The organism is Streptomyces fumanus (assembly GCF_014655295.1).
Lineage (GTDB): Bacteria > Actinomycetota > Actinomycetes > Streptomycetales > Streptomycetaceae > Streptomyces > Streptomyces fumanus.
Genome location: NZ_BNBI01000014.1, coordinates 114981 through 171613, shown reverse-complemented (window position 1 = coordinate 171613; position 56633 = coordinate 114981). Strand labels below are relative to the sequence as shown.

General features: G+C 73.9%; 54 protein-coding genes (2 of these 54 cut by a window edge). 21 read left to right on the top strand and 33 right to left on the bottom strand.

Going from position 1 to position 56633, the window contains the following annotated elements; all coding sequences use genetic code 11:
* Positions 1-282, bottom strand: partial view of a sensor histidine kinase gene (locus IE316_RS28425; RefSeq protein ID WP_190207379.1) — the 5' end (the start) only. 1035 nt of this gene lie to the left of the window's left edge; only the first 282 of its 1317 coding nucleotides appear in the window; it begins with the start codon at positions 280-282; its stop codon lies beyond the left edge, outside the window.
* Between the two features lie 116 nt (positions 283-398).
* On the opposite strand from IE316_RS28425, the gene IE316_RS28420 reads away from it, so the two are divergent.
* Both IE316_RS28420 and IE316_RS28415 read left to right on the top strand, forming a co-directional pair.
* The gene (locus tag IE316_RS28420) at positions 399-599 is read left to right on the top strand and encodes a hypothetical protein (protein ID WP_190207378.1); all 201 of its coding nucleotides are present in this window, start codon (positions 399-401) and stop codon (positions 597-599) included.
* A gap of 141 nt (positions 600-740) precedes the next feature.
* Positions 741-1136, top strand: coding sequence for a guanyl-specific ribonuclease (locus IE316_RS28415; protein WP_190207377.1), 396 nt, complete (start codon positions 741-743; stop codon positions 1134-1136).
* A 109-nt stretch (positions 1137-1245) separates the two neighbouring features.
* Here the strand turns inward: IE316_RS28415 and IE316_RS28410 are convergent, their stop codons facing one another.
* The 3 genes from IE316_RS28410 to allB all read right to left on the bottom strand — a co-directional run bounded on the left by IE316_RS28410 (position 1246) and on the right by allB (position 4921).
* Positions 1246-2073, bottom strand: a complete 828-nt coding sequence (locus tag IE316_RS28410) for an AIM24 family protein (protein ID WP_190207376.1) — start codon at positions 2071-2073, stop codon at positions 1246-1248.
* 153 nt (positions 2074-2226) lie between these two features.
* A complete protein-coding gene (alc, locus tag IE316_RS28405) occupies positions 2227-3342 on the bottom strand; it encodes an allantoicase (RefSeq protein ID WP_190207375.1) in 1116 nt (371 codons plus the stop codon).
* 241 nt (positions 3343-3583) lie between these two features.
* The gene (gene allB / locus IE316_RS28400; protein ID WP_190207374.1) at positions 3584-4921 is read right to left on the bottom strand and encodes an allantoinase AllB; all 1338 of its coding nucleotides are present in this window, start codon (positions 4919-4921) and stop codon (positions 3584-3586) included.
* Positions 4922-5206: 285 nt separating this feature from the next.
* Here allB and IE316_RS28395 point away from each other — a divergent pair, with 285 nt between their 5' ends.
* Positions 5207-6013, top strand: coding sequence for an IclR family transcriptional regulator (locus IE316_RS28395; RefSeq protein WP_190207373.1), 807 nt, complete (start codon positions 5207-5209; stop codon positions 6011-6013).
* 175 nt (positions 6014-6188) lie between these two features.
* Here IE316_RS28395 and IE316_RS28390 read toward each other — a convergent pair whose 3' ends face one another.
* Positions 6189-6494, bottom strand: coding sequence for a DUF5955 family protein (locus tag IE316_RS28390; protein WP_373311330.1), 306 nt, complete (start codon positions 6492-6494; stop codon positions 6189-6191).
* A gap of 214 nt (positions 6495-6708) precedes the next feature.
* Between IE316_RS28390 and IE316_RS28385 the strand changes: the two genes are divergently transcribed.
* Positions 6709-7308 carry a nucleotidyltransferase family protein gene (locus IE316_RS28385; RefSeq protein WP_190207371.1) on the top strand — a complete coding sequence of 200 codons (600 nt, stop codon included), beginning with the start codon at positions 6709-6711 and terminating at the stop codon, positions 7306-7308.
* Between the two features lie 184 nt (positions 7309-7492).
* Positions 7493-9115: a malate synthase A gene (gene aceB, locus IE316_RS28380; RefSeq protein WP_190207370.1), complete on the top strand. Its 1623-nt coding sequence runs from the start codon at positions 7493-7495 to the stop codon at positions 9113-9115.
* A 4-nt stretch (positions 9116-9119) separates the two neighbouring features.
* On the opposite strand, the gene IE316_RS28375 is transcribed toward aceB, so the two are convergent.
* The 6 genes from IE316_RS28375 to IE316_RS28350 all read right to left on the bottom strand — a co-directional run bounded on the left by IE316_RS28375 (position 9120) and on the right by IE316_RS28350 (position 14576).
* Positions 9120-9413 carry an Rdx family protein gene (locus IE316_RS28375; RefSeq protein ID WP_190207369.1) on the bottom strand — a complete coding sequence of 98 codons (294 nt, stop codon included), beginning with the start codon at positions 9411-9413 and terminating at the stop codon, positions 9120-9122.
* A complete protein-coding gene (locus IE316_RS28370; RefSeq protein ID WP_190207368.1) occupies positions 9410-10324 on the bottom strand; it encodes a HipA family kinase in 915 nt (304 codons plus the stop codon). The genes IE316_RS28375 and IE316_RS28370 overlap by 4 nt, the downstream gene beginning before the upstream one ends.
* 708 nt (positions 10325-11032) lie before the next feature.
* Positions 11033-11491 (bottom strand): cold-shock protein, encoded by a 459-nt coding sequence (locus tag IE316_RS28365; protein ID WP_190207367.1) that lies wholly within the window; start codon positions 11489-11491, stop codon positions 11033-11035.
* A 171-nt stretch (positions 11492-11662) separates the two neighbouring features.
* Positions 11663-12109 carry a MerR family transcriptional regulator gene (locus tag IE316_RS28360; protein ID WP_190207366.1) on the bottom strand — a complete coding sequence of 149 codons (447 nt, stop codon included), beginning with the start codon at positions 12107-12109 and terminating at the stop codon, positions 11663-11665.
* Between the two features lie 88 nt (positions 12110-12197).
* On the bottom strand, positions 12198-13583 hold the full coding sequence (locus IE316_RS28355) for an MFS transporter (protein ID WP_190207365.1): 1386 nt from the start codon (positions 13581-13583) through the stop codon (positions 12198-12200).
* A gap of 18 nt (positions 13584-13601) precedes the next feature.
* Positions 13602-14576 (bottom strand): ScbA/BarX family gamma-butyrolactone biosynthesis protein, encoded by a 975-nt coding sequence (locus IE316_RS28350; protein WP_190207364.1) that lies wholly within the window; start codon positions 14574-14576, stop codon positions 13602-13604.
* 147 nt (positions 14577-14723) lie between these two features.
* Between IE316_RS28350 and IE316_RS28345 the strand changes: the two genes are divergently transcribed.
* The 3 genes from IE316_RS28345 to IE316_RS28335 all read left to right on the top strand — a co-directional run bounded on the left by IE316_RS28345 (position 14724) and on the right by IE316_RS28335 (position 17299).
* Positions 14724-15350: a ScbR family autoregulator-binding transcription factor gene (locus tag IE316_RS28345; protein ID WP_190207363.1), complete on the top strand. Its 627-nt coding sequence runs from the start codon at positions 14724-14726 to the stop codon at positions 15348-15350.
* Positions 15347-16306: an NAD-dependent epimerase/dehydratase family protein gene (locus tag IE316_RS28340; RefSeq protein WP_190207362.1), complete on the top strand. Its 960-nt coding sequence runs from the start codon at positions 15347-15349 to the stop codon at positions 16304-16306. The genes IE316_RS28345 and IE316_RS28340 overlap by 4 nt, the downstream gene beginning before the upstream one ends.
* A 72-nt stretch (positions 16307-16378) precedes the next feature.
* Entirely contained in the window at positions 16379-17299 is a 921-nt protein-coding gene (locus IE316_RS28335; protein ID WP_229910586.1) for a LysR family transcriptional regulator, read from the top strand.
* A 173-nt stretch (positions 17300-17472) separates the two neighbouring features.
* On the opposite strand, the gene IE316_RS28330 is transcribed toward IE316_RS28335, so the two are convergent.
* From IE316_RS28330 to IE316_RS28285, 10 genes are all read right to left on the bottom strand, one after another.
* Positions 17473-18312, bottom strand: coding sequence for a TIGR03619 family F420-dependent LLM class oxidoreductase (locus IE316_RS28330; protein ID WP_190207361.1), 840 nt, complete (start codon positions 18310-18312; stop codon positions 17473-17475).
* Between the two features lie 142 nt (positions 18313-18454).
* Positions 18455-19693: a serine hydrolase domain-containing protein gene (locus IE316_RS28325; RefSeq protein ID WP_190207360.1), complete on the bottom strand. Its 1239-nt coding sequence runs from the start codon at positions 19691-19693 to the stop codon at positions 18455-18457.
* Between the two features lie 48 nt (positions 19694-19741).
* Positions 19742-20419, bottom strand: coding sequence for an HAD-IA family hydrolase (locus tag IE316_RS28320; protein ID WP_190207359.1), 678 nt, complete (start codon positions 20417-20419; stop codon positions 19742-19744).
* On the bottom strand, positions 20416-21273 hold the full coding sequence (locus IE316_RS28315; RefSeq protein ID WP_190207358.1) for a sugar phosphate isomerase/epimerase family protein: 858 nt from the start codon (positions 21271-21273) through the stop codon (positions 20416-20418). Before IE316_RS28315 ends, IE316_RS28320 begins: the two co-directional genes overlap by 4 nt.
* The gene (locus IE316_RS28310; RefSeq protein WP_190207357.1) at positions 21270-22046 is read right to left on the bottom strand and encodes an SDR family NAD(P)-dependent oxidoreductase; all 777 of its coding nucleotides are present in this window, start codon (positions 22044-22046) and stop codon (positions 21270-21272) included. The genes IE316_RS28315 and IE316_RS28310 overlap by 4 nt, the downstream gene beginning before the upstream one ends.
* 1 nt (position 22047) lies before the next feature.
* Entirely contained in the window at positions 22048-23208 is a 1161-nt protein-coding gene (locus IE316_RS28305; RefSeq protein WP_190207356.1) for an alcohol dehydrogenase catalytic domain-containing protein, read from the bottom strand.
* Entirely contained in the window at positions 23205-24335 is a 1131-nt protein-coding gene (locus tag IE316_RS28300; protein WP_190207355.1) for an ROK family protein, read from the bottom strand. Before IE316_RS28300 ends, IE316_RS28305 begins: the two co-directional genes overlap by 4 nt.
* 38 nt (positions 24336-24373) lie before the next feature.
* A complete protein-coding gene (locus IE316_RS28295; protein WP_190207354.1) occupies positions 24374-25657 on the bottom strand; it encodes a sedoheptulose 7-phosphate cyclase in 1284 nt (427 codons plus the stop codon).
* A gap of 180 nt (positions 25658-25837) precedes the next feature.
* Positions 25838-27511 carry an FAD-binding oxidoreductase gene (locus IE316_RS28290; RefSeq protein ID WP_190207353.1) on the bottom strand — a complete coding sequence of 558 codons (1674 nt, stop codon included), beginning with the start codon at positions 27509-27511 and terminating at the stop codon, positions 25838-25840.
* Between the two features lie 293 nt (positions 27512-27804).
* The gene (locus tag IE316_RS28285; protein WP_190207352.1) at positions 27805-29346 is read right to left on the bottom strand and encodes an IucA/IucC family protein; all 1542 of its coding nucleotides are present in this window, start codon (positions 29344-29346) and stop codon (positions 27805-27807) included.
* A gap of 134 nt (positions 29347-29480) precedes the next feature.
* On the opposite strand from IE316_RS28285, the gene IE316_RS28280 reads away from it, so the two are divergent.
* From IE316_RS28280 to IE316_RS28270, 3 genes are read left to right on the top strand one after another with little or no spacing between them, the layout of a single operon-like run.
* Entirely contained in the window at positions 29481-30986 is a 1506-nt protein-coding gene (locus IE316_RS28280) for an IucA/IucC family protein (protein WP_190207351.1), read from the top strand.
* A 48-nt stretch (positions 30987-31034) separates the two neighbouring features.
* Positions 31035-32303, top strand: coding sequence for a VWA domain-containing protein (locus IE316_RS28275; RefSeq protein ID WP_190207350.1), 1269 nt, complete (start codon positions 31035-31037; stop codon positions 32301-32303).
* A complete protein-coding gene (locus IE316_RS28270; protein ID WP_190207349.1) occupies positions 32303-33079 on the top strand; it encodes a hypothetical protein in 777 nt (258 codons plus the stop codon). Before IE316_RS28275 ends, IE316_RS28270 begins: the two co-directional genes overlap by 1 nt.
* Positions 33080-33111: 32 nt before the next feature.
* On the opposite strand, the gene IE316_RS28265 is transcribed toward IE316_RS28270, so the two are convergent.
* The gene (locus IE316_RS28265; RefSeq protein WP_190207348.1) at positions 33112-33738 is read right to left on the bottom strand and encodes a winged helix-turn-helix transcriptional regulator; all 627 of its coding nucleotides are present in this window, start codon (positions 33736-33738) and stop codon (positions 33112-33114) included.
* A gap of 87 nt (positions 33739-33825) precedes the next feature.
* On the opposite strand from IE316_RS28265, the gene IE316_RS28260 reads away from it, so the two are divergent.
* The 6 genes from IE316_RS28260 to IE316_RS28235 all read left to right on the top strand — a co-directional run bounded on the left by IE316_RS28260 (position 33826) and on the right by IE316_RS28235 (position 39709).
* The gene (locus IE316_RS28260) at positions 33826-35034 is read left to right on the top strand and encodes a pyridoxal phosphate-dependent aminotransferase (protein ID WP_190207347.1); all 1209 of its coding nucleotides are present in this window, start codon (positions 33826-33828) and stop codon (positions 35032-35034) included.
* 104 nt (positions 35035-35138) lie between these two features.
* Positions 35139-37397, top strand: coding sequence for an AbeC-like domain-containing protein (locus tag IE316_RS28255; protein ID WP_190207346.1), 2259 nt, complete (start codon positions 35139-35141; stop codon positions 37395-37397).
* Between the two features lie 41 nt (positions 37398-37438).
* Positions 37439-37840: a DUF5955 family protein gene (locus IE316_RS28250; protein WP_190207345.1), complete on the top strand. Its 402-nt coding sequence runs from the start codon at positions 37439-37441 to the stop codon at positions 37838-37840.
* A gap of 95 nt (positions 37841-37935) precedes the next feature.
* Positions 37936-38535 (top strand): histidine phosphatase family protein, encoded by a 600-nt coding sequence (locus IE316_RS28245; protein ID WP_190207344.1) that lies wholly within the window; start codon positions 37936-37938, stop codon positions 38533-38535.
* A gap of 48 nt (positions 38536-38583) precedes the next feature.
* Positions 38584-39225, top strand: a complete 642-nt coding sequence (locus IE316_RS28240; RefSeq protein ID WP_190207343.1) for a hypothetical protein — start codon at positions 38584-38586, stop codon at positions 39223-39225.
* Positions 39226-39286: 61 nt separating this feature from the next.
* Entirely contained in the window at positions 39287-39709 is a 423-nt protein-coding gene (locus IE316_RS28235) for an acyl-CoA thioesterase (protein ID WP_190207342.1), read from the top strand.
* A gap of 146 nt (positions 39710-39855) precedes the next feature.
* Here the strand turns inward: IE316_RS28235 and IE316_RS28230 are convergent, their stop codons facing one another.
* The 8 genes from IE316_RS28230 to IE316_RS28195 form a co-directional block, all read right to left on the bottom strand.
* The gene (locus IE316_RS28230; protein ID WP_190207341.1) at positions 39856-41241 is read right to left on the bottom strand and encodes a nucleobase:cation symporter-2 family protein; all 1386 of its coding nucleotides are present in this window, start codon (positions 41239-41241) and stop codon (positions 39856-39858) included.
* 237 nt (positions 41242-41478) lie between these two features.
* Positions 41479-42858, bottom strand: a complete 1380-nt coding sequence (locus IE316_RS28225) for an 8-oxoguanine deaminase (protein WP_190207340.1) — start codon at positions 42856-42858, stop codon at positions 41479-41481.
* 41 nt (positions 42859-42899) lie between these two features.
* Positions 42900-44315, bottom strand: coding sequence for a nucleobase:cation symporter-2 family protein (locus IE316_RS28220; protein ID WP_190207339.1), 1416 nt, complete (start codon positions 44313-44315; stop codon positions 42900-42902).
* Positions 44316-44378: 63 nt separating this feature from the next.
* On the bottom strand, positions 44379-45302 hold the full coding sequence (gene pucL / locus IE316_RS28215) for a factor-independent urate hydroxylase (RefSeq protein ID WP_190207338.1): 924 nt from the start codon (positions 45300-45302) through the stop codon (positions 44379-44381).
* Between the two features lie 6 nt (positions 45303-45308).
* Positions 45309-45707 carry a hydroxyisourate hydrolase gene (gene uraH / locus IE316_RS28210; RefSeq protein WP_190207337.1) on the bottom strand — a complete coding sequence of 133 codons (399 nt, stop codon included), beginning with the start codon at positions 45705-45707 and terminating at the stop codon, positions 45309-45311.
* A complete protein-coding gene (uraD, locus tag IE316_RS28205; protein ID WP_190207336.1) occupies positions 45704-46222 on the bottom strand; it encodes a 2-oxo-4-hydroxy-4-carboxy-5-ureidoimidazoline decarboxylase in 519 nt (172 codons plus the stop codon). Before uraD ends, uraH begins: the two co-directional genes overlap by 4 nt.
* 151 nt (positions 46223-46373) lie before the next feature.
* Positions 46374-46742: a helix-turn-helix domain-containing protein gene (locus IE316_RS28200; protein ID WP_190207335.1), complete on the bottom strand. Its 369-nt coding sequence runs from the start codon at positions 46740-46742 to the stop codon at positions 46374-46376.
* Positions 46739-46990, bottom strand: coding sequence for a YkoF family thiamine-binding protein (locus IE316_RS28195; RefSeq protein ID WP_190207334.1), 252 nt, complete (start codon positions 46988-46990; stop codon positions 46739-46741). Before IE316_RS28195 ends, IE316_RS28200 begins: the two co-directional genes overlap by 4 nt.
* Before the next feature lie 136 nt (positions 46991-47126).
* Here IE316_RS28195 and IE316_RS28190 point away from each other — a divergent pair, with 136 nt between their 5' ends.
* The 4 genes from IE316_RS28190 (at position 47127) to IE316_RS28175 (ending at position 51625) form a co-directional block, all read left to right on the top strand.
* Positions 47127-47966, top strand: coding sequence for a TIM barrel protein (locus tag IE316_RS28190; protein ID WP_190207333.1), 840 nt, complete (start codon positions 47127-47129; stop codon positions 47964-47966).
* A 32-nt stretch (positions 47967-47998) separates the two neighbouring features.
* Positions 47999-48889 (top strand): 2-hydroxy-3-oxopropionate reductase, encoded by an 891-nt coding sequence (locus IE316_RS28185; protein WP_190207332.1) that lies wholly within the window; start codon positions 47999-48001, stop codon positions 48887-48889.
* 182 nt (positions 48890-49071) lie between these two features.
* A complete protein-coding gene (locus IE316_RS28180; RefSeq protein ID WP_190207331.1) occupies positions 49072-50529 on the top strand; it encodes a catalase in 1458 nt (485 codons plus the stop codon).
* 484 nt (positions 50530-51013) lie between these two features.
* A complete protein-coding gene (locus IE316_RS28175) occupies positions 51014-51625 on the top strand; it encodes a TIGR04222 domain-containing membrane protein (RefSeq protein ID WP_190207330.1) in 612 nt (203 codons plus the stop codon).
* A 63-nt stretch (positions 51626-51688) separates the two neighbouring features.
* Here IE316_RS28175 and gcl read toward each other — a convergent pair whose 3' ends face one another.
* The 3 genes from gcl to IE316_RS28160 all read right to left on the bottom strand — a co-directional run.
* Positions 51689-53473 (bottom strand): glyoxylate carboligase, encoded by a 1785-nt coding sequence (gene gcl / locus IE316_RS28170; RefSeq protein WP_190207329.1) that lies wholly within the window; start codon positions 53471-53473, stop codon positions 51689-51691.
* Positions 53474-53650: 177 nt separating this feature from the next.
* Positions 53651-55234 carry an AMP-binding protein gene (locus tag IE316_RS28165; protein WP_190207328.1) on the bottom strand — a complete coding sequence of 528 codons (1584 nt, stop codon included), beginning with the start codon at positions 55232-55234 and terminating at the stop codon, positions 53651-53653.
* Positions 55231-56633, bottom strand: the 3' portion of a protein-coding gene (locus IE316_RS28160) for an AMP-binding protein (RefSeq protein WP_190207327.1). 268 nt of this gene lie beyond the right edge of the window; only the last 1403 of its 1671 coding nucleotides appear in the window; the start codon falls outside the window, past its right edge; it ends in the stop codon at positions 55231-55233. Before IE316_RS28160 ends, IE316_RS28165 begins: the two co-directional genes overlap by 4 nt.

Below are 56633 nucleotides of genomic sequence, written 5' to 3'. Positions count from 1 at the left end.
GCCCGGTTCGTCGGCCAGTCCGTCCGCGGCGAGCAGGCCGAGGGCGACCGCGCACAGGAAGCAGGCGAAGTCGACCAGCCAGTCCCGCGCGGTCCGCCGGGGCCGTCCGCCGGGGCAGGCCGGGTCCGGGTCGAGTTCCTCGGCGAGCGCGGACGGGAGCAGCCAGCGGCGGACCCGGAACGCCGGGGGTGCCGTCGTGGGAACGCTGTCTGTCGTCACGGTCGGCCAATCTACGCAGCGCCGGCCGCCCCCGCCCCCGCGCCGGCCGCGCCGTCGACTCATGTCGCGGCGCCGCCGACTTCCGTCTCACCGGCCGGGCGGGAAGAGCGACTTGCGTCGGTGCGGTCCGGCCCGGTGACCGATGCGGGGGCGGTCGCCGGGGGGTGAGGGTCGGTGCCATGAAGAAGCTGCTGGAGTTCCTGGGGTTCGTCGCCGTCGTGCAGGGCGCGGCCGGTCTGCTGCACGAGTTCACCGACTGGCGCGTGGGGTTCGTACAGCAGCTCGCGTTCCTCGACGGCCGTGAGGTGTACGCGAGCGTCGCGCTGGTCGTCCTGGGACTCGCGCTGTTCGTCGCCGCGGAGAGCCGGGCCTCCGGCTGACGGGAGGGCGGACAGGGGCCGAGGGGGAGGTGACGGGCCGGTGGCGGCGGGGCGGCCCGGGGAGACGTGCCGCACGGGGACGGTGAAGTTCATGTGGTTGTCATTGACATGCCACCGTCTACGCGCGTCATGATATGGAACATGAGATTCCCCCCACGAATCACCCGCCTCGGCGCCGCCGTCGCCGTCCTGGGCACCGTCCTGGCCGGCGGCACCGGCACGGCGGGCGCGGACGAGGCGTCCGCCGCGGCCGTCGGGAGCGTCTGCTACGGCGACCTCCCCTCCCAGGCCCACGACACCCTGGACCTCATCGCACGGGGCGGCCCCTTCCCGTACGCTCAGGACGGTTCCGTCTTCCAGAACCGCGAGGGCGTCCTGCCCCGCCGGACCAGCGGCTACTACCACGAGTACACCGTGATCACGCCCGGCTCCCCCACCCGTGGCGCCCGCCGCATCGTCACCGGCGAGGAGTACCGGGAGGACTACTACACCGCGGACCACTATGTGTCGTTCGACCTGATCGACCACACCTGCTGAGCCGGCGCCGCGTCAGACCCCTCGCCCCGCGGACCCCCCACTCCAACCGGCCGCGGGGCGAGGCAGCTCCGGCGCGCGGTGGGCCGTAGCAGCCGGCGTACGGGCCGTATCAGCCGGTGCGGGTGGAGAACAGGCCGCCGGTCGGGCCCTGCTTGTCGCCGCCCTGGGCCTTCTTGAGGGCGTTGGCGAGGCTCTCGATGGTCAGCGACTGGAGGATGACCCGCCCGCTGCCCTCCAGGGTGGCCAGGGACAGGCCCTCGCCGCCGAAGACGGCGTTCATCAGGCCCTGGCGGTTGAGGCCGCCGACGCGCTGGACGCCGTACCGGATGCCCTCCTCGAAGGCGACGACGCAGCCGGTGTCGACCTCGATGCGGCCGCCGAAGTCGGCGGGGTCCAGGTCGATGAAGTTGCCGGCCCCCGCGATGATCACCGTGCCGTGCCCGGTGAACTTCTCCAGCACGAAGCCCTCGCCGCCGCTCATCCCGGTGCGGCCGCCCTGGAAGGCGATGCTGAAGTCGACGGTGGACTCGGCGGCCACGAAGGCGTCCTTCTCCGCGAACCACGCGCGCGTGCCATCCAGCTCCAGGGCACGCATCTCGCCGGGCAGCACGCCCGCGAAGCCGACGGTGCCCTCGCCGCCCTGGGAGGTGAAGTACTGGAACGCCAGGGACTCGCCGGCCAGGGCGCGCTGGCCGACCTGCATGGCGGTGCCCATGGCCTGCCGCAACAGGCCGCCCATGCCCGCGCTCCCCGCGCCCCCCGCGCCGCCCTGGGGCTGCTGTCCGCCGCCGGAGGGGCCGGACAGCCGGGTCTCCATGGTGACGTTCGACGTCTTGAACAGGAACTTCCCGGCCTCGCAGTACACGGTCTGGCCGGGGCGCAGGTTGACGACCGCCATCTGCATGGCGTTGCCGACGATCTCTTGCTGAAGTGTCACAAGAGGTGAACGAGCCGAGCGGAAGAAAAGGTTCCGCTACGGCGGTGACGATGGCGGCGCTGACGGCGGTGACGGTGGCGCGCTGACGGTGGCGGTGGCGGTGGCGGTGGCCTCGGGTGCGCCGGTCCGCGCGGACCGGCGCACCCGGTCGGCTCAGCCGCCCAGCTCCTGGTGGCGGGCGGACAGGTGGGCCGCCCCGTCCTCGGTCAGGGAGCCGAAGAGACGCAGCCGGGAGATGCCGCCGTCGGGGAAGATGTCCACGCGCGCGTGCGTGCCGACGGCCTGCTCCGGCAGGACGAAGCGGTGGTTGGTGTCGGGCTGGAGACGGGTGCGGGGCAGCACCTCGCGCCAGTCGCCGTCCTCGCCGTCCCGGACGGAGACCGACGCCCAGCCGGCCGAGTTGCCCTTGAGGTAGGCCGTGTCGATCTCGATCGCCCGGATCGCGGAGCGGTCGGCCAGGCGGTAGCGGATCCAGTCGTGGCCCCGGTCGCGGCGGCGCCGGGTCTCCCAGCCGTCGTCCATCTTGCGGGAGCGGCCCGGCTGGATGGTGTTGGTGGCGGGCGAGTAGAAGAGGTTGGAGGCGTCCTCGACCTGGCCGCCGTTCTCCAGCGCGACCACGTCGAAGGTGCCGAGGGCGGCGAGCCACGCGGGGTCCGGGACGACCTCGCCGTGGACGCGCAGCCGGGCGATGCCGCCGTCGGGGTGCTGGTTGACGCGGAGGTGGGTGAAGCGCTGCTCGGCGTCGACCGTGAAGCCGTTGGCCGCGTGGCCGCCGACGGCGGTACGGGGGACGAGCGTCGTCCACTTCACGTCCTCGGCGAGGAGGTCCTCGGGCGACGGGGAGCCCGGCACCGAGGTGGCCTCGACCGACACCGCCTGCGGGTAATTGCCGCGGAAGTGGGCGGTGTCCACGACGATGCCGCGGATCACGCCGGGGGCGCCGAGCCGGACCAGCGCCCAGTCGTGGTCGTCCTCGGCGGGCCACGGGTGGTCGGCCGAGACACCGCGGCGGCGGCGGGTCTCCCAGCCGTCCATGATCTTGCCCTTGTGCCCGAAGTGCTCGGGGTCGAACTCGGCGCGCTCGGGCACCAGCAGGTTCTCCCGCTGGGCGAAGAACTCGTCGTTGGCGGCGACGACACCGGCGCCGAGCCGCCGGTCGGCGAGGTTGGCGAGGTGGGTGAAGGGGAGATCGGCGGAGCGGTAGTCCGCGTACGGGTCGCCTCCCGAGTAGGGGTTCGCGTCGCCGGTGAAGGTCGAGGTCGCCGTCACGATGATCAGGTCTGCCTTTCGGTCGTCGGGCGGGGTCGGTGTGGTCGGTGGGGCCGTGGGGCCCGTGGGGCGGCGGAGGGGGCGGAGGGGCCCGTCCGCCGGGGTGGGCGTGCACGGGCGGCACCTTGTCGGGCCGGGCCTTCCCAGGACGCGTCTCCGTCGGACTGAGCCTCCGCCGGGCTGAGCGTCGGACCGGACCTCCGCCGGACTGAGCCTCCGTCGGGATCACGCCGTCCCCCGTTCAGGCCACCCGGCTGAGAAGCTGCCCCTTCGCTTCGCTGAACTCGCCGTCCGCCACGATGCGCTGTCCGCGCAGCCAGGTGGACTTCACGACGCCGGTCAGGGTCCGGCCGGCGTACGCGGTGACACGGTTGCGGTGGTGGAGGGCGGCCGGGTCGACGGTGAACGTCTCGTCGGGGGCGAGGACGGCGAAGTCGGCGTCCCGGCCCGCCGCGATGGCGCCCTTCTGCCCGAGCCCGACCAGGGCGGCGGTCCGGGCGGACATCCACTGGACGACGTCCTCCAGCGAGTGCCCGCGCGCGCGGGCGGCCGTCCAGACGGCGGAGAGGCTGAGCTGGAGCCCGGAGATGCCGCCCCAGGCGGTGGCGAAGTCGTCGGTCTTGAGGTCGGCGGTGGAGGGCGAGTGGTCGGTGACCACGCAGTCGATCGTGCCGTCGGCGAGGGCCGCCCAGAGCAGGTCCTGGTTGGCGGCCTCGCGGATGGGCGGGCAGCACTTGAACTCGCTGGCGCCGTCCGGGACTTCCTCGGCGGTCAGGGTCAGGTAGTGCGGGCAGGTCTCCACGGTGAGGCGGACGCCCTCCGCGCGGGCCTCGGCGATCAGCGGCAGGGCGTCGCTGGAGGAGAGGTGGAGCACGTGCACGCGCGCGTTGAACCGCTTGGCCTGCGCGATGAGGCTCGCGATGGCCGTGTCCTCGGCGTCGCGCGGGCGGCTGGCGAGGAAGTCGCGGTAGGCGGGGCCGCCCTGCTGCGGGGCGGCGGCCAGGTGGTGGGGGTCCTCGGCGTGCACGATGAGCAGGCCGTCGAAGGAGGCGATCTCGGCGAGGGACCGGGCGAGCTGGTCCTGGTCGAGGTGCGGGAACTCCTCCACGCCGGACGGCGACAGGAACGCCTTGAAACCGAAGACGCCGGCCTCGTGCAGCGGGCGCAGGTCGCCCACGTTGCCGGGCAGCGCGCCGCCCCAGAAGCCGACGTCGATGTGCGCCTTGTCGGCGGCCACCTTCCGCTTCACCCGCAGGTGGTCGACGGTGGTGGTCGGCGGGATGGAGTTGAGCGGCATGTCCACGAGGGTGGTGATGCCGCCGGCCGCGGCGGCGCGGGTGGCGGTCCAGAAGCCCTCCCACTCGGTGCGCCCGGGGTCGTTGACGTGCACGTGGGTGTCGACCAGGCCGGGCAGTACGACGTGGTCGCCGACGTCCTCCAGGCGGGCGCCCGGCGGGACGGGGGCGTCGTACGGCAGGACGGCCGTGATGGTCCCCCCGGTCACCGCGATCGACGCGGCGCGCGTCCCCTCGGGAGTGATGACGCGCGTCGAGCGCAGCACCAGTTCAGCTTCGGACACCCGAACCCCTCTCTTCTTGCCGCTTTTGTCCTGCCGGTTCACCGCAGGGAAACGGGGTTTACCGCCACGTAACGGACTTCAACGTTCTGTTGAAGGAGTGTTGCCCCGCCGCTTCCGTGCCGTCAAGGGGCACACTGCCCGGAAGTGGACAGGGCGAGCGCCCTGGACGTTTCCACAAGGCGGAATTAGTATTCCATCAAGCAGAACGTAGCTACGCACAAGCGGGGAGTCAACCAGCCGCCGGGTAGGCTTCTGCCCTCCCGTCCGCCCCGAAAGGAACGCGCCGTGCCGACGTCCAGCGCCAGCACCACCGACACCGCCAGGAACTCCGCCGGTGGGGGCGTCCAGTCCCTGGAGCGCGCCTTCGACCTGCTCGAACGGATGGCGGACGCGGGCGGCGAGGTCGGCCTGAGCGAGCTGTCCGCCAGCAGCGGCCTGCCGCTGCCCACCATCCACCGCCTGATGCGCACCCTGGTCGCCTGCGGGTACGTCCGTCAGCAGCCCAACCGCCGGTACGCGCTCGGCCCGCGCCTGATCCGCCTCGGCGAGTCCGCGTCCCGGCTGCTGGGCACCTGGGCGCGTCCGCACCTGGCCCGCCTGGTCGAGGAGACCGGCGAGACGGCCAACATGGCGCTGCTCGACGGCGACGAGATCGTGTACGTGGCCCAGGTGCCGTCCAAGCACTCGATGCGGATGTTCACCGAGGTCGGCCGGCGCGTGCTGCCGCACTCCACCGGCGTGGGCAAGGCGCTGCTCGCCGGGTTCCCGCCGGAGGAGGTGCGGGCGCTGCTGGCCCGCACCGGGATGCCCGCCGCCACGGAGAAGACGATCACCACGCCGGACGGCTTCCTCGCCGCGCTGGAGGAGGTGCGGGAGAAGGGGTACGCGATCGACGACAACGAGCAGGAGATCGGCGTGCGGTGCCTCGCCGTCCCGGTGCCCGACTCCCCCACCGCCGCGGCCATCTCGATCTCCGGTCCGGCCGGGCGGGTCACCGAGGCCGCCACCGACCGGATCGTGCCGGTGCTCCAGCAGGTCGCGGCGGAACTGTCGACGACCCTGCTGGCCTCGGGCGGCAACCCGACCGCCTGACCCCGCATCCGCCGGTTCCCGGACGGCACCCCGACCGCCCGGCCCGGCACCGCACCCGGGCGGCACCCCGACCGCCCGGCCCGGCACCGCACCGCACCCGGGCGGCACCCCGGCCGCCCGCCCCCGCGCCCGCGCCGATTCCCGGGCGGCCTCCCGGCCGCCCGCCGCCGCTCCCTCAGCCCCGCGGCGACTCCCCGAACCCCTCCACCGCCCGGCGAACCTCCGTCAGCGCCTCCGACAGGGCGCTGACGGAACCGAGCGCGCCGGCGAGCAGCAGCAGGGAGTGGCGCAGCCGGGGTCCCTCCGGGGCCCCTCGGGCGATCGTCTCGGCGAGGTCGGCGAGTTCGTCCTCGGCGATGGTCCGGTCGGGGAAGTCCGCGGGCAGCGCGGCGAGCCGGCGGCGCAGCCGGGACACGGCGGTCCGCAGCGCGGCCACCCGCACGTCCTCGTCGCCGCCGGTCGTCCGTTCCTGTTGCCCCACGCCCTGCAACACAGCCCCTCCCCCGCGCACGCCGTCGTGCGCCCCTGCCCCGGTGAACGTGCCGAGCGCCCCCGCCGGCGCTGGTCGGGCGCCCGGGACGCGGGTCAGTAAACGCCACCCGGGACCGGGCGCGCCAGCACGGGGGCCGAAATTCAGCCCCCGGAAACCCGCTGCTCGCCGGGGCGTCGGCGGCCCGGCCGGGTATGCAGGACGCATGACGGTTGAGGATGACCAGGTGGCCGCGGTGCTGCTCGCGGCGGGCGGCGGACGGCGGCTGGGCGGACGACCCAAGGCGCTGCTGACCCATCGCGGACGGCCCCTTGTCGATCACGCGGTGGGGGTGCTGCGCGCGGGCGGATGCGCCCGCGTGCACGTCGTGCTGGGGGCGCGGGCGGAGTCGGTCCGGGAGCGGGCGGCTCTGGAGGGGTGCGTCCTGGTGGACAACCCGGAGTGGGAGCGGGGCATGGGCACTTCCCTGCGCGCCGGGCTGGAGTCGCTGGCCGGGACGGGGGCGCGCGCGGCCCTGGTGGCGCTGGTGGACCAGCCCGGCATCGGGGCGGCGGCGGTGGCGCGGGTGCGCGGCGCGTTCCGGGACGAGGACTCCCTGGCGTCGGCCGTGTACGCGGGCGTGCGCGGCCATCCCGTGCTGCTCGGCGCCGCCCACTGGGCGGGCGTCACCGCGAGTGCCGACGGGGACCGGGGGGCACGCGCGTATCTGAGGGAGCACGCGGCGGCGATCACCCGGGTCGAGTGCGGGGACGTGGCCCGGCCGTACGACATCGACACCGAGGCCGACCTGGTGCATCTGGAGTGAGCGCCGTGGCACGGAGCGCCGGCTTGCCTCGACCCGGAGAATCTCGACATCAACAAACCATTGAAGTTCCACGATAAGGAAACTAGTATCCACTGACCAGAAGCATCCTTCCGCACAGAGGATGCGTTCCGCCCCATTCGTGCCCGTTGGCACCCGGTGCCACCGCTGAAGGAAGTGACAGCTCATGTCCGCACCAGCGCCGTCCCCGCTGGCCATCGTCGACGCCGAGCCCCTGCCCCGGCAGGAAGAGGTCCTCACCGACGCGGCGCTCGCCTTCGTGGCCGAGCTGCACCGGCGGTTCACCCCGCGCCGGGACCAGCTCCTCGCCCGCCGTGCGGAGCGCCGCGCCGAGATCGCCCGCACCTCCACACTGGACTTCCTCCCGGAGACCGCCGCGATCCGCGCGGACGACTCCTGGCGGGTCGCCCCGGCCCCGGCCGCGCTGAACGACCGCCGGGTGGAGATCACCGGTCCCACCGACCGGAAGATGACCATCAACGCGCTGAACTCCGGCGCCCGGGTCTGGCTCGCCGACTTCGAGGACGCCTCCGCTCCCACCTGGGAGAACGTCGTCCTCGGCCAGCTCAACCTGATCGACGCCTACACCCGCGCCATCGACTTCACCGACCCGAGGTCCGGCAAGTCGTACGCCCTGAAGGCGGACGAGGAACTCGCCACCGTCGTCATGCGCCCGCGCGGCTGGCACCTGAACGAGCGCCACCTCCGACTGGACGGCACCCCGGTCCCCGGCGCCCTGGTCGACTTCGGCCTGTACTTCTTCCACAACGCCCAGCGCCTGCTGGACCTGGGCAAGGGCCCGTACTTCTACCTCCCGAAGACGGAGTCGCACCTGGAGGCCCGCCTCTGGAACGACATCTTCGTCTTCGCGCAGGACTACGTCGGCATCCCCCAGGGCACCGTCCGCGCCACCGTCCTGATCGAGACGATCACGGCCGCGTACGAGATGGAGGAGATCCTCTACGAACTGCGCGGCCACGCCTCGGGGCTGAACGCCGGCCGCTGGGACTACCTGTTCTCCATCGTCAAGAACTTCCGGGACGGCGGCGCGAAGTTCGTCCTGCCGGACCGCAACGCGGTGACGATGACCGCCCCGTTCATGCGCGCGTACACCGAACTGCTGGTGCGCACCTGCCACAAGCGCGGCGCGCACGCGATCGGCGGCATGGCGGCGTTCATCCCCTCCCGCAAGGACCCCGAGGTCAACAAGGTGGCCTTCGAGAAGGTCCGGGCCGACAAGGACCGCGAGGCGAACGACGGCTTCGACGGCTCCTGGGTCGCCCACCCCGACCTGGTGCCGATCGCCATGGAGTCCTTCGACAAGGTCCTCGGCGACCGGCCGAACCAGAAGGACCGCCTGCGCGAGGACGTCCGGGTCGAGGCGGCCGACCTGATCGCCATCGACTCGCTGGACGCCAAGCCCACCTACGACGGCCTGGTCAACGCCGTCCAGGTCGGCATCCGGTACATCGAGGCGTGGCTGCGCGGCCTGGGCGCGGTCGCCATCTTCAACCTGATGGAGGACGCGGCCACCGCCGAGATCTCCCGCTCCCAGATCTGGCAGTGGATCAACGCCGGGGTCGTCCTCGACAACGGCGAGCGGGTCACCGCCGAACTGGCCCGCAAGGTCGCCGCCGAGGAACTGGCCGCCATCCGCGCGGAGATCGGCGACGAGGCGTTCGCGGCCGGCAACTGGCAGCAGGCCCACGACCTGCTCCTGACGGTCGCCCTCGACGAGGACTACGCCGACTTCCTGACCCTGCCGGCGTACGAGCGACTGCGGGGCTGAGCCGTCAGCGGGACCGTTCCGAGTGGCCCAGGGTCTTGCCCGGGGCCACTCGGTCGCGTACGGCCCGCTTGACGGCGGTCGGCTCGGGGAAGCCGTGCTCGCGCCGGTCCCAGACGACCTCGCCGCCGGCCCGGACGACGAAGACGCCGCCGGTGCCCGGCTTGAGCGCCAGTTCGGTCAGCTCGGCCTCGAAGGTGGTGAGCAGCTCCTGCGCCAGCCAGGCCGCGCGGGGCAGCCAGCGGCACTGGGTGCAGTACTCGATCTCCACCCGCCGCAGATCCGTCGTCCCGTCCGTCATCCCAGGTGCACCGACCAATCCTGTTCCGCCGCCGGCCGGCCGTGCAGGTCGGGGACCCGCTGGAGCCAGGCCGGCCGGCCCTTGCGGGTACGGGCCGCGCGCTGGGCCTCCTCGGCGGCGAGCTCCTCCCGGCTGGGGAAGCCGGTGGGCAGCCACGCCGGGGACGCCGCCACGCGCGCGTGGAGGTAGTCGACGTACGCCGTCCGTACGTCGTCGGGGCCGGCGAAGCCCTCCTCGCCGGTCAGCCAGGCGTCGGGGACGGCGGCCGTGACCTCGCGCAGCAGGTCGCGGGTGACCCGGGGGGCCAGCTCGGCGTCGGCGGCGCGCACATCGGGCCCGTAGTGGCCGAGGGCGTGGTGGCGGAAGTCGTACGCCTTGGCGGGGTCGGAGCCGTCCCAGCGGTGGTGGAAGACGAGGGCCGCGCCGTGGTCGATCAGCCACAGGCGGGGCGGCACGGTGCCGAGCGTCGGCCAGACCATCAGGTTGGAACTGTGCACCGTACGGTCGACGTTGACGGTGAGGGCGTCGAGCCAGACGATCCGGCCGGCCTCCAGCGGGTCGACGGGGAAGTCCCGCGCGACCTCGGGGGTGAGGTCGACCGCGCCCGGCAAGTGGTCCATCCCCAGATTGACGCCGGCGCTGGCCCGGTGCAGCTCCCGCACCTCCTGGTGGGGCTCGCTCTCGGCGATGGCCGGGTCGAAGCGGACCAGCACCAGCTCCGGGAAGCGCAGCCCCAGGGCGCGGGCCAGCTCCCCGACGATCACCTCGGCGACCAGCGCCTTGCGACCCTGCGCGGAGCCGGTGAACTTGACGACGTACGTACCGAGGTCGTCGGCCTCGACGACGGCGGGGACGGAACCGCCGGAGCGCAGGGGGGCGACGTAACGGGTCGCGGTGACATGTCTCAGCATTTCCGCAGCCAACCTGTCCCCTCAGCCTTACATTCCACGTCCGCTCCCATACTGCTTCTGGGGCGGGGCCTCCCGGGATCAGCCATGGGGAGAATCTGGGGAGTTTCGTTCGGCATGCTGCTCCCCGTCCTCTCCAACAGTCCGTCGATGGCCGTGCGTCCCTTGCTCCCGGCCTCTGGCATGAAGTGTGCATAGTAACCGAGGGTGATCGCTGACACCGGTCGACGGCCTCGACCCGGATCAGCGCAGTAGGCTCCGGTCCATGGGTGCGTTGTTACCGTTCCTGATCTTGATTGCGAGCCTCGCAGTGGTCCTGGGCTTTTTCGCGTGGCTGGCATCACGCATTCGTCGCCGGGGCCTCGCAGGCGGGGCCATGAGTGCGGCCTTGGCCTCCTACGAAGAGGCATTCCGGATCACGGCTCACGAATCCCACGTGGAAATCCGTGCTCAGGCAGAGCGCAAGGCGCCGGTCCTGTCGCCTGACGGTCACTGGAGGCGAGGTCCTGGTGGGGCCGGACCCGCGGGAACAGGGGCTCCTCGGCCGCTTCGGCCGCGTTCTCGCCGGTCCCGACGGGGGCTCGGCCGCTGGGTCGATCGACTGAGAGGCGATCGTTGACCAGTGGAAACGGTGTCGGTGGTGGCGGCCTTTCGCGCCCCCCGCGCGGGGCGGGGCGAGACCGCCGTCGGCCTCGCCCCCCGGTTCCGTCCTCAGTCCTCGATCCAGCCGTGGCCCTCGCTGAACTTCTTCAGTTCGTGGCGCAGTTGCAGGATCTGCTCCCCGGTGAGGCCGGGTGCCGCCTTCAGCAGCAGCTCGGTGATGTCCCGGGTGAACTCCTCGCCCGTGAGCACGTCGCACACCGGATAGTCCCCGTCCACCGACGCGCCGCTCTCCCCCGCCGACGCCACCCGGGTGTGCGCGAGCGCCGCGGACCTGCCCGGTGCGGGGACCACGGGCACCTCGGCGCCCTCGGCGAGCCGGATGCGGGACGCCCGCTGCCCGCGGTCGCCGTCCGCGATCTCGAACTCGACCGCCAGCCCCGGGCGCAGATAGTCCTCGGGTATCAGCAGATCGTTCACGTGCAGAAAGATGTCCTCGCCACCGCTCTCCGGCGCGATGAACCCGTACCCCCGCGTGCTGTCGAACCGCACCACACGCCCAGTCGCCATCAGACACACCCCCAGCCAGCCGCCCGGGCCCCTTGCCCGCCGCGCACCGATCGTAGTTTCCTCCGGCGCGGCGGCGCAGCCCACCGCCCGGACACCGCTCGATGACGGTGCCGGGCCGCCGGTCACCGCGCGGGCGAGGGGGAGTGCCGTTTCCCCGCCGGAGCGCGGGGTTCAGGCCGCGCCGCTGAGCAGTTCCCGGGGGCGCTCGGCGGTCGCGTCCCGCAGCTTCGCGCACCGGCCACGGCGGGCGACGGCCGCCGGGGCGCGCAGGTCGGCGAGCCGGGCCAGGAGCTGCTCGCGTACGGCGGTCAGGTCGTCGATGCGGCGCTGGATCACGGCCAGGCGCTGCTCGAAGACCTCGATCTTGGCGGCCGGGTCGTCGCAGCGGTGGTCGCCGATCACCTCGTCGCGCAGGCAGTCGCCGAGCAGCAGCAGGTCCTCGGTGGTCAGGCCCGCGGCGAGGAGGAGACGGATGTTCTCCACCACCTTCACGGCATCGGGCGGGTAGCTCCGGTACCCGTTGGACGAGCGTTCGGGGTGCAGCAGGCCGTGCTCCTCGTAGTAGCGCAACGCCCGGGTGGTGGTGCCGGTGGCCCGGGCGAGTTCTCCGATGCGCATGGGGCGACTCCTGTCGGGAACGGGTCGGCGGCGCGGCGTCCGCCGGCCCGGACCGGAGGGACCGGTGCCGGGCCGGCGGACGCGGCCGTCACTGGCTGACCGTCTCGGCGGCCGGGTGGGCGCCGCCCCCTTCCTTGCGGGCGGACGCCGGGGACTCGGGCGCGTCCGCCGGGGACTGATGGGCGGACGCCGAGGACCGCGGGGCCGGTGCCGGGGACTGCGGGGCCGGTGCCTGGGACTGCGGGGCCGGCTCCGGGGTGGCCGTCGAGGTGCGGCGGCGTTCACCGGCCTGCTCGCCGACGGCGAGGACCAGGGCCACCGCCGCGACGATCGCGCCCACCACCGGCAGCCAGCGCAGCCCGGCCCCGGCGGCGATGACCCGGCCGCCGAGCCAGCCGCCGAACGCGGTGCCCAGGTTGAACGCCGAGCTCTGCACGGTCAGCGCGAGGGTGCGGGCCTGCTGCGAGGCCACGTTGAGCAGCCGGGTGTTCACCGCCGGGATGACCGCGTAGTACGCGGCACCGAACAGGAACAGGAACACCACCGCCGGCACCTTCAGGGACGCCGTGGCGCCCAGCAGCAGCAGCGAGACGCCGAGCGCCGCCACCGACACGGAGACCGCGCCGAGCACCGAGCGGTCGGTGAGCCGGCCGCCGACCAGGTTGCCGACGGTGCCGCCGATGCCGAACAGCAGCAGGAGCACGGTCACCGTCGACTCGTCGAAGCCGACGCTGTCGGTGAGCAGCGGGGTGACGTAGGTGTACGCGGTGAAGGAGGCGGCCGCGGCCAGCGCGGTGACGCCGGTGACGATCTGCACCCGGCGGTCGCCCAGGACCCGGAGTTCGCCGAGGCGTCCCCGGTCGTCCTCCTCGGAGATGCCGGGGGTGTCGGGCGCGAGGGCGGCCACCGGGACCGCCGTGACGGCGAGGGTCAGCAGGGCGACGGCCCAGAAGGTGGCCCGCCAACTGAGCCACTGGCCCAGGGCGGCACCGATCGGCAGGCCCGCGATCATGGCCAGGCTGAAGCCCAGGGAGACCCGGGCGACCGCCGAGCCGCGCCGCTCGGGCGGCACGATGTCCGCGGCGATGCCGAAGAACAGCGGCATCAGCGCCGAGTGGGCGAGCGCCGCGATGATCCGGCCCGCGGCGAGCGGCAGGAACGAGGGGGCCAGGGCGGACAGCACGTTGCCCACGGCGTAGCAGGCCATGAGCGCGATGAGCAGCCGCCTGCGCCGGGCCCGGCCGGTGGTCAGCGCGAGGACCGGGCCGCCCAGGACGACGGTCATCGCGAACGAGCTGACCAGCAGGCCGGCGGTGGACAGGGACACATCGGCGTCCGAGGCGATGTCGGGCAGCAGACCGGCGATCATGATCTCGCCCGTGCCGAGGGTGAAGGAGCACAGGGTCAGCACGGCCAGCGCCCAGTTGGTGCCGCGCTCGGAACGCGTGGGAGTGGGGTTGTCGGAAGTCTGCATGTCTTCGAGGGTCAACCTTCACGCCGGGGTCAAGGTCAAGTCGGCGGCCGGGCGGGACGACCGCCCGGCGGTGTCCCGCGCCGGCCCGGACGCCAGGGTGAGTTCGGCGTCGAAGCAGGTGCGTTCGTGCTGGCGGATCACCACGCACACCCGGTCGGGGCCCAGCTTCTCGGCCTGCACCCAGCACGGCGCGTCCAGTTCGACGTACCGGGTGAAGCGGGTGCGCATCCCGGTGGTCCGCACCGGGCGCGGGTGGCGCAGGGCGCGGGCGGCCTGGCGGGCGGCGTCGAGCAGCAGGATGCCGGGGACGTGGTCCACCGGGTGGTCGAAGAGGACGGGGTGGTCCAGGTCCACCCGCAGTTGCCAGCGGTCGGTGGCGCCGCCGGCCGGGGAGAGCACCACGTCCTCGGGGCGGGTCCGGCCGGTGAGCCGGTGCGGCAGCGGCGCCGGGGCCGGCAGCGCGCGGGCCCGCGCGCTCTCCAGGTCGGCGTACTCGCCGCGCAGTCTGCGGTAGACGGCCGGGGGCTGGATGTGGAAGCGCGTGACGGCGGTGCCCAGCGGTGTGCCGTCGTGGGTGACGCGGGTGTGCAGGGTCAGCGCGGTGGCGCGGGTGCCGCGGCGGCGGATGTCGGAGCAGGTGATGTGCAGCATGACGTCCCGGTCCGGGCCCGGCGGCAGCGCCGCGCCGGGTTCCAGGGCGAAGTCGTAGCTCTCCCAGAGCAGATGGTGGCCGAGGGGCACGTCGTGCAGGGCGTGCGAGACCAGCGGCAGGGTCTGCCGGACCGTCTCCGTGAAGAGCAGCGGGTCGATCTCGTCGCCGCCGCCCAGGTAGAAGGGGTGGCTGCGGGGCCAGCGACCGCGGACGGCGAGGCTCTGCTCGCCGGTTTCCCGCCAGGCGGTCAGCAGGACCTCGGCCGGGTTCAGCTTGTGGACGTACTGTTGCGGCACGGATGCCCACTGCGGCATCGCGTGGTCCCGGGCGTTCCGGGTCACGATCCCTCCCTGTGGTGACTTCCGGCGCGGCCTTCGGGGTACGTCGCTGCACACGGGCGCCCCCCGAAACGGCCCGCCGATCGACAACGCGGATATTATAAAGGGCGATTGTTTTGTTTCTGTGAACTGCGCAAGGGAGCTGGTGCGGTGGGACGGCCCAAACAGGCCCGGGCGGTGCGGACGCGCGAGGCGCTGCTGCTGGCCGCGGCCGAGGTGTTCGACGAGTTCGGGTATCCGGCGGCCAGCGTCAGCAAGATTTTGGCCCGGGCCGGCATCACTCAGGGGGCCATGTACTTCCACTTCAAGTCCAAGGAGGACCTGGGCCGGGCCGTTCTGCTGGAGCAGGCGTCCATGCTGGAGCTGCCGGCCACCCCGGCGGGCCTGCAGCAGCTCATCGACATGACGCTGTACCTGGCCCATGAGCTCCAGCACAACGTGCTGTTCAGCGCCGGGGTGAAGCTGGCGGTGGAGCAGAGCGAGGCGGGCCTGGGCGACTTCTCCGTCTACCAGGACTGGATGGACCGCTTCCGTGCGGAGCTGGACGAGGGCGACGCCCACGGCGAGCTGCTGCCGCAGGTGGACACCGCCGAGTTCGCCCGGGTCCTGGTGGCCTCCTACACCGGCACCCAGCTCATGTCCCGGCTGGAGTCCCACCACCGGGACCTGCCCCGGCACATCGCCGTGCTCTGGTCCTACCTGCTGCCCGGCATCGCCACCCCGGCGACCCTGGCGCGGCTGATCGTCGACCCCGAGCGCGGGCGGGTACCGGCGTGAGCGACGGGCGGGTGCTGGTGACCGGCGCCACCGGTTTCGTCGGGTCCGCGGTGGTGCGCGTGCTGGCGGAACGGGCGGCGGCCGGGGGCCCCGCGGTGCGCGCGGCGGTCCGGTCGGTGCCGGCGGACGGGCCGCCGGGGGTGGAGTGGGTCCGCGCGGACCTGACCGACCCGGGCTCCCTCTCCGGGATCGCCGGGGGCTGCTCGGTGCTGCTGCACCTGGCGGCGCGGATCGCCGGGTCCGAGGAGGAGTGCGCGGCGGTCAACGTGGCGGGCACCGCCGCCCTGGTGGCCGAGGCCCGCGCGGCCGGTGTGCGGCGCCTGGTGCAGCTCTCCACGGCGGCGGTGTACGGCGCCGGGCCGCACCGCGGCATCCCCGTGGGCGGGGTGGCGGCGGAGCCGGTCTCGCCGGCCAGCCGGACCCGGCTCGCGGGCGAGCGGTTCGCGCTGGACGCGGGCGGGACCGTACTCCGCCCCGGCCTGGTCCTGGGCGCCGGGGACCGCTGGGTGGTGCCGGCGCTGGCGGAGCTGCTGGCCCGGGTGCCGGGCCGCTGGGACGGCGGGCGGGCGCTGCTCTCCGTGGTCGACGTGACGGACCTGGCCCGGCTGGTCGTCGCCGCCGGTCTCCGCCCCCGGCCGCTGCCCGGGGTGTGGCACGCCGGCCATCCGGTGCCGGTGCGCCTCGGCGACCTGCTGGACCGGCTCGCCGGGCTGGGGGTTCTGCCGACGGGCGGCCGGGAGCGGCCGGAACTGCCCCTGGAACACTGTCTGGAGCGCCTGCGGAGCACGCCCGGCAGGGTGTCGGAACGGCAGTTCCGGCTGCTCGCCGAGGACCACTGGTACGACAGCCGGCAGGTGTGGGACGCGGCCGGGTGCGCCCCGGGGCCGGGCCCGCTGGAACGGCTCGCGGAGGCCGCCGGCTGGTACCGGGAGCACCTGGGCGGGGCCCGACTGTGAGACGGGCCTCATCAACTTTACAAAACAATCGATCGGTTTTATTTTCGGAGAGTGATCAGTGACTCTCCCGCAGTGAGCGAGCACCGCGGCGGACCGTGGCCGGTGCCCGGCACGGCGGCCGACACGGCGGCCGTCGCCGACATAGGAATACGCCACCTGCGTTCCTTCCTGGCCCTCGCCGAGCACCTGAGCTTCACCCAGGCCGCGGTGTCCCTGAGGACCAGCCAGCCGTCCCTGACGCGCTGCATCCACCGCCTGGAGGAGTCCCTCGGTGTGCGCCTCTTCCACCGCACCACCCGCAGCGTCCGGCTCAGCGAGGCCGGGCTGAGGCTGCGCGAGGAGCTGAGGGTCCTGGTGCCCCGGCTGGAGTCGGCCCTGTCCTTGCCGGCCGACATCAGCACCCTGCGCATGGGCTTCGCCTGGCTCTTCCCCGACCATCTGCTGGACGGCGCGGTGAACCGCTTCGAGCAGACCTTCGGGGTCACCGTCGAACTCGTCCGGCGCGACACCCGCAACGCCGGCCTGGACGACGGTGACGTCCAGCTCGCCGTCCTGCGCGGGCGGCGGCCCGGCCGGGGGCTGCGCTCGGTGCTGCTCGCCGAGGAACGGCAGGTGGCCGCCGTGGCCCGCACCTCGCCGCTGGCCCGAAGACGCGCCCTGGCCTGGACCGACCTGGGCGGTCACCCGGTGGTGCTGAACACCGTCAGCGGGGCCACCCAGCCCGGGGACTGGCCCCCGGACGCCCGGCCCGCCAGGATCAGGCCGTGCGGCGGCTTCGCCGAGTGGCTGGAGCTGATCGCCGCCGGACAGGGCGTCGGTGTCGCGCCCGAACTGGCCCTGCACCGGCGCCCCCACCCCGGCGTGCAGTTCGTGCCGCTCACCGGGGCGCCGGCGCTGCCGCTGTGGCTGGCCTGCCCCTCGGCGGGGGCGCATCCGCTGGCCACCCGGTTCCTGGACCGGATGAGCCGCACGACGACACGGTCGGCGGCGTGAGTTGGGGTCGGGTACGGAGGGTGGCGCGTAGGGACGGTGGGGTGTGGACGTACGCGCGGTGGTATGGACGTACGCGGTGGTGGGCGTGGGTGTGACCGGTGGTGTGACCGGTGGGTGTGACGCGGCCCCCGGCCGGTGGCAGTCGCCTCCGGCCGGGGGCCGCGTCCCGGGTGTCACTCGCCGCGCCACTGGGCGATCGCCAGCTCGAAGCTGTCCAGGGCGCGTTCGACGAGGCCGCGCCCGGCGGCCGGCAGCATCGTCAGCACCCGGGTGATCCCCGCCCGTTCGCAGCGCTCCAGCACCCGCGGGTCGTGCGGCACCCCGGCGAGGACCACCGGGATCTCCCCGCGGCCGGCGTCCCGGGCGCGGGCCCGCAGTTCGCCGACCCGGTCGAGGGTGGCGCGCAGGGTGTCCTCGTTGCCGTAGTCGGGCAGCCAGGCGTCACCGTAGGCGAGCACCCGGTCGAGCACCTTCGGGCCCATGCCGCCGACCATGACCGGCGGGTGCGGCCACTGACGCGGCCTGGGCAGGGAGATCACTCCGTCGAACGAGACGGACCGGCCGGTGTAGGACGCCTCCGGCTCGGTCCAGATCGCCTTCATCGCCTCGACGTGCTCGCGCACCCGGGCGAACCTGCGGTCGGGGTCCACGCCGTGGTGCCGCATCTCCTCCCGCGCCCAGCCGCCGCCGACGCCGAAGTCGACCCGGCCGCCGGAGAGCTGGTCGACGCTGGCCACGGTCTTCGCCAGGACGATCGGGTCGTGCTGCGCCACCAGGCAGATCGCGCTGCCCACCCGCAGCGAACGGGTGGCGCAGGCGGCGGCCGTCGACGCCACGAACGGGTCGAGGGTCTCACGGAACCGGTGCGGTGCCGCCGCGGCCCCCGGGCCCGCCACCGCGTGCGTGTGCTCCGCGAAGTACAGCGCCGTGTGGCCGCGTTCCTCCAGCGACCGGGCCAGCGGCCCCGGGGGCATGGTGGCCGTGGTGGCGAACACGGAAGCGCCGGTTTCCATCGAGGGGGACTCCGATTCTCCGCCGTCGGGGGCGGGTTGGGGTGGTGCGGGAAACACGGGCAGGGCGGGTGCCGGGGCTTGTGGCCATGACACCCGCCGCTGCGGTGGTGCCGCGGGCGGATCCCGCCGGCGGCACCCTGGTTCAGGCGCTCAGTCGGGTGATCGACCGGGCGAGCGCCTTCAGCATCGAGGAGGCCCGCTTGTCGTCGGGACCCACCGCGATGAGCCTGTTGGTGATGTACGAGACGCCGACCCCCGCGCCGGGCCAGGCCAGGTGGGCGGAGCCGCCGCCGCCGTCGTGGCCGAAGGAGTCGCCGTCCACGCCGTCGCGCGGGGTGGCCCGCAGCCGGAAGCCGGCGCCGCCGTAGACCATCCGGATGTCGATCAGCGGGTCGGTCATCCGGACGTACTCGCGGCGCGCGTCGTCGAGGACCGCGCGGGAGACCAGGGCGTACTCCTCGCCGGGCTCGCGGGTGGCGTCGGCGGCGAGCAGGGAGTAGAGGCGGGAGATGGCACGGGCGGTGCCGATGACGTTGGCCGCCGGGATCAGCGAGGTGCGCCGCTCCGGGCGGTTCCACACCATCTCCTCGTGCGGGAACGGGATCGGGTTCTGCCAGATCCGCTGGGTCATCGGGTCGTCGCTGGTGAAGAACCCGGTGTACTGCTCCAGGAAGTGCGTGCCGTACTGGAGTTGCGCGACCTCCTCCGCCCGGTCGGCGGGGATGCCGTACGACATGTCGAGGCCGTGCGGGCCGGCGATCTCCTCGGCGAAGAACCGGTCGATGGTGCGGCCGTCGGCCCGGCGGACCACCTCGCCCGCGATCCAGCCCGCGGTGTACGGCCCGTACAGGATGCCCTTGGCGCGCTCGTCGTCCTCGGGGGCCTGGTCGGCGAGGAGGCGGGCCATGGCCTCGGGGTCGGTGATGTCCTCCTGGCCGAGCGGGGCGCGGACGCCGGGCAGTCCGGCGGTGTACGTCATGACCTGGCGCAGGGTGATGCGGTCCTTGCCGTGGGCGGCGAACTCGGGCCAGTAGTGCGCCACCGGGGTGTCGAGGTCGATGACGCCCCGGTCGACGAGGACCAGCAGGGTGATCGCCACGATGCCCTTGCTGCCGGAGAAGATCAGGGACTTGGTGCCGGCCTCCCAGGGGCGGCCGGTGCCGGCGTCGGCGGTGCCGCCCCAGATGTCGATCACCTTGGTGCCGCGCCACCAGGCGCAGAAGGCGCCGCCCAGTTCGTCGCGTTCGCGCAGGTTGCGCTCGAACTCCTCGCGCACCGACTCGAATCCCTCGGCGACGTAGCCGTGCACGGCGGCCGAGCCGGTGCCGGTGGGGATGCCGGCGGTCAGGGTCTCGGGGGTGGTGTCGGGCAGGGTGGTCATCGCTGTGTTCTCTCTCCCTCGGATGGTCGGTGGGCGGGGCGGGCCGGGTCAGGCGGCGGGGGCGGGGGCGCGGTGCAGGGTCACGTCCAGGAGGCCGGAGGCGGTGCGGCGGACGGTGACCTCGCACAGGTCGCGGACCCGGGCCAGGCCCTGGGCGGCGGGGCCGTCGTGGCCGCCGACGACCACGGGCGTGGCGCCCGAGGCGCGGGCGGCGCGCAGGCCGGCCTCGGCGTCCTCGAAGACGACCGTGCGGGCCGGGTCGACGCCGAGGGCGGCGGCGGCCGCGAGGTAGCCCTCGGGGCTGGGCTTGCCCTCGGTGACGTCGTCGGCGCTCACCAGGACCTCGGGCACGGGCAGGCCGGCCGCGGCCATCCGGCGGTGCGTCAGCTCCCGTCCGGCGGAGGTGACCACGGCCCAGCTCCCCGCGGGCAGCGCGGACAGCAGCCCGGCGGCGCCGGGCACCGGCACGATGCCGTCGACGTCCGCCACCTCCTCCGCGACCAGCCGGGCGGTCTCGGCCGCCGCGTCGGTGCCGGGGGGCGCGTAGCGGGCCACGGTCTCGCCGGTGCGCCGGCCGTGCGCGGTGGCGAGGATCTCCTCGGCGTCGAGTCCGTGCCGGCGGGCGAAGCGGCGCCAGGTGCGTTCGACGACGACGGTGGAGTCGACGAGGGTGCCGTCCATGTCGAACAGCAGCGCCGTAGGGGTCAGGGTGGTACGGGGGGTCATCGGGGCACCTTCACGGGTCGGGTGGGGCGGGCGGCGAGGCGGTCGGCGGCGCGCCTCGCCCAGGCGAGGTCGGCGTCGAGGGGGCCGGGGTCGCCGTCCCGGTAGTCGTTCTCCAGGACCAGGGCCCGCGGGCGCGGCCCGGTGCGCGCGTAGGCGGCCAGGACCTCCTCCAGGCGTCCGTCGCCGGCGCCCAGCGGCGGTCCGGGCCGGCCGTCGACGCCGTCCTTGAGGTGGACCTGGTCGGCGAGGTGGAGGCCGGTGGCCTCGGTCCACCGGGCGGCGTCGAGGCCGGCCGCGCGCAGGTTGTAGGTGTCCAGCAGCAGCCGGAACGCCGGGGAGCCCACCCGGTCCACCAGTTCCAGGGCCCGGTCGGCGGGCAGGGCGTTCTCCGAGGCCAGCAGCAGCCCGCGGGCCTCGGCCTCCCGGGCCGCCCAGCCGAGGACGGCCGCGGTGCGCGCCAGGTCGGCGGGGGTGTCGATGGCGCTGCGCCGGAAGCTGGGCACGAACACCTGCGCGACGCCGAGCAGCCGGGCGGTGTCCAGCAGCCGGACCAGCACGGCGCGGGCGTGCGCGGCGTCGGCCGAGCCGGGTGCGGCCGTGAGCCCGATGTCGTTGAGCGTGTTGGCGGTCAGGGCGAGGAGTTCCACGCCGGTGGCGGCGACGGCCTCCCGTACCGCCTCGGTGGCCGCGGGGCCGTCGAGGGGCGCGCCGCGGCCGGGGCCGCCGAGGTCGAGCTGGACGCCGTCGGCGCCGGCCCGCGCGGCGAGCCGTACCGCCTCGGCGCCGCCCGCGGGCAGCCTCCAGCCGGTGACGCCGACGCGCGGCCGGGCGGTGTCGGTGACCTGGCCGCTCATGCCGTGAGCACCCGGCTCTGCGAGACGGGACGGGCCTCGCGTACGGAGTGCCACCGGCCGCCGCGCTCGACGACCAGGCTGTCGCCGTGGTGGGCGGACGGGTCGGCGGTGACCAGCGCCCGGGCGAGCGGGGCGAAGTCGGCGGGCACCATGTAGTCGCCGTAGTCGAAGTCGGCCGGGCGGCGCGCGCGGATGCCCGGGGTGTCGACCATGCCGGCCGGCAGCGCCTGGACCACGCGGACGCCGTCGCCGCCCCGGTCGCTCTCCTCCTGGGCGACGGAGTCCAGCAGGGCGGCCGCGGCGGCCTTGGTGGCGGCGTAACCGGCGCGGCCGGGCCCGGCGTTGTAGACGACCTCGGAGGAGATGCCGAGGAAGAGGCCGGTGCCGGACCGGCGGAGGCGGCCGAGGGCGGCGGAGAGGGTCAGCCACAGGCCGTTGAGGTTGACCTCCACCTGGTGGCGCCACTCGGGTTCCCCGGTCTCGTCGAAGAGGGCGCGGCGGGTGCCGTAGGAGACCGCGGCGTAGCAGACCGCGTGCAGCGGGCCGGTGGTGGCGCGGGCCAGGGCGGCGCGGGCGGCCGCGCGGTCGCCGAGGTCGACGGCGGACCAGTGCAGCGCGTCGGCGCCAGGTCCGGTGGGCCGGCTCCGGCTGAGGACCGTGACGTCGAGGCCGGCCGCGGCCCAGGCGTCGGCGACGCCCCGGCCGATGCCCGTGGACCCGCCCACCACGAGGGCGCGGCGGCCGGCCGGGGAGTGCTGGGGGTTGGCGGACATGTCAGTTCTCCAGGTTCGGGGCGGTCGGCGGTGCGAGGCGCACGGCGAGTTTGACGAGGCGGCGGCCCTCCCAGGTGCGGTCGCGGCCGGCCGCGAGGTGGCGCATGATCCGGGCCGCCTGGTCGATGCCGGTGACGTGGGTGACGAGGTCCCGGTAGCGGTCGGGGGCGGCGCCGAGTTCGGCGGCGGCGGTGCGCAGGTGGCGGTCCGAGACGCCCCGGTGGCCGCAGAGCCGGACCCGGGCGCCGGTGGTCGCGGTGACCGTGACGCCGTGCGCCGGGTCGGGCCGGCCGCCGCAGTTGGCGGCGCGTACGGCGGCCAGGGCCACGCCGGGCAGGAGGGGGCTGGTGGCGTCGGCGGGCACTCCGCCGACCAGGTCGACGGCGAGGTCGCGGCCGGTGGCCCGCAGCACCTGTTCGAGGCAGGTGAGGGTGGCGTCCCGGGGGGTGGCCAGGACGACGCCGAGCGGTCCCTCGCCGAGGACCTCGCGCAGGGGTTCGCGGCCGTCGCGGGCCGCCGCCAGGTCCTCCGCCGTGAGCAGCACGTCGGCCCGGTGGGCCCGATCCCGGCTCCAGCGCAGCCCGGCCTCGGTGTGGTGGACGTGCACGGTGCGCACGGCCGGCCCGAGGCGGCGGGTGGCGGCGCGGACGGCGAGGTGGCCGACCGTGCCGTCGCCGACCACGAGGAGCGTACGGGGCCGCTCGGTGGCCAGGACGGACAGCGCGTAGCAGACGGTGGCGAGGGGTTCGAGCAGGGCGGCCAGGTCACCGGCGGCCAGGTGCTCGGGCAGCGGGGTCACCAGTCCCCCGTCGACCGCGGTCGCGGGGATCAGGGCGCGTTCCTGGAGCAGGCCGTCGACGTGGTGGCCGAGCAGGAAGGACGGGTCGGACGGGTGGGTGGGGTTGATCACCACGCGGGTGCCCGGGGCGAGCCCGGGGTCGACGCCGGGGCCCGCCTCCAGGACGACGGCCGAGCCCTCGTGGCCGATGACGGGGGCCGGGTCGTCGCGCAGGCCGCGCAGCATCTGCAGGTCGGTGCCGCACAGCCCGGCGGTCTGCGGCGCCACGAGGAGTTCGCCGGCGACCGGACGCGGGGTCGGCCGGTACTCCACCCGGACCCGGCCCCCGGACCGGACGATGGCGCGGTGCGCGGCCCGGGTCATGCGGTCACCTCCAGCGCGGTGTCCAGGGCCGCCCGCGACGCGGCGATCCCCGCGCCCGCGAGGGGGTCGGCCTCGCCGGGGCCGGCCAGGGTGATCCGGCGTTCGATCCAGTCCGGGGCCAGGTCGCTGGTCAGGTAGAGGCCGGCCCGGTCCAAGTGCGCCAGCAGTGCCTCGCGGTAGTGGTGGCCGAGGCCGTGCACCACACCGCCGGTCAGCACGGTCTCGTCGATCTCCGGGTCGAGGCAGAGCGCGGTGCGCAGGACGCCGGCCATGGGCGCGGTCGCGGTGGCGAGCAGGTCGCGGGCGAGGGGGTCACCGGCGTCCAGGGCGGCGCGCAGGGCCGGCTCGAACTCCTCTCCGGCGGCGGTGCGCCGGCCGAGCTCCGAGCGGTCCCAGCGCCGCGGGTCCCGGTCCCGGGCCGCCGCGGCGAGCCGGTTGATGCCGGGGCCGGAGGCGTAGGCGGCGACGTGTCCGGGCCGGCCGCAGTCGCACAGCGGTACGGGGGTGGGGGCGTCCGGTGCGGGGGCGGCCGGGGCCTCGGGGTCCGTCGGGGCCGTCGGAGTCCCGGCATCTGCCGGAATCCCGGAGGCTCCCGGGACCGCCAGGGCCGCCGGCAGGTGGCCGATCTCGCCCTGGAGGCCGGCGCCGTCCACGGGGACGGTGCCGGTGCGCAGGTCCAGGGTGCGGCAGGCGATGCCCGTGCTGACGGTCGCCAGCAGCAGCTTGCGGTGGCCTCGGCGGTGCGGCGCGGACGCGGCGTGCAGCAGCGCCGCCGTCACGTCGTTGACGATGTGCCAGCGCACGTCCGGGCGGCGGGCGCGCACCGCGCCGAGCAGGTCGAAGGAGCCGCTGTGGCCGCCCCACAGCGGCGCCGAGGCGTACACGGTGCCGCCGCGGTGGTCGAGGGCGGCGCCGAACGACACCCCGGCCACCGTGTCGTGCGGGCCCAGCGCCTCGCACAGCGCGTCGGCCATCCGCCGCTGGAGCGCGGGGACCGGCTCGCCCGGGTGGGTGCGCATGCTGGGCGAGGGGCGGCGGGTCACCTCGCGGACGCCCCGGCCGGGCGACCAGACGGCCCGGCGCAGATGGGTGCCGCCCACGTCGATGACGGTGATGTCGTCGGCCACGTCTCCTCCTCTCCTCGGGTCGGTCCGGGCCGGGCGGGTCAGGACGCCACGGCCACCAGATCGTCCTCGGCGGCCCGCTCCTCGGCGGCCGGGTCGCGCAGCGCGGCGGCGCGGTGGTGGACGAACTCCAGGGCCCGTTCCAGTTCGCCGCGGGTGAGGTCGTTGACGAACCGGACCCGTCCGATGCCGTCGGTGAGCGGCACCCGCTGGAGGCCGTCGCGGTGCTTGACGGCGTCCCGCAGGGCCTCCTCCAGCAGGTCGGGGGTGAACACCGGGTGGGTCAGCGGCAGTCCGGTGGTGTGCATCAGGCGCAGCGCCCGGTCGGTGTCCTCGGCGCCGAGCAGCCCGCGCAGATGGGCGAGGGCGACGCAGATGGCCATGTCGACGGCGACGGCCTCGCCGTGCAGCAGCGGCGGGTCGGCCCGCAGTTCCAGGGAGGGGCTGAAGGTGTGGCCGTAGTCGACCGACCGCTCCAGGACCCGCTCCCACAGGTTGGGTTCGAGTTCGTCGAGCATGCCGGCGATGGCCCGGGAGATGACCTCGGTGGCGGCCGGGCCGGACGCGGCCAGCGACCGGGGGGTGCTGTGCGCGGCGGTGGACTCCAGCAGCCGGAACAGGGCGGCGTCCTTGACCAGCGCCATCTTGATGATCTCGGCCATGCCGTTGGTGATGTGCCGGGGCTCGACGGTGGCCAGGAACTCGGGGTCGATCAGCGCGGTCTCGGGGGCGTAGTAGGTGCCGAGCCGGTTCTTGTGGTGGCCGTGGTTGACGCCCGTCTTCACGCCGACACCGGCGTCGACCTGGCCGAGCAGGGTGGTGGGGACCCGGATGTAGGGCACGCCCCGGCGGTAGAGGCTGGCCGCGAACCCGGCGATGTCCAGGACGACTCCGCCGCCGACGGCCAGGATCTTCTCGGTGCGGCGCAGCAACCCCATGGCCGTCATCGCCTCGGTGACCTCCACGGCGCTGGCGAGTTCCTTGGCGGACTCGTCGCCGGGCAGGACCTTGAAGGAGGCGTCGATCCGCCAGGTCTCCAGGTAGCCGCGCAGCCGCTCGCCGTAGAGGGCGTCCACCTTGTCGTCGATGACCACCAGGCAGCGGGCCGGGGTGCGGCCGTCGGCCCCGCAGGCGCGGGCGAGCACGGGGTTCACCGGGTTGAGCAGCCCGCGCACGATGCTGACGTCGTAGCCGACGGGTTCGCGGGACTCCACGCGCCAGGTGAGACCGGGCGGCTTGGGCAGGTCGGCGGGGAGCGGGGTGCCGACCGGGGCCGGGGCGGCGGCGGGGGCCGGCGCGGGGGCGGTGGGGGCGGAAACGGACATGTCACAACCTCATTCCTGGCAGGGCGGGGCGCGGTGGCGCGGTCCTGCCGTGGCGTCGGGTGGGTACGGGTACGGACCCGGGGCCCGGTGGGCGCCGTCCGCCGCCGGTCGCGCGGCGGTGGGCGCCGGGGCGGCACCGGGGGCGCGCGTGACGGCGGCGCCCCGTGCCCGGGGGCGGGGTCAGAGCCGGACGGACTGGCGGTGCCGGAAGACGTCGTTGGGGTCCCAGCGGCGCTTGACCTGCCGCAGACGCCGGTAGTTGTCCTTGTAGTAGAGGTGGTGCCAGGGGACGGAGGACCGGTTGAAGCGGGGGTCCCCGAGGTCGGCGTCGGGGTAGTTGACGTAGCAGCCGTCGGTGCGGTCGTCGGGCACCGGGACGCCGCCGGTGGCGGCGTAGACGTCCGCGTAGACCTCGCGTACCCAGCGGATGTTGGTGTCGTCGTCGGCCGGGTCGTCCCAGTACGCCTCGTAGGTGACCTTCATGATGGCGTCGCGCTGGGCGACCGCCGTGGCGTCGGGGGCCACCGAGGCGATCCGGCCGCCGGTGGAGGGGATGACCAGCCCGGCGATCCGGCTGTGCTGCTCGGCCGTGGTCAGGTGCTGGTGGAGGGTGTCGATCTGGGCGCGGGTGAAGCCCTTGCGGTGGTACGCCGACTTGTGCTTGCCGCGCATGTTCGGGTCGGTCTGGGTGGGGCTGCCGGTGCCGACGTACCGGGTGGCGCGCAGCCAGGGCAGGCGCTGGACGGTGACGTAGCGGGAGCGGGCGGGGGTGCCGACCCGCTCGGGCACCCGGACGGTGTCGTTCAGGCCCAGCGCGGTGGTCAGGCCGTCGCAGAACTCCCGCAGCAGCCGGGGGGCGTCGGCGGTGGTGGCGTCCATCTGGGCGAGCAGGGTGATGTCGCCGGTCGCCCGGTGGTTGGGCATCAGCCAGGAGCACAGGCCGGTGTAGGGCGAGGAGGCGTCGCTGTGCTCCTCCAGCCAGGTGCCGTAGTGCTCCAGCAGGCCGGTGAAGCCCTCCTTGGTGATGTCGTCCCAGGGCCAGGCGGCGGAGGCGATGAAGACCTCGGCGGGCGGCGCGGGCAGCAGGGTGCGCGGGTCGTCGCCGGTGGCGTCCGGGGAGCGGAACCAGTAGCGGGTGATGACGCCGAAGTTGCCGCCGCCGGCGCCGGTGTGCGCCCAGAACAGGTCGTGGTGCGGGTCCCGCGGGTCACGGGTGGCGACCACGCTGCGGGCCCGCCGGTCCGCGCCGACCACGACCACCTCCACGGCGTGCAGGTGGTCCACGGTCAGGCCGTGGGCGCGGGAGAGCATGCCGTAGCCGCCGCCGCTGACGTGTCCGCCGACGCCGACGGAATAGCAGGCGCCGCCGGGGAGGGTGACGCCCCAGCCCTCGTAGAGGGATTCGTAGACGTGCAGCAGGGTGGCGCCGCCTTCCACGGCGAAAGCGGAGCGGTCGGTGTCGAAGGAGACCCGGTCCATGAGCCGCATGTCGATGACGACCTGCGTTTCGGAATGGAAGACGAAATCCTCGAAGCAGTGGCCGCCGCCCCGGATACTGAGGCGTTTGCCCTCGTCCACCGCCCGCTGTACGGCGTCGACGACCTGCTCGGTGGTGCGGGGCAGCACCACGCGGTCGGGGTCGGCGACGAAGCGCTGGTTGAGCCCGGATATCAGGTCGCCGTAGCGGCTGTCGGTACGGGTGACGACGACCGCTTCCGGTGCGGCGGTCGCGGTCGCGCGGGCCGGCCGGGCGGTGGCCGGGGCGGCGGAGGCGGGGCCGGTCGCGGTGACGGCCGCGCCCACGGCGGCACCGGATCCGGACAGCAGAAAGCGGCGGCGATTCAAGCCTGTCATGCGAGAACTCCCCCGAGCGGTGGACGTGCTTCCGCGATGTACGCATGGGATTCCGCTCCCGCCGTATGTCCGGTGGGAGCGGAACCCGAGGACGCGGGAAAAAGTAGAACGCCCGCGCCGGGGAAGACAAATACAGGTCGTCTTTCTTTTATGCGGTCGCCGTAATAGCGATACCTTTCATTCGGCGGGCGCAACAATCGCGGTGCCGTTCGTCCACGTCGTGGTGTGCCCGGCGCCGGGGGCCGGGCGGGCGGGCCGTCTCCTATGCGTGGTCCGCATGAGCCCGGGGGGCCTCACCCGGAGGGGGTGGTGGGCCCGGTCAGGGGGTTGGGCAGCGGGAGGTAGCGGGCGGCGGCGCCGTCGGCGCCGGTCCAGCGCAGCAGCAGGTTGGTCTTGCCGGGCAGGGTGGGCGCGGTGAGCAGGGCGGCGGCCTCGGGCAGGCCGTGCCCGGCCAGCGCGCGGCGGACGGCGGGCCAGGGGTCGAGGCCGGGGTGGCGGTCGGCCAGGGCCGCGGCGATCTCGGTGAGGTGGTTGACGACCAGGCAGTACACCAGCCGTTCCCAGCCCGCCGCCCGGTCCGTGCCGGGGAGCAGCTTGACGCCCTCGGCATCGCGGAAGAGGGCCTGCACGGGCATGCCGCCGACGTCCACGGCGACGAGGGTGTTCTGCAGGTGGGCCTCCAGGACGACGCCGTGGTCGGCGAAGACGGTCAGCGCCGGGGGCACGACCTGTGCGAGGTACGCCTCCCACCAGGCGGCCGGGTCGGCGGCGGTGTCCAGGGGGCTGCCCGGGAAGCCCTCCGCGAGGGCGGCGGCCAGCAGCGGGGTGGCGCCGGGCAGCAGATGGCCGCGGAGCCCGTCGCGGACCAGGACGGCGAGTTCCTCGAAGGCGAAGCCGGCGGTGCGGTAGCCGCGGTCGGAGAGCCAGGCGGCCGGGGTGCCGAGCGCCGCGAAGGCGGTGCGGGCGGCGGTGTCGGTGCGGCGCAGCCGGAGCAGATCGTGCCGCCAGAGCCGGCGGATGTCGTTGGTGATCCGCACGTCCAGGCTGAACTTCAGGAACAGGTCGCGCTCGGGGGCGTACACGGTGCGGACGGCGGCCGTCGGCCGGGCGGTGAAGGAGGTCTCGCCGAGCCGGACGAGGCGGCCGTCGGCGAAGGCGGGCGCGAGGTCGCGGGCGACCAGGTCGAGCTGCCAGGGGTGGGCGGGCAGCAGCCGGTAGCCGGGCGGGGCCTCGCCGAGTGCGTCCAGGGCGCTGGTGTCGCCGTCCTCGACGACCGTGTCGGCGCGCACCCCGAGCAGCGTCAGCGGGAACCGGGCGTACGCCTCGGGGGCGTACGGCAGCCAGGCCGCGGCCGGGCCGCCGCCGCGGGCCTTGGGCGCGGGGTGGTGGGGGTGCCCGGTGACCAGGGACTGCTCGGAGCGGAGGTAGGGGTCGTCGGGGGGTGTGGCCCGGGCGCGGGCGGTGAGCAGCGCGGCCAGGGCGTCCCGGCTGTCGAGCATCTCGGCGGGCAGTTCGTGGTTGGGCAGGCCGGTGTGGCGGCGCAGTTCCTCGGCGACGAGCTTCACCAGTTCGGGGTGGTCGAGGCGGTGCCAGGCGCCGGCCGCGCGCAGCTCCGGTTCGGCGGGGCGGCGCCCGGCGCGCACCCGCAGCAGCCTGCCGCTGGGCAGCTCGTACCCGGGCCGGCCGGCGGGGCTGTCCGGCAGGGGCCGGGCCACCTCGCGCAGCAGGCAGTTGAGCAGGGGCGCCGCCGCGTGGGCGTCGGCGCGCGCCGCGACACCGGCCGGGGTCGCGGCGGCGTCGTCGGCGGGCGGGGGCAGGACATCCACGCGTTCCACTCGTTCCTGGGGTCCGTCAGGGGTCGGAGACGATCAGTGGACCAGTATGTCGGTGGCCGTCACTCCCCCGTGACGCCGTGCGGCCGTGCCGCCCCGACGCCGTGACGTCCTACGCGTACCCGAGGAGCCCGCCCGTGCACCGTCCCCCCACCGCCGAGACCGAGGTCGCCCGGGAGCTGGCCGCGGTGCGGCCCGGTCTGCTCCCCCGGTTCACGGCCGGGCTGCCGGGCGCCCGCGCGGCCGTGCTGTCCCGGCTGTGGCGGGCGCTGGCGCACGAGCCGATGCCGTGGCGGACCGGCCGGACGCCGGGACGGGACGGTACCGTCCTCACGCTCCGGGACGGCCGGACGCTCTCCGGGCCGCACGCCGACCCGTACCGCACCGACGCCTATGTGCGGTCCGTCCGCCTGGACGCGGTGGTGTACGACGACCCGGCCCGGCTGATGGCGGACCTCGCGGTGCCGGGCGGTGACGCGCTGGCGGCCGAACTCGACCACTGTGTGGCGTCCCTGGCGTTGTCGAGGGCCGGGCGGGAATTTCACTCGGACGAGTGGCCGCGGACGGGGTGGGAGTGGGAGCAGCGGGTGGTGGACGGGCATCCGTTCCATCCGAACTGCCGGTTCCGGCCCGGGTTCTCGGTGGCCGAGCAGTTGGCGTACGGGCCCGAGCACGGGCCGGTGGTGGCGCTCGGGCAGGTCCCGGTGCCGGCGACGGAGTGCCTGGTGAGCGGGGAGTGGCCGGCCGGGATGCGGGACGGGGGGCGGGTGCTGCTGCCGGTGCACCCGTGGCAGGCCGCGCATGTGCTCGGGCAGGCGGCCGGGGGGCGGATCGACGCGCATCCGCTGATGTCGCTGCGCACTCTGGCGGTGCCCGGCGGGCCGCACGTCAAGACCGCGCTGAGCGCCCGGCTGACCTCCTCGGTGCGGGACATCTCCGTGGCGTCGGTGGCGGCGTCGGCGGCCCTGTCGGCGTTCGGCGAGCGGCTCGCGGCGCACGGCGACGGCCTGCTGCACATCACCCGCACGCTGGGCGCGGCCACCGCCCACTCCCCCGACCTGGCCGCCGTCCTACGGGAGCCGCCGGAGGTGTACGCGGGGCCCGGGGAGCGGGTGGTGCCGGTGGCGGCGCTGGCGACCACCTCGCTGCCCGCGTCGCCCGCCTGGCTGGCCCGGTTCGCGCGGCTCGCCCTGCGGGCCGGGCTGCGGGCGCTGGAAGTGGGCGCCGCGCTGGAGGCGCACGGCCAGAACCTGCTGGTCGTGCTGGACGCGGCGGGCGAGCCGCGCCGCCTGGTCTACCGGGACCTGGCCGACCTGCGGGTCAGCCCCGCCCGGCTGGCCCGGCACGGCATCGCGGTCCCCGACCTGCCCGCCCGGATGATCACGGACGACCCCGAGGTGCTGCGCCGCAAGCTGTTCGGTTCCCTGGTGGCCGGGGCGCTCGCGGCGACGGCCGGTGACGGGGCCGCCCTGCGGGACGCGCTGGAGGCGGCCGTACGGGAGCTGCCGCGCACGCCCGACCTGGTGGCGCTGTGCGAGCGGCCGCTGCCCGCGAAGGCGCTGACGCTGATGCGGCTGACGCCGCGGCGGTCCGGCGACCTGTGGGCGGAACTGCCCAATCCGCTGCGGCACCCGTCCTGTTGAGGGCGGCCCGTTTTGGAGTCCGGCGCTCCGGGTCCATAAGATCCGCCGATGATCATAAGTAAACGCTTCGCGGCGGGCGCGGGCGCCCTGCTCGCCGCGCTGGCGGCGGGCCTGGCCCTGCCGGCCGGGGCCGCCGCCGGCGAACCCACGGGCGAGGACGCGCCGAAGGTCGACCTGGTGCTGGACGTCAGCGGTTCCATGCGGACCCGGGACATCGACGGCGGCTCCCGGATGGCGGCGGCGAAGCGCGCGTTCAACGAGGTGCTCGACGCCACCCCCGATGAGGTCCGGTTGGGAATCCGGACCCTCGGGGCCGACTACCCCGGCGACGACAAGAAGCGGGGCTGCCAGGACACCGCGCGGCTGTACCCGGTGGGGCCGCTGGACCGCACCGAGGCCAAGGCGGCCGTCGCGACGCTCGCGCCCACCGGCTGGACCCCGATCGGGCCCGCCCTGCTGGCGGCGGCCGACGACCTCGACGGCGGGACCGGCTCCCGGCGGATCGTGCTGATCAGCGACGGCGAGGACACCTGCGCCCCGCTGGACCCGTGCGAGGTGGCCCGCGAGATCGCCGCCAAGGGCATCGGTCTGACCATCGACACCCTCGGCCTGGTCCCCAACGCCAAGATGCGGCAGCAGTTGAGCTGCATCGCCGAGGCGACCGGCGGGACGTACACCTCGGTCGAGCACGCCGACGAACTCACCGACCGGGTCAGCCAGTTGGTGGACCGGGCCGCCGAGCCGGTGGTGACGCCGGTCGCCACCGAGGGCGCGGACACCTGCGCGAAGGCGCCGGAGCTGACATCCGGGCTGTTCACCGACCGCGCGGAGTTCGGCCAGCAGCGCTGGTACCGGGTGCAGGTGCCGCCGGGCAAGGAGCTGCGGGCGTCGGTGAGCGTGTCGGCCGACCGGGCGGTGGCGCCCTCCTACGGGGTGCTGCTGCGGGCGGTGACCGGGCACGGCCGGGAGATCGTGCGCGGCGAGGCGGCGGGCGACGGCCGCACCGACGTGGTCTCCACCGGCCTGCGCTACCCCGAGGCGGAGGCCGGCGACGAGGACGAGGAGACCGCCGAGGCGGTGTGCCTGCAGGTGACGCACTCCTTCGCGGCGCGCGCCGGTGTGAAGACCACGCCGGGGCTGCCGCTGGAGCTGACGGTGGACGTGGTGGACGGCCCCTCGGACGCGGACGACGTGGCCTCGTTCGGCCTCGGCCGGGGCTGGTGGCTGCTCGGTGTGCTGGTCCTGGTGGGCTTCCTCGCCGGGCTGGTGTGGGGCTGGGTGTCCCGCTGGCGGGTCGCGGTCTGGAGGACCAACTGATGCGTATCGCACGAGTGCTGGGCGCCGCGGCGCTGCTGCTGGGCCTGGCCGCCGCCCCGGCGGCGGCCGACTCCTCGCCGTCGCCGTCGGCGGACGGCGGGGCGCCCACGCAGGCGGGCACGTCGTTCCGTACCGCGACCGAGATCGAGCAGGGGCAGCGGGCCACCGCGAGCGGCTCGGCGGGCGACTACCTGTACTGGTCGTTCCCCGCGGACACCGGGCAGCGGCCGACGGTGAAGGCGACCGTGAAGCTGCCGGACACGCACGCCGCCCAGACCTGGCAGGTGGACGTGTACGACGGGCTGCGGCGCCGCCAGGCGTGCCAGTACGGGGCGCAGACCCGCACCGCCGCGCCGGGCACCTCCTCGGTCGAGCTGGCCTGTGTGCTGCGCACGGTCCGGGCCTGGGCGGAGCCGTGGGCGAACGACCCGCTGCCGGGCACGTACTACGTCCGGCTGACGGTGACCGGTGTGCCCACCTCCGACCTGGGGCTGCCGGTCGGCGCCGAGGTGCGGGTGGACTCGAAGGACATGGGCGGCGCGGCGGCGGTGGACGGTTCGCTGGCCCAGCCCCTGGTGCCGGGCGTGGCCATGAAGACCGACGACGAGGCCGCCCTGTTCGACCTCGACCCGGACGACGGCTGGTCCTCGGGATGGTGGTCCGACCGCTGGGTGTGGACGGCCGCCGGTGCCGTCCTGGCCGCGCTGGCGGGGATCGGCGGGTACGCCCTGACCCGGGGGTCGGGACGGCCCCGGCAGGTGCCGCCGGGGATGTGACGCACGGGGGGGTCCGCGGACAGCGGGCCCCCTCACCCTTCTGCGAGCGCCTTCGCCAGGGTGCCCTCCCCGCTCACCTCGGCCCGTCCGGTGCGCACCGCCTCGGCCAGGCTCAGCTCGCCCCGGCCGACCGCCGCGCAGGTCCCGGCGTCCAGGACCAGCCGGGCGTCCGGTTCGGCGGGGGCCGGGCCCTCGCCGTACACCGGGCCCTCCCCGGCGCCCGCGTACAGGTGGAACACGCCCTCGTCCAGGCGTACTTCGACCAGGCCCTCGCCGGGCAGCTCCCGCAGCAGGGGCAGCGCGAACCAGTGGGCGCGGACCGCGTCCGTGGGCCGGCGCTCCCCCAGTTCGCCCGCGCCCCACGCGCCGAGCGCCTGGAGCACCGGCAGCAGCGCCCGCCCCCGCGCGGTGAGTTCGTAGACCGAGACCGCGCCGGGCGGGGGCAGCCTGCGCCGGGTCGCCAGCCCCTCGCGCTCCATGTCCTTCAGCCGGGAGGCGAGCACGTCCGTGCTGACACCCGGCAGGTCCGCGTGCAGGTCGGTGTAGCGCCGCGGCCCGGCCAGCAGCTCCCGGACGATCAGCAGGGTCCAGCGGTCGCCGACGGCGTCGAGCGCGCGGGCGGCGGAACAGTACTGGTCGTAGCTTCGGCGAGGTGACATGCGACGCAGTGTAGACAACGTGTTGGACTTTCCAAGCGCGCACTTGGTAAAACCAAGCAACACCAGTCACCGGAGGGGAAGCGGCGCATGGAGTTCCGTCAGTCCAACAAGCTCAGCGAGGTCTGCTACGAGATCCGCGGCCCGGTGATCGAGCACGCCGACGCGCTGGAGGAGGCGGGCCACAGCGTGCTCCGCCTGAACACCGGCAACCCGGCCGCGTTCGGCTTCGAGGCCCCGGAGGAGATCCTCCAGGACATGATCCGGATGCTGCCCCGGGCGCACGGCTACACCGACTCCCGCGGCGTCCTCTCCGCCCGCCGCGCGGTCGCCCAGCGCTACCAGCCCCTCGGCCTGGAGGTCGGCGTCGACGACGTCTTCCTCGGCAACGGCGTCTCCGAGCTGGTCTCCATGGCCGTACAGGCCCTCCTGGAGGACGGCGACGAGGTCCTGATCCCCGCCCCCGACTTCCCCCTCTGGACGGCGGTGACCACCCTGGCGGGCGGCAAGGCGGTGCACTACCTCTGCGACGAGCAGGCCGAGTGGTACCCCGACCTCGCCGACCTGGAGGCGAAGATCACCGACCGCACCAAGGCGGTCGTCATCATCAACCCCAACAACCCCACCGGCGCCGTCTACCCCAGGGAGATCGTCGAGGGCATCTGCGACCTCGCCCGCCGCCACGGCCTGATGGTCTTCGCCGACGAGATCTACGACCAGATCCTGTACGACGACGCCGTGCACCACTCGGCCGCCGCCGTCGCCCCCGACCTGGTGGTGCTCACCTTCTGCGGGCTGTCCAAGACCTACCGGGTGGCCGGGTTCCGCTCCGGCTGGCTGGTCGTCACCGGGCCCAAGCAGCACGCCCGGGACTACCTGGAGGGCCTGACCATGCTGGCCTCCATGCGGCTGTGCGCCAACGCGCCCGCCCAGTACGCCATCCAGGCCGCGCTCGGCGGCCGGCAGTCCATCCACGAGCTGACCGCGCCCGGCGGACGGCTGCGCGAGCAGCGCGACGTGGCGTGGCGGAAGCTGAACGAGATCCCGGGCGTGTCCTGCGTCCGGCCCAAGGGGGCGCTGTACGCCTTCCCCCGGATCGACCCCCGGGTGCACAAGATCCACGACGACGAGCGGTTCGTGCTGGACCTGCTGCTCCAGGAGAAGATCCAGGTGGTGCAGGGCACCGGCTTCAACTGGCCCTCCCCCGACCACTTCCGCATCCTGACGCTGCCCCACGCGGACGACCTGGAGGCGGCGATCGGGCGGATCGGCCGGTTCCTCAGCGGATACCGGCAGTAGACGCCGGCCCGGCCCACCGGTGTGCGCCGTTCCGGCCCGCGCGGCGAGGGGGATGCCCTAGAGTGCGGCCACCGGTCCGGGGGGAACGGGGAGGGGGGCACCCAGTGGGCTTGCGTACGCGCCTCGCGCTGCCGGTCCTGCTCCTCGTGCTGGCGGGCAGCCCCCCGGCGCAGGAACCGCTCTCGGACTTCTACGCGGCTAGGTTCTACGGCGACGAGTCCGCGAACAAGCCGCTGCGCTGGCTGCTGGAGGCCGCCTTCACCCCCGGGTGGGACATCGACCCCGAACGGTACGGCGGCACGTCCGCCCTGGTCGCGATCGACCTCGGGGCGCTGGTGCTGTTCGCGGGGCTCGTCCTGCTCGGCCGGTGGCTGTCGGCCCGCCGGCGGCCCGGGTGGCGCGGTTGCCTGGCGGTGGGCGTCCTCGCCACGCTGGTCGCCAACTTCGCGGGGCTGGGCCTCTACACGGGTCTCGTCGACGGGGTCCAACTGGCGCCGGCCGGCACGCTGGTGACGAACGCGGTGCGCGGCGCCCTGGTCTTCGGTCTCGCGGCCGGCTCGCTGCTGGCCTGCACGCTGGCCGGGTGGCCGGGCGGGACCACCGGAGCGCGGCCCGGAGCACGCCGCGCGGAAGGGGGAGCGACCGTGACGACCGCACCGACCCACCTGCCGGTCGGCAGCGCGCCGGGGGACGTCACCCGGTACCTGTGCGCCGGGGCCTACCTGGACGAGCACTTCGCCGACCGGGTCCTGGAGGAGGTGCTGGCCGACGAGACCAGCGCCGTCGCCGCCGCCCCCGGCGCCGACCCGGCGGCGGTGGTACGGCACTGCCTGACCGCCCAGGACCTGCGCCACCGGCGCGATCTGCGGCTGGCCGGGGCCGTCGGCGCGGTCGTGCTGATCGCGCCGCTGTGGCTCCTGGTCGTCCTGCTGGTGCTCGCCCTCCCCCGGCAGGCGACCGAGGGACGGCGCAGCCCGACGACCCGGGGGCGGCCCCAGCCCCCGCCCGCGGTCCTGGTGGGCGCCGCCGTCACGGCCGGTATGGCCGCGCTGATCGCCCTCGGCCTGGGGATCGCCGCCGCCGCGCTGCCGGTGGACGGCTTCCCGGGCTGGCTGCTGGGCACCTATCTGGCCGGCGTACCGGCCGTGCTCGTCTCCGTGGCCGCCGCCGCCTTCGCGTACGCCACCGTGCTCCGGCACGACCTCGCCGTCGACCGGCTGCTGCGCACCACCCTGACCCGCGAGACGTACACCCCGCCGGCCGGCCCCGTGGGTGACCGGCCGGACTGGGTCGGCGGCCGGCTGGCGGCCATCGAGGAGGCGCGCGAGGGCAACGTCACCGTCTACAGCGGCTACAGCCCGTTCGTCGGCTACGCGGCCACCGACTCCCAGTGGTCCCTCGCGGTGCCGCTGCTGCCCGCCGAGAACACCGCCGGCCTGCGGGCCCGCCCCGCCGGGCCGGAACCCTTCACGCTCCCCGAACTCGTCGGCGAGATCCGCGACCGCCTGCGCGCCCTCGCCGCCCGGGGGCCCGGCACCGGCACCCCCGCGCCGGACCTCGGCTCCCTCACCGTGGAGGACCGGGTCTTCGTCAGCGGCACCACTCTCGGCGACGACGAACGCTTCCTCGGCACCACCGTGTCCCCGGCCGTCCGGCTGCCGGCCGAAGCGGTCGAGGAGATCATGCTCCGTCCGACCGGCACCCGCCGCCACTTCCTCGCCGTCCACGTGCCCCTGTGGGGCGGCGACGTGGTGCCGAGCACCTTCCTGCACCTGGCGGTCGTGGGGCGCACGCTCCACCTGCACACCGACCACCACGTGCTCGGCCCGGTGCCCGCCGCCTACCACGTCGTCGACCTCCTCGGCGGCGACCTCACCCCGGCCGCGCACCGGGGACTGCTGGTGAACGCCCTGCGCCACACCGGCCCGACGCTCCTGTCCGCGCCCTTCCGCGCGCTGCGCCACGCCCGCTTCGACGCCCGCCACGACAGACGGACGGCGGACGAGCTGACCGCGATGCGGGAGAACCCGGTGTACGACTTCGGCGCCCGGGTCGGCCTCCGGGAGCTGGCGGTGAGCCCCGACTACCACAACTACTTCCAGGTCGTCGACGCCCGGCGGATCACCGCCCTGGTCGAACGGCACACCCTCGCCGCCGTCCGGGCCTTCCTCGACCGGCGCGGCTACGACACCACCGACTTCCGCGCCCAGCAGCAGACCATCCTCAACCAGGGCCTCATCCAGCAGGGCGGCACCAGCATCATCGGCAACCAGGCGATCGGCACCGGAGCGCGCGCCACCACCAACCTCCCCCGGGGGACCGGCCCGGCCGCCCCCGGGGGCGCCGCCGTCCCCGACGAATGACCCGGCAAGCACAGCGGTCCGACGAGCAGGAGGTCCATGTCATGCGTGACGACGAAGGCCACCAGGAGCCTCCCGTCAACCACGGAGTGGTCATCAGCGGAGGCACCCATTACGTGGGCAACCAGGCCGTGGGGCAGGGCGCCCGGGCGTTCACCGGCTCGGTCTCCTTCCCGCCGCAGAACGCCGAGCAGGCCGCCAGGACCGCCGAACTCCTGGACCGGGTGGAGCGGTTGCTCCAGGAGCACCGGGAGGCGCTGGCCGACCCGGAGGCGACCGGCCGGGAACTGCGGCGGCTGCGCGAGGAACTCGACGAGGAGGAGCCGCAGCCCACGGTCCTGCGCCGGGCCCTGGACCGGCTCACCGCGTTCGTCCAGCCGGTCGGCCCGCTGGTGACGGCGGTGGGGCAGCTCGCGCAGTCCGTGCAGGGCCTCCCCCTGCCCTGAGCGCGGCCCCGGGGGGCGGCCGTCCGGCCGAGTACGCCGGGCGCCGCCCCGGCCCCGTGTGGCACCGTGCCGGAAGGCGAGCGAAAGGCAGGCAGGTGGGTGATCTCTTCCTGGTCCGGCACGGTGAGACCGAGTGGTCGCGGTCCGGGCGGCACACCGGCTCCACCGACGTCCCGCTGACCGACCAGGGCCGGGAGCAGGCCCGGCGCCTGGTGCCGCTGATCCGCTCGCACCGGATCGGGGCCGCCTTCGTCAGCCCGCTGCAACGCGCCCGCGAGACGGCCGAGCTGATCGGCCTCCAGGGCGTGCGGATCGACGCCGACCTGCGGGAGTGGGACTACGGCGGCTACGAGGGCGTCACCACCGTGGAGATCCAGCGGACCCGGCCGGGGTGGTTCCTGTTCACCGACGGGGTCGCGCCCGGACCGCCGGAGCACCCCGGGGAGACGCCGGAGCAGGTCGGGGAGCGGGCCGACCGGATGCTGGCCAAGGCGGACGCCGCGCTCGCCGACACCGAGGGGTGCGTGGTGCTGGTGGCGCACGGACACTTCCTGCGGGTGCTCACCGCGCGGCGGCTGGGGCTGCCGCCGTCCGCCGGGGCGCTGTTCCAGTTGGCCACCGGGACGCTGTGCCGCCTGGGCACCGAGCACGGGCGGCCGGTGGTCGCGGCCTGGAATGTCAGACCCCCGGCGTAGCCTGCGAAGCGGGTCGCGGGTCCACCGGACCGGGAGGGGGGATACGCCGTGACACGTCCGCCGACCGCCGCGCAGCGGCGGGTCATCGAGGCCGCCGATCCCGGCACCGGGCGGCTGCGGGGGACCGAGGCGCAGCTCGCCGCGCTGGTGAAGCGGGGGCTCGCCTTCCGGCACCCCCGTCCGCCGCACGACCACTTCCTGACCCCGGCGGGACACCGGATCCGGCAGGCCCCCGCGACCGAGGCGGCCGAGGCGCCCCCGGCTGCCGCTCCCGCGCGGAAGGACGACGGGGTGTTCGCCGCCCGGGTGGGGGGCGCCGACGAGCCGCCGGTCACCGAGCCCGACCGGCTGCGCGAGGTGCGCGGCGCCTGGGCCGGGCTGCTGGAGCTGCGGCGGATGACCCGGCCGGACGGGGCGACGGACCGGCTCTGCGACTGGGAGCGCGCGCACCTGGTGCGGGCCGCCGCGCTCGCCCTGGAGGCGGCCGGGCACCGTCCGGCCGACGCCGCGGGCGACGGCTACCGGGTCCGGGCCACCCCGCAGCCGGAGGCCGTCGCCGTGTACGCGCCGGACGCCGGGGCGCTGCGGGCCGCGGCGGCCACGCTGGAGGCGGCGGGCTGGCAGGCCGGCGAGTACACCGAGCCGCGGACCAGGGTGCGTTATCTGCTGGCGTCCCCGCGCAAGGTGTGACGGACATGCCAAGATCGGGGGGCAGGGCCCCGGGGGGCGTCCACGACGAGAGGCAGCAGTGGTGAGCGAACCGTTTTCCGTTCCGGTGACCGTCCGCGGGTACGAGACAGACGTGCAGGGACACCTCAACCAGGCCGTGTACCTCAGCTATGCGGAGCACGCCCGCTGGTCGCTGCTCCAGGCGGCCGGGATCAGCCAGTCCACCCTCCTCGGCAAGGGCGTCGGCCCGGTCGCCCTGGAGACCGGCATCCGCTACCGGCGGGAGCTGTTCGCCGGTGACCAGGTGGAGGTGACCTGCGGCTTCGAGTGGACCGGGGGCAAGACCTTCCGTATCCGGCAGACCGTGCGCAAGGCGGACGGCACGGTGGCCGCCGAGATCGACGGCCTCGCCGGGCTGATGGACCTCAAGGCCCGCAAGCTGGTCCCGGACCCCCGGGAGTACTTCCGGGCACTGGCCTCCGACCCGGCGCTGTTCGGCCTGTAGCGCCACCGGGAGGGCGCCGGTACCGCACGGCACGGACGGAACCACCGGCGCCGCACGGAGGAAACCGTCGGCGCCGCACGGGCAGAACCGCCGGCGCCGCACGGGCAGGACGCCGGCGCCCCGCAGGGAGGCGCCGGCCGCGTGCGTCAGGGGGTCGCGGTCGCCCGGGTCGCGCCGCTGATCTCCTCGCCCGCCTCCATCGGATGGGTCACGTCCTGTGCCTCGCGGCCCTTGCCCAGGTGGTTGAAGACCAGGTTGAGCAGGACGGCGGCGACACAGCCCGTGGAGATCCCCGAGTCCAGAATGATCTTCGCGGTCTCCGGGAAGGCGTGGTAGAACTCCGGCGCGGTGATCGGGACGATGCCGACCGCGAGGGAGACCGCCACGATCAGCACGTTGTTGTCCTTCTCCAGCCCGGCCCGGACCAGGGTCTGGATGCCGCTGGCCGCGACCGAGCCGAACAGCACGACGCCCGCGCCGCCGAGCACCGGGCGCGGCACGACGGCGATGAGCGAGGCGGCGACCGGGCACAGGCCCATCAGGATCAGGAAGCCGCCGCCGGCCGCGACGACGAACCGGCTGCGGATCCTCGTCATCGCCACCAGCCCGATGTTCTGGGCGAAGGCGCTGCACATGAAGCCGTTGAACAGGGGGCTGAGGGCGGAGCCGAGGGTGTCGGCGCGCAGCCCGGCGGCGATCGTCTTCTCGTCGGCGGGGCGCTCGACGATCTCGCCGAGGGCGAGCATGTCCGCGGTGGACTCGGTCATGGAGACCACCATGACCACGCACATCGACACGATCGCCGCGATCTGGAACTGCGGCGCCCCGAAGTGGAACGGGGTCGGGAAGCCGACCACGTCCGCGTCGGCGACCGGCCCGAAGTCGGTGACGCCGAACGGGATCGCGATGAGCGTGCCGACGACCAGGCCCAGCAGGACGGCGATCTGCTTGACGAAGCCCCGGGTGAAGCGGCGCAGCAGCAGCACCACGGCCAGGGTCAGGGCGGCCAGGCCCAGATTGGTCGGGGAGCCGTAGTCGCCGGCCCGGCTGTCGGGGCCCTGGGCCCAGCCGAAGGCGACGGGCAGCAGGGATATGCCGATCAGGGTGATGACGGTGCCGGTGACGACCGGCGGGAAGAAGCGGACCGCCTTGCAGAAGACGGGCGCGGCGAGGAAGCCGAGCACTCCGGCGACGATGACCGCGCCGAAGATCAGCGGCAGCGCGTCGGACTTGTCGTCGGTGGCGGCGACGATCGCGGTCATGGGGGCGACACCGGCGAAGGTGACGCCGTTGACGAAGGGCAGCCTGGCGCCGATCTTCCAGACGCCGAGGGTCTGCAGCAGGGTGGCGAGGCCGGCGGTGAACAGGCAGGCGCCGGTCAGGAAGGTCAGTTCGGTGCCGGAGAGGCCAACGGCCGCGCCGACGATCAGGGGTGGGGCGACGACCCCCGCGTACATGGCCGCCACGTGCTGGAGGCCGGTGGTCGCCATCTTCACGGGGGGCAGTTTTTCGTCAACTGGGTGGTCGGCCACGGCGGCTCGCCTCCGGTCGGTTGCACGTCGACTCCGACGTGGGTGTCAAGGAGGTGGTACTGGGGTCGTGCGGGACCAGGGACGGGTGAGCGGGGGGTGGGGGAACCGCCCCGGGGCGCGCGCGTCCCCGTGCGCGCCCCGGGTCCGGCCGCCGGGACCCCTGGTGGGGGTCGCCGGCTGCCGGCCGGGAGCCGTCCCTCCCGGCCGGAGATCAAGTGCCGTACGCGAGTACGGTGTTCAGCCGCCCGTGGCGATCCGGGCGAGGCGGCGGGCCTCGTCGCGGGTGGCGCGGGCGATGGCGTCCTCGTCGGCGGTGAGCAGCCTGCCGTCCTCGACGATCTGGCGGCCGTCGACGAAGGAGGCGGTGACGGGGGCTGCGGCGCCCAGCACCAGGGCGGCCACCGGGTCGGCGATGGAGGCGTGGGCGAGGGTGTCCATCCGCCAGAGCACCAGGTCGGCGAGCTTGCCCGGCTCCAGGGAGCCGATCTGCCCGGCCCGGCCGAGGACCTGGGCGCCGCCGTAGGTGCCCAGGCGCAGCGCCTGCCGGGCGGTGAGGGCGGCCTCGCGGTGCGCGCCGAGGCGGTTGACCAGCAGGGCGTTGCGCAGTTCGGTGTGGAGTTCGCCGGACTCGTTGGAAGCGGTGCCGTCGACACCGAGGCCGACCGGGACACCGGCGGCGAGCAGGTCGGGGACCCGGGCGATGCCGGCCGCGAGGCGGGCGTTGGAGGAGGGGCAGTGGGCCACGCCGGTCCGGGTGCGGGCGAAGGCGGCTATGTCGGAGTCGTTCATGTGGACGCAGTGCGCCATCCACACGTCCTCGCCGAGCCAGCCGGTGGACTCGAAGTAGTCGGTGGGGCCCATGCCGAACAGCTCGTGGCAGAACTTCTCCTCCTCCACCGTCTCCGAGCCGTGGGTGTGCAGCCGCACCCCGAGCCGGCGGGCCAGTTCGGCGCCCTGGCGCAGCAGTTCGGTGGAGACGGAGAAGGGGGAGCAGGGGGCGACGGCGACCTGGGTCATCGCGTCGGCGGACGGGTCGTGGTGACGCCGTACGGTGTCCTCGGTGGCGGCGAGGGCGTCGTCGAGGCTCTCCACCGCGAAGTCCGGCGGCAGTCCCCCGTCGGACTCGCCGCGGTCCATCGAGCCGCGGGCCAGGGTGAAGCGGACGCCCATCTCCCGGGCGGCGCCGATGATCGCGCCGGAGAGGTCGCCGGTGCCGCGCGGGAAGACGTAGTGGTGGTCCATGGCGGTGGTGACGCCGCCGCGGGCCATCATGGCCAGCGAGCCGTTCGCCGCCGCCCGGACCATCTCCTCGTCGATCCGCGCCCAGGTCGGGTAGAGCGCGACCAGCCAGTCGAACAGGTTGTGGTCGGTGGCCAGGCCCCGGGTGATCCACTGGTAGAAGTGGTGGTGGGTGTTGACCAGTCCGGGGGTGACCAGGTGACCGGAGGCGTCGATCCGGCGGACGACGTTCTCCAGTCCCCCGGGTGCCGCGCCCGCGCCGACCGACTCGATGCGGTTGCCGGCGATGACGACGTGCCCCGTGGCGTACTCGGTGTCCCGGGCGTCGACGGTCGCCACCGCGCCGTTCTCGATCACCGTGCGCTGGACTGCTGCCATGGTTCGTCCTTCTCTCATCGTGGGCAGGGCACGGCAGGACCCTAGGAGGATTTGAGTGCCGGAGCCGCCGTGGAGCCGCTCCGGGTGCCGAGATGGTGGAAGAACAGGTTGAGCGTGACCGCGACGATCGCGCCGGCGCTGATGCCGGAGCCGAGCACGGTCTGCGCCCAGGCCGGGAAGTCGGCGTAGAAGGTCGGCGCGGCCAGCGGGATGATCCCGGCGCCGAGGGCGACGGCCACCAGGATGATGTTGGAGCTGTCGTCCAGTCCGGCCTCGGACAGGGTGCGGATGCCGCTGACGGCGATCGAGCCGAAGAGCACGATGCCCGCGCCGCCGAGCACCGGCATCGGCACCAGGGAGACGACCGCGCCGAGCACCGGGAAGGCGCCGAGGACCAGCAGGGTGGCGCCGGCCGCGGCGACCACGTACCGGCTGCGCACCCGGGTCAGGGAGACGACGCCCACGTTCTGCGCGAAGGCGGAGGTGGGGAAGCCGCCGAAGACCGGGCCGACCAGGGTGGCGATGCCGTCGGTGCGCAGGCCCCGGGTGATCACCTCGGCGTCCGCGCGGCGGTCGCAGATCTCGCCGAGGGCGAGCATGCCGGCGCTGGACTCGGTCATCAGCACCAGCATCACGATGCACAGCGACAGGATCGCGGCGGGCTGGAAGACGGGGGCGCCGAAGGCGAACGGCGTGGGCAGCGCGGCCACGGGCGCGGAGCCGATGGCCGAGAAGTCGGCCATGCCGAACGGGATGGCGGCCAGGGTGCCGACCAGCAGGCCGAACAGCAGGGCCACTTGCTTGACGAAGCCCCGGCCGAAGCGCTGCATCAGCAGGATCACGACGAGGGTGAACGCGGCGAGCGCCAGGTGGGACATGGAGCCGAAGTCGGCGGCGGTCTCGTCGCCGCCCTGCGCCCAGCTCACCGGGACCGGCATCAGCGTGACCCCGATGAGGGTGATCACCACGCCGGTGACCAGCGGCGGGAAGAAGCGCAGCAGTCGGCCGAAGAACGGTCCGACGGCCAGGCAGAAGGCCCCGGCGACCATCACCGCGCCGTAGACGGCGGGGAGTTGGGTGCCTTTGTCGTTGGTCTCGGCGATCGCCAGGATCGGGGCGATGCCGGCCGAGGAGGCGGCGTTGACGAACGGCAGCCGGTTGCCGGCGAACTTCCCGGCCCCGATGGTCTGGACCAGGGTCGCCACACCGGCGATGAGCAGTGACGCGGCGATCAGCCGGGTGCGGGCCGCGAGATCGAGGCCGCACGCCTGGCCGATGATGAGCGGAGGAGTGACGACGCCCGCGTACATGGCGGCGATGTGCTGGAGCGCGGCGGGGACGAGCCGCGAGGGGTGGAGCTTCTCGTCCACCGGGTGCACGGACGTGACGGCGTCCTCGATGTGCTCCGGCGGGGTGGAACAGGGGGCTTTCGCCGGCCCCTTTGCAGGCTGTGCCATGGTGTTCCCTCCGGTGTGGCGGGCCCCGGCCCCGGTGCCGGGACCGGGGGCCCGCGTCCCGCGTCAGAGGTTGGTCATGTCGACCGGGATCCGTGCCTCGCAGCCGTCCCGCAGTACCGTGGCCTCGATCAGGCCGTAGGGGCGGTCGGCGGCGAAGTACACCTCGTTGTCGTTCTTGAGGCCGAACGGCTCCAGGTCGACCAGGAAGTGGTGCTTGTTCGGCAGCGAGAAGCGGACCTCGTCGATCTCGCCGCGGTGGTTGATGATGCGCGCACCCATCTGGTACAGGGTCTGCTGCAGCGAGAGCGAGTACGTCTCGGCGAACGCCTGGAGCATGTGCTTCTTCACCTGCTCGTAGGACTTCTCCCAGTGGGGCGCCTTCTGCTCGTCGTCGGTCCAGTTGAACCGCCAGCGGGCGGCGACCTGGGTGGCCAGGATGCGGTCGTACGCCTCCTGGAGGGTGGTGTACTTGTCCTTGACGTAGCCCCAGAACTCGGAGTTGGTCGAGTTCATCACCACCAGGTCCTTCAGACCGGAGATCACCTCCCACTTCTCGCCGTCGTAGGTGATCTGGGTGAGGCGGGTCTCCTGGCCCTTGCGGACGAAGGAGTGCTTGACCTCGTCGGCGCCGATGAACTTGGAGTTGGCGTCGGAGGTCTCGATCCGCTCCCAGGCGTACTCCTCGATGCGGATCCGGGCGCGGTGGATCGGCTCCTGGGAGGTGACGAAGTGCCGGGCGAGGTGGATGCCGAACTGCTCGGCGGACTCGATGCCGTACTCCTTGGCGAACGCGAACACCGTGTTCTTGGTGGTGTCGGTCGGCAGGACGTTGGCGTTGGAGCCGGAGTAGTGGACCTCCTCCATGTCGCCGGAGAGGGCGACGGAGACGTTGAGGTCCTTGATGTGGTGGGTGGCGCCGTCCCGCGTGATCTTGACGACTCGGTTCTCGGCCTTGCCGTACTGGTTCTGTCCCAGGATCGTCGGCATGTGTCGCTAGCTCCCTCGGTAAACGGAGTAGCCGAACGGGTTGAGCAGCAGCGGTACGTGGTAGTGCTCGCCGGGCTTGACGGCGAAGGTGATGGCCACCTCGGGGAAGAACGCACCGCTGTCCCGATTCGCGGGGGCGTCCTGCTGCGCATCGGCTCGCTGATTCGCTGATGTGTCGAAGTACGGCTCCACCGCGAAGTCGAGCCGTACGTGGGTGGTGCCCTCCGGCAGCGCCGGGAGGTCCTTGCAGCGCCCGTCGGCGTCGGTCGCGGAGCCGCCGAGGTCCTGCCAGTCCCCCTCGTGCCCGGCGCGGGCGGCGAGGCGGACGGCGATGCCCTCGGCGGGGCGGCCGGCGCTGGTGTCCAGGACGTGCGTGGACACGGAGGCGGTGGTGCTGGTGCTCATGGTCGGGCGTCCTCTTCGACGAGTCGGGCCAGCCGGATGCGGTTGATCCTGCCCAGTTCGGTGCGGACGATCTCCCGCTCCTGCTCGGGCGAGTTGCCGATCCGCTCCTTCACGGCGTCCCGCATCTGCTCGGCGCTGCGGCCGGTGGCGCAGATGAGGAACACATGGCCGAACTTCTCCTGGTAGGCGAGGTTCAACTCCAGCATCTCCGCCTTGAGTTGCGCGGAGGCGCCGGCCATGCCGCTCTGCTCCCGGGCGGACGTGGGGTCGCCGGGCCTGGGGCGGCCGATCGGCGGGTGCCCGGCCATCGCCTCCGCGAGGTCCGCCGCCGTCAGGTCGGCCATGGCGGCGTCGCTCGCGGCGTACAGGTCCTCGACGGTGGCGCAGGGGCGGGCGGCGAGCAGCCGCCGTACCCACGCCGTGGAGGCACACGCCTCGTGGAGCGCGGCGAACGCCGCGGATTCCTCAAGGGTGTTGAAACGGGCCAGGCCCGGCGGCGGGGAAGTGGACGTCACGGGAGAGCCTCCGTGGCCTTGTGCTGAACTGGCGTGCCGATAGCTAACGCGCTCCGCAACACAGCGTCAACAGTTTGTTGAAAATTCGCGGTAAACAAAGCCGCCGTCCGATTGCCGGACGGCGGCGTGTGCTACGGCGCGAAAGCGCAGGTCAGGAGCCCTTCTCGCGGTTGAGGTAGTTGTAGACGGTGAAGCGGCTGACGCCCAGGGCGCTCGCGACGGTCTCCACGCCGTGGCGCACAGAGAAGGCGCCGCGCGCCTCCAGCATCCGCACCACCTCCTGCTTGGCCTTGCGGTCCAGATCCGCCAGGGGTCTGCCCTGCCGGCGCTCCAGGGCGGCCAGGATGTGGTCGAGGGAGTCGGCGAGCTGCGGCAGCTTGACCGCGACGGCCTCGGCGCCGTCCCAGGAGAGCACCACGTCGTCCTGGCCGGCCTCGTCGGGCGGGACCAGCTCGCCGCCGATGGCGTCGACCAGGGGCTTGACGGCGGCGATGAACGACTCGGCCGCGCCGCCGGTCACCGCTCGTCCGCCTCGACGACGTTGACCTGGAGGGAGATCCGGGTGGCGCCCGCGTCCAGGGTCCGGCGCAGCAGGGCGTCCAGGGCGGTGAGCACCGCGTCCGCGCCGCCCGCCGCGGTGTTGCCGAAGGGGCCGACGTCCACCTCGTCCAGCCCCGCCGCCTCGATCACCTCGCGGGCCACCAGCGCGTGGGCGGGCGCCTCGTCGAGGTCGAAGGGCTCGGTCGTGAACTCCACTCTCAATCGCACGCGCTCAACCTAACGCGCGGCGCCGGATTCCGCCGACCCCCCTTGACAACCTCCGACACCCCCCGGCAATCTTCCATTACGCAGAAATGAACTTCCGTAATACGGAATCAGACCACGGAAGGGAGCGCGGGACCCCATGGGATTCGCAGACCAGCGCTTCAACGTCAACCTGTCGATCCTCTTCACGGAACTCCCGCTCCTGGAGCGCCCCGCGGCCGCCGCCGCGGCCGGCTTCACCGCGGTCGAGCTGTGGTGGCCCTGGATCGACTCCCCCACCCCCGAGCGGTCCGCACTGGACGCCCTGCGGCGGGCGATCGAGGACGCGGGCGTCCGGCTCACGGGCCTGAACTTCTACGCCGGGCGGCTCCCCGGCCCCGACCGCGGCGCCCTGTCGCTCCCCGGCGAGGAGTCGGACCGGTTCCGCGCCAACATCGACGTGGCCGCGGACTTCGCCCACTCGCTCGGGTGCACGGCGCTCAACGCGCTGTACGGCAACCGCGTCGAGGGCGTGGACCCGGCCGAGCAGGACGCGCTCGCGCTGGAGAACCTGGTCCTGGCGGCCCGCGCGGCCGACCGGATCGGCGCGGTCCTGCTGATCGAGGCGCTCAACGCGCCGGAGTCGCCGCGCTACCCGCTGGTGTCGGCACCGGCCGCGGTCGACGTGGTCGACCAGGTCAACGAGGCCACCGGCCTGGGCAACGCCAAGTTCCTGATGGACCTCTACCACCTGTCGATGAACGGCGAGGACCTGCCGGAGGTGATCGAGCGGTACGCGGCGAAGACCGGGCACGTGCAGATCGCCGACAACCCCGGCCGCGGCGCCCCGGGCACCGGCTCGCTGCCGCTGGAGGAGCTGCTCGGCCTGCTGGCCAAGGCCGGCTACGACGGCTGGGTCGGCCTGGAGTACAAGCCCGGCGACCGCCCGAGCGCCGAGTCCTTCGACTGGCTGCCCCGCGAGGCCCGCGCCGCCCGCTGAGAACTTTTCCCGTACCGAGAGGCACCCTCACCATGAGCACTCTTCCCAAGGTCGCCTGGATCGGTCTCGGCATCATGGGCTCCCCCATGTCCGAGAACCTGATCAAGGCGGGTTACCAGGTCACCGGTTACACGCTGGAGCAGGAGAAGCTGGACCGGCTGGCCGCCGCCGGCGGCACCGCGGCCGGTTCCATCGCCGAGGCCGTCCGGGACGCCGATGTCATCGTCACGATGGTGCCGGCCTCCCCGCAGGTCGAGGCCATCGCGTACGGCCCCGACGGCATCCTGGAGAACGCCCGCTCCGGCGCGCTGCTGATCGACATGTCCTCGATCACCCCGGGGACCTCCGTCGACCTGGCGAAGGCCGGCCGGGACAAGGGCATCCGGGTGCTGGACGCCCCGGTGTCCGGCGGCGAGGCCGGCGCGATCGAGGCCGTGCTGTCCATCATGGTCGGCGGCGAGCAGGCCGACTTCGACGAGGCCAAGCCGCTCCTCGAAGCGCTGGGCAAGACGATCGTGCTGTGCGGCCCGCACGGCTCGGGCCAGACCGTGAAGGCCGCCAACCAGCTCATCGTCGCCGTGAACATCCAGGCGTGCGCCGAGGCCGTGGTCTTCCTGGAGAAGTCGGGCGTCGACCTGAAGGCGGCGCTGGACGTCCTCAACGGCGGGCTGGCCGGCTCCACCGTGCTGACGCGGAAGAAGGACAACTTCCTGAACCGCGACTTCGCGCCGGGCTTCCGCATCGACCTGCACCACAAGGACATGGGCATCGTCACCGACGCCGCCCGCGCGGTCGGCGCGGCCCTGCCGGTCGGCGCGGTGGTCGCCCAGTTGGTGGCCTCCCTGCGCGCCCAGGGCGACGGCGGCCTGGACCACTCCGCCCTGCTGCGGGCCGTGGAGCGGCTCTCCGGCGCCCAGGTCTGACCCACCCGGACCTCCGGGCGGCGCCGGCGCCGACATCTGTCCCGTCGCGCCCAGGCGGCGGCGCCGCCCGGAACCTTCCTCAACAAACTGTTGACGTTCTGAACACCCCAAACCTAGGCTCCACGAAGCGGAAACGGTTTTCCGCTCGACGTTTTCGCTGACACCCGCACGGAAGGTCCACGATGTCGCAGCGCGTGCTCACCACCGAGTCCGGCGCCCCGGTCGCCGACAACCAGAACTCCGCCTCCGCCGGCGTCGGCGGCCCGCTCCTGATCCAGGACCAGCACCTGCTGGAGAAGCTCGCCCGGTTCAACCGCGAGCGCATCCCGGAGCGCGTGGTGCACGCCCGCGGCTCCGGCGCCTACGGGCACTTCGAGGTCACCGACGACGTCACCGACTACACGCACGCCGAGTTCCTGGACACCGTCGGCAAGCGCACCGAGGTCTTCGTGCGCTTCTCCACCGTCGCCGACTCGCTCGGCGGCGCGGACGCGGTGCGCGACCCGCGCGGCTTCGCGGTGAAGTTCTACACCCGCGAGGGCAACTACGACCTGGTCGGCAACAACACGCCGGTGTTCTTCATCAAGGACCCGATCAAGTTCCCCGACTTCATCCACTCGCAGAAGCGGGACCCGTTCACCGGCCGTCAGGAGCCGGACAACGTCTGGGACTTCTGGGCCAACTCCCCCGAGGCCACGCACCAGGTGACCTGGCTGATGGGTGACCGCGGCATCCCGGCCTCCTACCGGCACATGGACGGCTTCGGCTCGCACACCTACCAGTGGACCAACAGCGCGGGCGAGGCGTTCTACGTCAAGTACCACTTCAAGACCAACCAGGGCATCCGCTGCCTCTCCGCCGAGCAGGCGGCCGAGACCGCGGGCCAGGACCCGACCTCGCACCAGACGGACCTGCTCCAGGCCATCGAGCGCGGGGTGCACCCGTCCTGGACGCTGCACGTGCAGCTCATGCCGGTGGCGGAGGCGGCCGACTACCGCTTCAACCCGTTCGACGTGACCAAGGTGTGGCCGCACCGGGACTACCCGCTGCGCCGGGTGGGCCGGCTGGTCCTGGACCGCAACCCCGACAACGTGTTCGCCGAGGTCGAGCAGGCCGCGTTCTCCCCGAACAACTTCGTCCCGGGCATCGGCCCCTCCCCCGACAAGATGCTCCAGGGCCGCCTGTTCGCCTACGCGGACGCGCAGCGCTACCGCCTGGGCGTCAACCACACCCAGCTCGCCGTCAACGCGCCGCGCGCCACCACCGCGGAGAACTACGGCCGGGACGGTCTGATGGCCGCCAACAACCAGCCCCGTTACGCCAAGAACTACGAGCCGAACTCCTACGACGGCCCCGTGGAGACCGGCCGCCCGCTGGCCGCGCCGCTGCCCGTCTCCGGGCACACCGGCACCCACGCGGCGCCGCAGCACACCAAGGACGACGACTTCTTCCAGGCCGGCGAGCTGTACCGGCTGATGACCGAGGACGAGAAGAAGCGGCTGGTCGCCAACATCGCCGGGGGCCTGTCCCAGGTCTCCCGCGACGACGTGATCGACAAGAACCTCGCCCACTTCCACGCCGCCGACCCCGAGTACGGCAAGCGCGTGGCGGAGGCGGTCCGCGCCCTGCGCGAGGACTGACCCCACCGGCTCGCGGACGGGACCTGACGGGGAGGTCAGGACCGTCCGCGTGGCCCGCGGGAGCACCGGCCGGCCCGGATGAGGGGTGGCCACCGGTGCGCCGCGGGCGGGACCCGAGGACCGCGGCGGTCGGCGAGCCAGTGCGGTGGTGAAGGGCCCGGCGGTCCGCTCCTACGACCTGAGGGGAGCGGACCCGGGGCCCGTCGCCGCCCGCCGCGGTCCCGGCCCGGGCGCCTCCCCGCCCCCCATGCTCCGTCCGGCGGCGCGAACGACCTGTCGCGCCCAGCCTCGCGCCGTCGGACGGTCACCAGCACCACCACCGGACAGCACCCTCACCGGTCCCAGGAGCGCCGGACGCGGAACCCCCGCGTCCGGCGCTTCTCGGCGTTCCGCCGGGCTACCTCAAGTCTTCCTCTGAAACCGGCCGCCGCGCGCTTGGGCCGCCCCCGCCGCCGGGCACATAGCGGGCACGGGGGTGAGGCCGATGGACACCGGAAGGGACTTCGCGCTGGAGCCGCACGAGACGGCGCTGCTGGCCGGCGGCCCGCACGCGGCCGTCACGGTCGCGGTGGTGGACCTGCGCCTGCGGGGCGCGGTCGAGACCGGCCCGGGCGGGACCCTGTGCGTGCTGGAGCCGCCGGAGGAGGAACTGCCCCCGTTCACGGGGACGGTGCTGGACTGCCTGGACGAGCCGCTCACCGTACGGGAGCTGGTCCGGCACCCGGACGTCAGGCTCGCGCTGGCCCTGACCCGCATCCCGCTCGCCGACGCCGGGCTGCTGGGGTATCCGCGGCTGGGCGCCAACCGGGCCGCCCGGCGCCGGGTGGAGTTCCTGCGGGAGCGGCACCCGCTGCCGCGGGGCGGGCACGGGCTGGGCGACGAGGACACGCTGCTCGCCGTCGCCCTGCACGGCGAGGCCGCGCTGCGCGTGCTGATGCCCCGCTTCGCCCGGCGGGCCGGGCTGCTGTCCGGCCCCGGGGAGGACCCGGAGGACGACGTGCGCCCGCGCCGCCGGGGCAGGTTCGCACGGCGCGCGGGGACCGGCGGGTACGAGGACGCCGCCCCTCCCCAGGACCGTCCGGGCGGCCGGGGCTGAGAAGGCCGGAGGGCGGTCCGTCCCGGGGGAACGGACCGCCCTCTTCCCTGCGCTGGCGCGGTGTCAGACCTTCAGGGTCCGCACGGCGGTCGGGGCGTGGCCCGGTTCGGTGGCCAGCTCCTCGAACTCCACCACGTTGGAGATGTCGTTGGTGCCCGACATGGAGATGTTGGTGACCCGTTCCAGGATCGCCTCCACGACGACCGGCACCCGGTACTCGGCGGCGAGCTTCTTGGCCTGCTCGAAGGCGGCGCCCAGCTCGGCCGGGTCGGTCACCCGGATCGCCTTGCAGCCCAGGCCCTCGGCGACCTTGACGTGGTCGACGCCGTAGACGCCCAGCTCGGGCGAGTTGACGTTCTCGAACTCCAGCTTGACCTGGAAGTCGATGTCGAAGGCGCGCTGCGCCTGGCGGATCAGGCCCAGGTAGGAGTTGTTGACCAGCACATGCACGTACGGGATCTTGTGCTGCGCGCCGACGGCCAGTTCCTCCAGCATGAACTGGAAGTCGTAGTCCCCGGAGAGGGCGACGACCTGGGCCTCGGGGTCGGCCTTGGCGACGCCGAGCGCGGCGGGCACGGTCCAGCCCAGCGGGCCGGCCTGGCCGCAGTTGATCCAGTGCCGGGGGCGGTAGACGTGCAGCATCTGGGCGCCGGCGATCTGCGAGAGGCCGATGGTGGAGACGTACCGGGTCTCCGGCCCGAACGCCTTGTTCATCTCCTCGTAGACGCGCTGCGGCTTGATCGGGATGTCGTCGAAGTGGGTACGGCGCTGCAGGGTGGCCCGCCTCTCCTGGGCGGACGCGGCCCAGGCGGAGCGGTCGGGCAGCGTCCCGGCGGCCTTGTGCTCCCGCGCCACCTCGACGAACAGCTCCAGGGCGGCCCCGGCGTCGGAGGCGATGCCGTAGTCCGGGGCGAAGATCCTGCCGATCTGGGTGGGTTCGATGTCGACGTGGACGAAGGTGCGTCCGGCGGTGTAGACGTCGAGCTTGCCGGTGTGCCGGTTGGCCCAGCGGTTGCCGATGCCCAGGACGAAGTCGGACTCCAGGAAGGTCGCGTTGCCGTAGCGGTGCGAGGTCTGCAGGCCCACCATGCCGGCGTTCAGCTCGTGGTCGTCGGGGAGCGCGCCCCAGCCCATCAGGGTGGGCACCACGGGGACGCCGGTCAGCTCGGCGAACTCCACCAGCAGGCCGGCCGCGTCGGCGTTGATGACCCCGCCGCCCGCCACGATCAGCGGGCGCTCGGCGGCGACGAGCATCCCGAACGCCTTCTCGATCTGGGCGCGGGTCGCGGCCGGCTTGTAGACCGGCAGCGGCTCGTAGGTCTCCGGGTCGAACTCGATCTCGGTGAGCTGCACGTCGATCGGCAGGTCGATCAGGACCGGCCCCGGGCGCCCGGAGCGCATCAGGTGGAACGCCTTCTGGAAGACGCCGGGGACCTGCGCGGCCTCCAGGACGGTCACCGCCATCTTGGTGACCGGCGCGGCGATGGAGGCGATGTCGACGGCCTGGAAGTCCTCCTTGTGGATCACGGCGGTCGGGGCCTGGCCGGTGATGCACAGGATCGGGATGGAGTCGCCGGTCGCCGAGTACAGGCCGGTGATCATGTCGGTGCCGGCCGGTCCGGAGGTGCCGACGCAGACGCCGATGTTGCCGGGGCGGGTACGGGTGTAGCCCTCGGCCATGTGGGACGCGCCCTCGACGTGGCGGGCGAGGGTGTGGGTGATGCCGCCGGACGCCTTGAGCGCCGCGTAGAACGGGTTGATCGCCGCGCCCGGCACACCGAACGCGTCCGAGACGCCCTCGCGCTTGAGGATCTCAACTGCCGCGCGGGCAGCGGTCATACGAGCCATCGAGTACTCCTGCTTCGGCTGTCGGATTCGCACTCCCGTCGCGCCCGCGGTGAGCAATTCCGTATAGCGAAATTTAACTTCTACTATCTGGAAGCAAGGTAAGTGGGGTGGGCGGAGGACGTCAAGAGACGGGACGGCCGCGGCGCCCGGCGCCGCGGCCTCGACAGGTACCGACGCTCAGGCGCCGTAGCGTTCCCGCAGCTCGATCTTGCGGACCTTGCCGGAGACGGTCATGGGGAAGGAGTCCACGATCCGCAGCCGGGTGGGCACCTTGTAGTGGGCCAGCCTGCCCTCGCAGTGCGCGCGCAGCTCCGCCAGGGTGGGCGGCGCGGCCGGGTCGGCGGGGACCACGCAGGCCAGCACCTCCTCGCCGTACCGCTCGTGCGGCACCCCGACGACCTGGACGTCCGCGATGCCGGGGTGGGTGTGCAGGAACTCCTCGATCTCGCGCGGGTAGATGTTCTCCCCGCCCCGGATGATCATGTCCTTGATGCGGCCGGCGATCTCGACGTACCCGTCCTCCCGCATCACCGCCAGGTCCCCGGTGTGCATCCAGCGGGCGGGGTCGATCACCTCGGCGGTCTTCTCCGGCTCGTTCCAGTAGCCGAGCATCACGCTGTAGCCCCGGGTGCACAGTTCGCCGGTGGCGCCGCGGGGCAGGGTGACGCCGGTGGCCGGGTCGACGACCTTGACCTCCAGGTGCGGCAGGACCCGGCCGACGGTGCCGGTGCGGTGCTCCAGGTCGTCGTCCCTGCGGGTCCCCAGGGAGACCGGGGAGGTCTCGGTCATGCCGTAGCAGATGGCGACCTCGGCCATGTGCATCTCGGCGACCACCCGTTTCATCACCTCCGCCGGGCAGGGCGAGCCCGCCATGATGCCGGTGCGCAGCGAGGAGAGGTCGTACGCCGCGAAGTCCGGCAGGTGCAGCTCGGCGATGAACATGGTCGGCACGCCGTACAGGGAGGTGCACCGCTCGGCCTGGACCGCCTCCAGGGTCGCCCGCGGGTCGAAGGACGGGGCGGGGATGACGACGCAGGCGCCGTGCGAGGTGGCCGCCAGGTTGCCCATCACCATGCCGAAGCAGTGGTAGAAGGGCACGGGCAGGCAGATCCGGTCCTGCTCGGTGTACCCGACCAGCTCACCGACGAAGTACCCGTTGTTGAGGATGTTGTGGTGCGAGAGGGTCGCGCCCTTGGGGAAGCCGGTGGTGCCCGAGGTGTACTGGATGTTGATCGGGTCGTCGCAGGACAGCTCCTCGTACGGCGGGTCGGGGGTGGCCCGGTCGAGCAGCGCCTGCCAGCCGGGGTCGCCGAAGTGGACGACCTCCCGCAGGTCGGGACAGCGTCCGCGCACCTCGCCGACCATCGCCCGGTAGTCGCTGGACTTGTGGCCGGGCGAGGCGAACAGGAAGGAGACACCGGCCTGTTGCAGGACGTACTCGGCCTCGTGGGTGCGGTAGGCCGGGTTGATGTTCACCATGACGGCGCCGAGGCGCGCGGTGGCGTACTGGACGAGCACCCACTCCGGGCAGTTGACCGCCCAGATGCCCACCCGGTCGCCCTTGCGCACTCCGGAGGCCAGCAGCGCGGACGCCAGCCGGTCGACCTCGGCGCCGAACTCGGCGTAGGTCCAGCGGCGGCCGGAGGGGACGTCGACCAGGGCCTCGCGGTCCGGCCAGGTGGCCACCGCCCGGTCCAGGTCGGCGCCGATGGTGTCGCCGAGCAGGGGGGTCGTGCCGGTGCCGTGCGCGTAGGAGTTCACCGGAAGTCCTCCTCGCGGTACTCCGCCGCCGAGCCGGCCGCCGTCGCCTCGCGCAGCTCGATGCGGCGGATCTTGCCGGAGACGGTCTTGGGCAGGTCGGCGAATTCCAGGCGGCGGATGCGCTTGTAGGGGGCGAGCACCTCCCGGGAGTGCTCGAACAGCACCTTGGCGGTGTCCGGTCCCGGCTCCCAGCCCGCGGCCAGCACGATGTACGCCTTCGGCACCGCCAGCCGCAGGTCGTCGGGGGCAGGCACGACGGCGGCCTCGGCGACCGCCTCGTGCTCCAGCAGGGCGCTCTCCAGCTCGAACGGGCTGATCTTGTAGTCGCTGGCCTTGAACACGTCGTCGGCGCGGCCCACGTAGGTGAGGTAGCCGTCGGCGTCGCGGGCGCCGATGTCGCCGGTGCGGTAGTAGCCGCCGGCCATCGCCTCGGCGGTGCGCTCGGGGTCGCCGTGGTAGCCGGTCATCAGGCCGACCGGCTTCGCCGAGAGGTCGAGGGCGATCTCGCCCTCGGTGGCGCCGGGTTCGCCGGTGACCGGGTCGAGGAGTTCGACCCGGTAGCCGGGGCTGGGGCGGCCCATGGAGCCGGTCTTGAGCACCTGGCCGGGGGTGTTGGCGACCTGCACGGCGGTCTCGGTCTGGCCGAAGCCGTCCCGGACCGTCACCCCCCAGGCCCGGCGGACCTGCTCGATCACCTCGGGGTTGAGCGGCTCACCGGCGGCGACCACCTCGCGCGGCGGGGTGGTGAGCCGGCCGAGGTCGGCCTGGATGAGCATCCGCCAGACGGTCGGCGGGGCGCAGAAGGTGGTGACCCGGGCCCGGGCCATCTCGTCCATCAGCCGAGCCGGGTCGAACCGGGTGTAGTTGTGCACGAAGACGGTCGCCTCCGCGTTCCACGGCGCGAACAGGTTCGACCAGGCGTGCTTGGCCCAGCCCGGCGAGGAGATGTTCAGGTGCACGTCACCGGGGCGCAGACCGATCCAGTACATGGTGGCCAGATGGCCCACCGGGTACGAGACGTGGGTGTGCTCGACCAGCTTGGGGCGGGCGGTGGTGCCCGAGGTGAAGTACAGCATCAGCGGGTCGTCGGCGCGGGTGGGCCCGTCCGGCGTGAAGGTGTCGGGGGCGGTGTCCACCTCCTCGTACGGCAGCCACCCCGCGGGCGCGCCGCCGACCGCGATCCGGGTGTAGTCGCCGGGGACCTGGTCGAACTTGCCGGTGTCCGCGGTGCGGACCAGGACGTGCCGGACCCGGCCGCGCTCGACGCGGTCGCGCAGGTCGGCGGGGCCGAGCAGCGGGGTGGCGGGGATGACCACCGCGCGCAGCTTCATCGCGGCCAGGGCCGTCTCCCACAGCTCGACCTGGTTGCCGAGCATGACCAGCACCCGGTCCCCGGCGC

Excerpts from the sequence above, each read along its gene's own strand:
- IE316_RS28420 (WP_190207378.1), top strand. The coding sequence starts at position 399 with ATGAAGAAGCTGCTGGAGTTCCTGGGGTTCGTCGCCGTCGTGCAGGGC.
- IE316_RS28415 (WP_190207377.1), top strand. The coding sequence starts at position 741 with ATGAGATTCCCCCCACGAATCACCCGCCTCGGCGCCGCCGTCGCCGTC.
- IE316_RS28385 (WP_190207371.1), top strand. The coding sequence starts at position 6,709 with ATGACGGTTGAGGATGACCAGGTGGCCGCGGTGCTGCTCGCGGCGGGC.
- aceB (WP_190207370.1), top strand. The coding sequence starts at position 7,493 with ATGTCCGCACCAGCGCCGTCCCCGCTGGCCATCGTCGACGCCGAGCCC.
- IE316_RS28375 (WP_190207369.1), bottom strand. The coding sequence starts at position 9,413 with ATGACGGACGGGACGACGGATCTGCGGCGGGTGGAGATCGAGTACTGC.
- IE316_RS28370 (WP_190207368.1), bottom strand. The coding sequence starts at position 10,324 with ATGCTGAGACATGTCACCGCGACCCGTTACGTCGCCCCCCTGCGCTCC.
- IE316_RS28365 (WP_190207367.1), bottom strand. The coding sequence starts at position 11,491 with ATGGCGACTGGGCGTGTGGTGCGGTTCGACAGCACGCGGGGGTACGGG.
- IE316_RS28360 (WP_190207366.1), bottom strand. The coding sequence starts at position 12,109 with ATGCGCATCGGAGAACTCGCCCGGGCCACCGGCACCACCACCCGGGCG.
- IE316_RS28355 (WP_190207365.1), bottom strand. The coding sequence starts at position 13,583 with ATGCAGACTTCCGACAACCCCACTCCCACGCGTTCCGAGCGCGGCACC.
- IE316_RS28330 (WP_190207361.1), bottom strand. The coding sequence starts at position 18,312 with ATGGAAACCGGCGCTTCCGTGTTCGCCACCACGGCCACCATGCCCCCG.
- IE316_RS28325 (WP_190207360.1), bottom strand. The coding sequence starts at position 19,693 with ATGACCACCCTGCCCGACACCACCCCCGAGACCCTGACCGCCGGCATC.
- IE316_RS28320 (WP_190207359.1), bottom strand. The coding sequence starts at position 20,419 with ATGACCCCCCGTACCACCCTGACCCCTACGGCGCTGCTGTTCGACATG.
- IE316_RS28315 (WP_190207358.1), bottom strand. The coding sequence starts at position 21,273 with ATGAGCGGCCAGGTCACCGACACCGCCCGGCCGCGCGTCGGCGTCACC.
- IE316_RS28310 (WP_190207357.1), bottom strand. The coding sequence starts at position 22,046 with ATGTCCGCCAACCCCCAGCACTCCCCGGCCGGCCGCCGCGCCCTCGTG.
- IE316_RS28305 (WP_190207356.1), bottom strand. The coding sequence starts at position 23,208 with ATGACCCGGGCCGCGCACCGCGCCATCGTCCGGTCCGGGGGCCGGGTC.
- IE316_RS28295 (WP_190207354.1), bottom strand. The coding sequence starts at position 25,657 with ATGTCCGTTTCCGCCCCCACCGCCCCCGCGCCGGCCCCCGCCGCCGCC.
- IE316_RS28290 (WP_190207353.1), bottom strand. The coding sequence starts at position 27,511 with ATGACAGGCTTGAATCGCCGCCGCTTTCTGCTGTCCGGATCCGGTGCC.
- IE316_RS28275 (WP_190207350.1), top strand. The coding sequence starts at position 31,035 with ATGATCATAAGTAAACGCTTCGCGGCGGGCGCGGGCGCCCTGCTCGCC.
- IE316_RS28270 (WP_190207349.1), top strand. The coding sequence starts at position 32,303 with ATGCGTATCGCACGAGTGCTGGGCGCCGCGGCGCTGCTGCTGGGCCTG.
- IE316_RS28265 (WP_190207348.1), bottom strand. The coding sequence starts at position 33,738 with ATGTCACCTCGCCGAAGCTACGACCAGTACTGTTCCGCCGCCCGCGCG.
- IE316_RS28260 (WP_190207347.1), top strand. The coding sequence starts at position 33,826 with ATGGAGTTCCGTCAGTCCAACAAGCTCAGCGAGGTCTGCTACGAGATC.
- IE316_RS28250 (WP_190207345.1), top strand. The coding sequence starts at position 37,439 with ATGCGTGACGACGAAGGCCACCAGGAGCCTCCCGTCAACCACGGAGTG.
- IE316_RS28225 (WP_190207340.1), bottom strand. The coding sequence starts at position 42,858 with ATGGCAGCAGTCCAGCGCACGGTGATCGAGAACGGCGCGGTGGCGACC.
- IE316_RS28220 (WP_190207339.1), bottom strand. The coding sequence starts at position 44,315 with ATGGCACAGCCTGCAAAGGGGCCGGCGAAAGCCCCCTGTTCCACCCCG.
- pucL (WP_190207338.1), bottom strand. The coding sequence starts at position 45,302 with ATGCCGACGATCCTGGGACAGAACCAGTACGGCAAGGCCGAGAACCGA.
- uraH (WP_190207337.1), bottom strand. The coding sequence starts at position 45,707 with ATGAGCACCAGCACCACCGCCTCCGTGTCCACGCACGTCCTGGACACC.
- IE316_RS28190 (WP_190207333.1), top strand. The coding sequence starts at position 47,127 with ATGGGATTCGCAGACCAGCGCTTCAACGTCAACCTGTCGATCCTCTTC.
- IE316_RS28185 (WP_190207332.1), top strand. The coding sequence starts at position 47,999 with ATGAGCACTCTTCCCAAGGTCGCCTGGATCGGTCTCGGCATCATGGGC.
- IE316_RS28180 (WP_190207331.1), top strand. The coding sequence starts at position 49,072 with ATGTCGCAGCGCGTGCTCACCACCGAGTCCGGCGCCCCGGTCGCCGAC.
- IE316_RS28175 (WP_190207330.1), top strand. The coding sequence starts at position 51,014 with ATGGACACCGGAAGGGACTTCGCGCTGGAGCCGCACGAGACGGCGCTG.
- gcl (WP_190207329.1), bottom strand. The coding sequence starts at position 53,473 with ATGGCTCGTATGACCGCTGCCCGCGCGGCAGTTGAGATCCTCAAGCGC.